The organism is Balneolales bacterium ANBcel1 (assembly GCA_029688905.1).
Lineage (GTDB): Bacteria > Bacteroidota > Rhodothermia > Balneolales > Natronogracilivirgulaceae > SLLW01.
In genome coordinates, this window is the sequence record JARULB010000006.1 from 57,672 (window position 1) to 115,342 (window position 57,671).

The window sequence follows — 57,671 nt, forward strand, 5'->3', positions numbered from 1 at the left end:
AACAGTATTGTATCTGGTATTCAATATATATAATTATCTATATACTATCAACTATCTTTTTTCTTTCACGGCAATTGCCGGGATCGGCCGTCAGTTGCCTTCAGACCTTTTTTCGAGCCAAACATTATGTGCGCCGATCAATCGCCGGGTCTCTTTCAGCAGTTCATCGGTCGGATCAATAACAAACTTCCGTACCCGCATCCGGATCGGCTTCTCCTTTTTGCTAATGACCATCAACTGGACGGGAGTTTTTCCCCGGTTTCCGTCAAACAGTCCGGCCAGCTCCTCCAGGTGTTCCGACTCCAGCTCCTCGGTTTGCATTCGCAGGCAGAGACGGATTGCGCCCTGATGCTTCTCCCTGAGATTTTCGATACGGTCAAACTGCCGGGCGATGATCTTGGGCGTACCGTCGCGTACGGTTACATTGCCCTCCACAACCACGAGAGTATCCACATGGAGCAGGTTCATGGATTTATCGTAGCATTCAGAAAAAACCAGCACTTCATTGCTTCCCTGGTCATCCTCCATGGTTATAAAGGCGATGGGCCGACCTTTGCGGTCTTTGGTATGCCGGGCCGCGGTGATGATGCCGGCGCAGGTTACGGAGGCCCGTTCCTCCAGGCCTTTCAGCCCCTCTTCTCCCAGGCCATGCGAGCAGAACAGAGCGACATCATCGCGAAAACGATCCAGTGGGTGGCCGCTCAGGAAAAAGCCGATAAGTTCACGTTCGCGCTTGAGCTTCTCCATATTCGACCAGGCGGGCACCTCGTGCAATCTGGGCTCTGACTCCTGCCGGCCTTGCGCATCATCACCTCCCCCGAACAGGCTGGTCTGGTTGCGGCTTTTCTCCTCCTGCATCCGGGATCCATAGCTGAGGGCATCCTCCAGGCTCTCCATCAGCTGAGCCCGGTTGCCATGCAGTTCATCAAAGGCTCCGGCTCCCACCAGGCTTTCGAGCATTTTCCGGTTGCAGGAGCGCAAATCCACCCGGGAAGTGAAGTCAAAAATACTTGTGAACAGCCCGTTTTCCCGGCGTTCCGCGACAAAGTGCTCCACGGCCGATGATCCCACCCCCTTAATTGCGCTTAAACCGTACTGCACCCGGCCTTCCCTGGCCGTGAAAAACGCCTCACCGGTATTGACGTTGGGCGCATCCACCGGAACCCCCAGGTGGTAACACTCCTCAATAAAAAGCGACACCTTTTTGATGTCGTTCATGTTGTGGGTCAATACCGCAGCCATGTAGGAAGCCGTGTAATTCGCCTTGAAGTAGGCGGTGTGATACGCCACCACGGAATAGGCTGCTGAATGGGACTTGTTAAATCCGTATCCGGCAAAGAAGGCCATCTTCTCAAACACTTGGTCTGCGGTTTTTTGATCGACGCCGCGTTCCCTGGCTCCTTCCAGAAACTGGATCTTCATCTCAGCCATCTGGTCCTCTTTCTTCTTCCCCATGGCCCGGCGCAGGATATCCGCCTGTCCCAGGGTAAAGCCGCCCATAACCTGTGCCACTTTCATGATCTGCTCCTGGTAGACCATGATTCCGAAAGTCGGCTTGAGCACCTCTTCGAGCATGGGATGCGGATAGGTGACCTCTTTTTTGCCGTGCTTGCACTGGATATACTCCGGGATGAACTGCATGGGGCCGGGCCGGTACAGCGCGTTCATGGCGATCAGATCGTCCAGGTTGGTGGGTTTGAGCTCACGCAGATATTTGCGCATGCCGTCCGACTCAAACTGGAATGTGCCTACCGTGTCACCGCGCTGGTACAACTCATAGGTTTTTTTATCGTCCAGGGGGATGTCATCGAGATGGTACTCCTTGCCCCAGCTCTCCTTGACCAGCCGGATGGCCGTCTTGAGGATGGAGAGTGTTTTGAGTCCAAGGAAGTCCATTTTGAGCAGCCCGCACATTTCGGAACTCGGACCATCGTACTGAGTGACCACATCCTTCTCCTTGGAGAGCGCCACCGGCACATAATTGTATACCGTACCCGGCGCGATAATCACCCCGGCAGCGTGGATGCCGGTTTGCCTCGGACACCCCTCCAGGGTTTTCGCAAAGCTCATCATCTTCTGGACCTGCATATCCGGATGCTCAAACAGCGACTTGATCTCTTCGGCGGTATCCGGATTCACCTCCGGATTGATCACCTTGTCGAAGGTATCCATACCCGGTCGCTCAGGAAAAAGTTTGGCGATGCGGTTGACCTCGTTCAGCGGCACTCCCAGCACGCGTCCCACATCACGGATGGCCGTCTTGGCTTTCATGGTGCCGTAAGTCACAATTTGAGCCACATTGTCACGGCCGTATTTCTCCACCACGTAGTCGATGACCGCCTGGCGTCCGGTGTCGTCAAAATCGATGTCGATATCGGGCGGGCTCACCCGTTCGGGATTCAGGAAGCGTTCGAAAAGCAGGTCGTATCGCAGCGGATCAATATTGATGATGCCGATGCAGTATGCCACGATACTTCCGGCAGCCGAGCCGCGTCCAGGTCCCACGTACACCCCGCGCTTCCGGGCCTCGGTGGTGAACCCCTCGACGATCAGAAAGTATCCGGTGAAGCCCATGTCACGGATAATCCGGAGCTCCTGCTCGATGCGCTCGGTAATTTCCGTTGTCAGTTCCCCGTACTTCTGTTTCGCACCCTGGTAGGTCATGTGCTTCAGGTAGTCGTCCATGCCGCTGAACGAATCCGGCACTTTGAAGTGCGGCAGCAGGAGCTCGGACTTCAGTTCGATCACTTCCACCTTGTCAACGATCTCCTGGGTATTTTCCAACGACTCGGGCACATCGCTGAAAAGTTCCTTCATCTCGTCGGGTGTTTTCAGGTAGAACTCCGGGTTCAGGCGGTTGTCATCGCCGGTGAACCGGAACCGGTTGGGGTCGTTGATATCGGCGTTGGTCTGCAGTGCCAGCAGAATGTCATGGGCCTCGGAGTCCTGTTTATCCACATAATGCGAGTCATTGGTGGCGATCATCCTGACCCCGAACTCCCTGCTCCAGCGGATGAGCGCTTCGTTGCACACGTCCTGATCGCGCAACCCATGCCGCTGCAACTCGATGTAGTAATCATCTCCAAACAGGTCCAGATACCACTGAAACAGTTTTTTTGCCTCGGCCTCGCCATGCTTGAGCAGGGTCTGGTTGATTTCGCTTTGAAGGCAGCAGGTAGTGGCGATCAGTCCCTCGGCGTGTTGGGCAAGCGTCTCCTTGTCGATGCGCGGTTTGTAATACAGGCCATCAACATATCCCAGCGATGTAAGTCGCGCCAGGTTGAAATAGCCGGTTTTGTTTTTGGCCAGCAGCACCTGGTGATATCGTTCGCGGTTCTGCCGGTCCGACATACGGGTAGGCGTGACATAAAACTCACAGCCAATAATCGGCTTGACGTTTTGCTTATTGGCCTGATTGACAAAATTGGGCACTCCGAACATGTTCCCATGATCGGTAATCGCGATCCCCGGCATCCCGTACTCCGCCGCCTTGGATACCATCTTCGGAATGGCGGCGGCACCATCAAGCAGGCTGAACTGGGAATGGCAGTGGAGATGCGAAAAGGTGCACATAAAGCGAAGTTACCTGAAACTGAGAACGGTTTTGGCAGGTGACCCGGCATGAAAAACGGGCACCGACATGAACCGGAAAATTATCAATAATTATGGAGAGATTCGGTCTTGACTTTTTTCGAATAATTCATTCTGACCGGTTTCCAAATATTTTGGCTCTTTCGGAATGCTGCGACTGTTTACCCCGACCTTTCTACGCCTTTTCAGCTTGTGGCCGATTGCCGAAATCATCTACCCTGCCCAAGTGCTGTATGAACGGGCACGCCTTCTGTTTTCAGTCACACCATGCAACCGGTACGCAGCATTCCGACCGGCCTGTCGCAGGAGTGCGTGGGAGCGCCTTTCCCGGAGCCAGTAGCTCATATATCCCTGTGGCTCAGCACTTTTCCTGAAGGGATATAATCGGAGGTGATCAACCGGACCAAACGAGCGGCCACATCACGCGAGTCTCCGATGCGGCCCTCTTCCCAGGCCTTTACAAAATCCTGCACCATGGGAAAATCCTCATCGGATGTCTCCCTGATGAGCGCCTGCATATCCGTGGATATCCTGCCCGGGTTGAACGCGATAATCTCCACGGGCAACTTCTGCTGCTCCTGTTCGATACCGACCACCTTGACGAACATGTCGACTCCCGCCTTGGTACTGCAGTAATGGCTCCATCCGAAATAGGGCTTTTGGGATGCTCCGGAAGAGATCATCACCACCCTTTTGCGCATATCCCAATCTTGAAACAATTCCAGAAAGGCATGGGTCAGTGCCATAGGCGACACAAAATTGATTTCCAGATTGGTGTGATAGGTCCGGAAGTCATATTTACCGGCCGGCCCCACAGGCTCCAGCATCCCGGCATTGTTGATGAGCATAAGCTCTGCTACGGTTTCCCTGCGGATGTGCCGGGAGATGTTTTCCATCAACGTGCGGAGCTCTACGATGTCTGCCAGATCCTGCTGCCAGATATGAGCTTCAGCCCCCGCTTCTTCCACTTCTTTCGCCAAATCCTTCATCTCACTGCGTGCAACAAGATGGAGCGTGACATCCCGGCCGGCCAGTTCAAGGGCCAGATCCCGGCCGAACCCCCGCGATGCTCCTGTGATGATATACTGTTTTGATTTTCCTGCCATTGTCTTGCAGATTTGTGTTTTTGGTTGACTATGATATTCTGTTATGTCCTGCCCACAGATTTGTCTGTGACTTGTTATGGAAGGGCGTTGTCCAAAAAACGGTCCCAGCCCTCCAGATAGGCCCGGCCGGTCTGGATAAAACCGTCATTATGACCGCCCTGCAGCTCCAGCCACGTTTTCGGCTCGCTTGCGGTCTCATACAATGCCTGACCGTGCGCGAAAGGGACAACTTCGTCCTGTGGACTGTGGGCGATCATCACTGGCATTCCGACTTCGGGCAGTAGCGACTTTACCGGATACCGGATGTGCAAGAGCCGGCGTACCGGGAAAAAAGGATAGAGTTCGCTTGCCAGATCCACGGCCGATGTAAAGGTGGACTCCAGTGCCAGGGCCCCGGCATCTGCCTCGGAGGCGAGCCAGGCGGCCACCCCGCCTCCAAGAGATCGACCGAAAAGCACGATACGGCCGGGGGATTCCTCTCTGACTTCCGTCAGGTACCGCCATGCCGCTTTTGCGTCGCGATAGGTTCCGTCCTGTGTCGGCCGTCCCTCGCTTTTGCCATAACCCCGATAGTCAATGATCAGCACATTCAGGCCCAGTGAGTGGAATTGCCCGACACTTTCGATTCTCCCGGAGATATTGCCTGCATTGCCATGAAAAAACAGCAGCGTTCCGCGGTCTCTTTCGGCGGGCACATACCATCCATGAATTCGCACGTCGTCTTCGGTATGCAGAAACACTTCCTCGTACTCCATGCCGGCAATATCAGGGGTGGCGACGATACTCCGGGTCGGGAAGTAGATAAATGCGGATTGCAGCAGGTACATCAGCAGTACCACGGCCGCATAGCCCCCTGCAACAATCACAATTATCCAAAAAAGGGCAGATCCTGTCACAATGCGTCGTTTATGTGTCATGAAGAATGTGTGTCATGATGAAACAGGCAATATGGTGCAAAGTTCGGCGGTTTCCTCGGCCGCACCAGGGTCATTAATCCTGCACATCCGGCCTGGGCCTGACACGCCTTGCCGCCCAGAGATTAACCAGTCCGCCGAGGATGCATACAACCCCGGTAAACTGGCCGGTAATACCTGGCAGGTTCGCCATTCCCCAAAAAGTATACAGGTTCTGCAGGCCGGTCAGAATCACGACTATTCCGGTGACCAGCAGTGCGTAATACATAATTTTCCGTCCCATCGCTGCTCCGTTTTGGGTTGAGTCCGCCAGACAGGTATCCGATGGACAATCCGATCCATCCGGTAGTGATGTTAACGCTGCCCGACACCGGATGATACAAAAAAAAGCAATACCTGGATACCGCTGCACTCAAATCGGAAGCCGACAGGGCCCGTCGCTTCAGGACGAGTGGTATTCCTGCAGGCAATAGTGGATCGCGCCCCCGGAGTGCAGCCGGCTTTGATACAGGCGGAAACGGTCGACATGAAACGTTGTCTGATATCGGGATGTCGATCCATTCAGGAACTCATCCAGTACTTCGTTGAGTGGCGGGGCTTCTTTTATGCTTGCAGGCTCCTTGCGGCTTTTCCGAATGCGCCCCAGCGTTACATGGGGGTGAAAGGTCCGAATTTCCTGCGGCACACCAACCCGGTGCAGTTCTTCATGAATCGAATCGTAAAGCTCCCCCAGGTAGGGATGGTAGGCGACACCGGCCCACAGAACCGACGGGCGATCCGGACCCGGAAACGATCCCGTACCTTTAATGGTGATGTCGAAGGGCTGAAAGGTGATCTGCGACAGGGCCTGGATGGTACGCCGGGTACGCGCCTTGTCGGTTTCACCGATATAGCGCAGTGTCAGATGAAGCTGCGGCTCCGGGGTCAGCCGGATATCCGGATGGCGGGGTTGCAAGGAGGCGAGATCGCCCCGAAGGTAATCCGGCAGGGCGATAGCGGTAAACAGGCGCATAAATTCTATTCCGATTCAGTACCGTACTTCAAAGGAGTCGTATACGGTGTCGGGATCAACGGGGTATCGCTCCACATGCTCAACATGAGCCATGGCGGGTCCCTGGCGGCAGGCGGCTTCCACGGAGCCGACATCACCCGGCTTGCCCTGCAGCATCGCCTCTACAGTTCCATCGCTCCGGTTGCGGATCCAACCGGTCACCGACCTTTGCTGCGCGTGGTTAATTACAAAATTCCGAAAACCGACTCCCTGCACGCGACCGTGTATATGTAGCAGGTGTGTTACAATATGATTCATGACATAAAAATATTGTACATTGCAATGTTTTCCTAACAAAACCCGCAACTTTACAGTTCTGGACAGGCCCGGTTTTTACCGGTCAATGTAACCCGAGCCCGAAAGCGTCGTTATTCGTGTCCGATGATTGTTGATCTCATATTCACTCTGGCCGGGATTTTTCTGCTTTATCTGGGAGCCGAGCTCCTGGTGAACGGCAGTATTGCCATCTCGAAGCGCCTCGGTATCTCCCCCATGCTCATCGGTATGGTCGTCATCGGGCTTGGCACAAGCAGTCCCGAACTGGTGGTGAGCCTGCAGGCGGCGCTGATCGGCAGCGGCGAGGTAGCGGTCGGCAACATCGTCGGGTCCAATATCAGCAACATCGCCCTGATACTCGGCATTGCAGCGCTAATTGTTCCGATCGGAGTTGAGCGGTCGGTTATCCGCATCGAAGTACCGGTTCTCATCGCCGCGTCACTGTTTATGGGATACCTGCTGTTCGACGGCATGATCACGCGCCTCAACGGCCTGCTGCTCCTTGCCTGCCTGGCCGGCTACCTGTTAATGGCCATCCGCAGCCACACCGCCCCCGTTTTTTCCGAAGAAACCGAATCGAGGCTGGAGAAGTTCCGGACACACTGGCTGCTCGCCGGGAGCCTTGCCGGTATTCTGCTGCTGGTTGCCGGCGCTCATACCATGATTACGGGAGCACTTGGCCTGGCGAGCATCTTTCAGATCAGCGATACCGTTATCGGCCTTACCCTCGTCGCTGTCGGAACCAGCCTTCCCGAACTGGCCACCGCCATTTCCGCCTCGCTCCGCAAACAGGGTGACCTGATCATCGGCGGACTCATCGGATCCAATATCCTGAACGTCCTCTTTGTTTTGGGGATCACCTCCGCCGTAAGTCCGCTTGAAATCGCCGGTATCACATGGGGTGATCTGGCCCTGATGTCCCTGCTCGCCATCGTTTTGTGGCCGGTTTGCCGAACCGGCTATGTGGTCAGCCGCACCGAAGGCGGACTGTTGCTGCTGCTTTATGCCGGATATATGATCTGGGTTCTGGTACGGTGACCCGGCACCGTCTTATTCAAATATAATCCCGGAAAATGGTGGAAGGGTAATCACAACCGTGGCCGGAGACGCCCCCTCGTCGGACCCGTTCTGCTTCGACGGCTCCGTAACCGCCGCTTTGGCTTCATCACCCCACGAAACAGACGCCGGCCGGTCTCCGTCTTCCACCGGATAGATTTCGCTGCCATCAAATAAAATGCGGGGTTTCCGGCCAGCCTTGCCATCCGCGGTGTTCGCTGCAAGGTCCTCCAGCGGAACCTCCACCGAAGCGCCACTCTCCCCGTTGTGGATCGCGACATACACGCTGCAACCTTCATACTCCCTGCGAAACACCAGCACGTTTTGCCTGTTGTCGGTAAACAACGTCTCATAGCCGCCGTAGCGAAGCGCGGGATGTCCGTTGCGAAGCCGGGCCAGTTCCCGGTGCCATGCGTGCAGTTTGGGGTCAAATGCCACAGATTCTTTCCGGCTCCGCATTGAGCCGTCCGGCAGCAGGGTCTCCGGTTCGTACTCATAATCAGGCCAGACCATCGGCTTGCGGCAGCACGGATCATTCGCGCCCCACATTCCCGCCTCATCTCCGTAATAGATCATGGGGGCGCCCGGAAAAGTGAACTGCGCCATTACCATCAGCCGCTTGATCCGATCCTCCTCCGGCGTGGGCTTGCGAGTGTCATATGCCCCGTTTTCGGCCCGTTTCGATTTCTGGAAAAACTCACCCCAGCCCATGCCCGCACCCATCCCGCGGTTAACGATACGCGATGCCACACGGTCGGTATCATGCGATCCGAGCAGGTTCTGCATCACATGCGGCACCGGTTCCGGGAAGGAGGTCATCAACGCTTCCAGCCGCTCGGCAAACCCGGAGGCTGAAATCCGGTTTTTACCGTTTTCGGTCCAGACAAAAAAATCGTTGCAAGCAAATGTGAAATTGTAATTCATGACGGCGTCAAACTCGTCTCCCTTCACATACGGGAAGGTTTTTTTGATGGAGTCGATCACCTCCGCCACCAGGTAGGCATCCGGATTGATTGACCGCACATGCTTGCGCCACGCCTTCCAGAACGGATGCTTCACGCAGAAAGCCACATCGAGCCGCCATCCATCCACCCCGCTTATTCTCTCTCCGTTTTCGTAGGGATCCATCCACCGGCGCGTAATATTGAAAATATATTCCCGCGGACCCGCAACGATACCACGGCGATCTTCCCGCAATTCCGGAAGTTCGTTGAAGCCCTCCCAGGTGCGCACCGAAAAACCGGGCCGGAACGGCGATGACGGGTCATGGCTTCCCGGGTTATCGGCCCACGACTCCACCTGCATCCAGTCGCGAAAGGGGGAGTCCTGCTGCCGCCTCAGGATATCCTGATAAATCCAGCTGTTGAGCCCCATATGGTTAAACACTCCATCAAGTATGAGATACATATCGCGCCGGTGGACCTCCTCTGTAAGCTGGAGCAACAGTTCGTCGGCGGATGTCCACTCCCAGGTGGACGGGTCATGAGGCGTTTCCCGCGCCATAATCCGCCGGTCTCCTGCCGGATCGGGACCAAAGGTGGGATCCACATGGTGATACGTGGCTCCATCGTATTTATGGGCGGATGGGGCCTGAAACACCGGATTCAGATAGAGGCCTCCGACACCCAGATCCTGCAAATAATCCAGCTGGTCGATGATGCCCTGCAGGTCGCCGCCATACCGCCTGCGCTGCAGATTAAACCAGATATCCCTTCCGTTTTCCCGTTCCCAGGGCTGAGGCCGGTACCAGTCGGAGGTCCATGGATGAAGCTCCAGAGGCGAGGTATGGTCGTGCGGCCATGCGTTTTTCTGATCCAGCGCGCGGGGGGTGTTGTTCGGGTCGCCGTTGCGGAATCGCTCCGGCATGATCTGATACCAGACAATGCCTCGGGCCCAGTCGGGTACATGAAAGGGAAACTTGCTCATAAGGGATTTTGAAGATTTCAGCGGGTTAACGGGACGATCGGACAGTTACGATATCTGTTTTGAGGTCCGGATACCGGATCAACCGGCCGCAACACCACGCCTCTTTGCATGGCGATGCGGGATGCAATATATTCGGTTTGCAACAAAGATTCACAATATCCCGGAGCCTGCGGTACGTCCCTTTCCATTTCATGATCAACCATCTCGCCTTTAACTGGTTTTTGCTGTTTTACAGCGTCCTTGCGCTTCTGCTGCTGGTTCAAGGGATGATCTGGCTGCTGCGGCCCGCCCCGTTTTACGACTATCTGCGCGATGCGGCGTCCAGTGACCGCCGCCCTCCGATGCTGCTAAAATCCGCCCGGTATCTGCTCCTGTTTTCGACGGCCTCCCTAGTGTTTGCTTTTGTTCTGCGCTCACCGGTTGACATCGTCTTCAGCCTGGGCCTGGTGAGTCTCAGCTTCACGGTATCCAACCTGCTCACCCACTGGCCCCGCTTGCGGCCGGCCATCCCCCGGTACCCCGACCGCCTGATGCGCTCTCTGCGCTACGCAGGCCTCTTTTGTCTATCCACCGCGATGGTACTGATGCTGCTGATCTACCGCCTGGCCATCATGGGATAGACGGCGCGAGCCCCGCTCAACCACGGCCTTTGCGCGAGGCAGTCAACCACCCATGCAACCCGATCCCCCCGAACCCCCTCAATGATAACCGTTTCATTATTTCCGGCAACGCCATGGCAGTAACACTCCAAAAATCGGGATACCACGGGATCTTCCTGCCTGAGGCAGACGTTGTGCTGGATGGAACCCCGCCGCGGAGCCGTAAAAGCCGTTCCGGAGACGAAAGCGAGTTCCATGTCTTCATCTCCCATGCGCACTCCGACCACGCCCCGCGCAGCCGCCGCATTCCGGTGTACGCCACACCCGCAACCGCCGACCTGATCCGCGCCCGCGGCCACAAGGGTCCGGTTCGTGAAGTACCGTTCGGCGAAAGCATCTGTTTACCGAAAGCCAGAGTCACCCTCTACCCCGCCGGACACATTCTGGGGTCTGCCATGATTTTTGTCGAAACGGATTCCGGATCGCTGCTGTACACCGGCGACTGCCGCACACCTCCCTCCCCGGTAACCGAAGGGTTCGCGCTTCCCGATCGCGTCGTCGACGAACTGATCGTTGAGGCGACGTTCGGATTGCCCCTGTACAAATGGGCACCGTACGACGAGCTGGCCGGAGACATCCGCCGTTTCGTATACGATTCGCTGGAAAACGGAGCCACACCGGTCATGCTCTGCTACAACCTGGGCAAGGCACAGGAGGTGATGCACATCCTTGGTGACACGGATCCCCCGGTGCAGGTTCAGATTCACCCCGCCGGCGCAGAGCTCTGCCGCGTATATGAAAAACATGGCGTGCCGCTCGGTGACTGGGAGCCGCTCGACATCGAAACCCTGCCGGGCAAGACGCTCATCACCCCGTCCAATACCCTGGACTCCCGGCAGTTACGTGATATACCGAACCTGCGAATCGCCTATGTCTCGGGGTGGGCCACACTCGAAACCCGCGGTGCCGGCATGGCCGCCGACACCCTCATCCCGCTATCCGACCACCTGGACTTCTTCGAACTTCTCGGACTGTGCCGCCGAATTGGTCCGAAGAACATCCACCTGACCCACAGTCCGAACCCCGATGTTGCCGCCTGGTTTCTGCAGCAGGAAGGGTTCCGTGCCGGCAGGCTGGCGCTGGAGGAGAACCGGCATGAATAGCACCGGCGACTCCCCGGCATGGTCCCCTCGATTGCATGTGCGAAATAACGCCTTCCTGCGGCTGTGTGAAACTCTGGCCGCCGTCTCCGGTGCACGCAGCCGTCCGCAGAAAGCAGCGCTTTTTGCAGATTACCTGAAATCGCTGGACGATACCGGCGACCTGGTGCGGGCCGTCTGCCTGGCTGCAAACTGCAGCGTCCCCGGGGAATCCGGTTCCGGCCGCGTCACATCCTCTGCGGCCGGGCACCGTACCGTTGCGCTGGCGGCATCCGACTTCTGCGGCATCGATTACCAGCATGTGTTCCGGCCTTGTCGGGAGGCGACCGGGAGTGCCTCCGAAGCCATCCAAAAACTGATGGCGAACATGCCGATAGCGATAAAGCGACGCAAACCGGTGCAGCCGTCACTGCGGGATGTCATGCTGAACATCGAAACCCTGGCCTCCTCCATCGACCAAAAGGAAAAAATCCGGTTGCTGCAGCACCTCTGGCAGCAGATGACACCCGTGGAGATCCGGTATGTGATTCCCATGCTTCAAGCCGGGCGGACCGGCTCCGTAACGGATCTGCAAACAGTGCTTGACAGCATCGCCCTGGCATTCGACGCCGACCCGGCGGCTGTCCGGCAGGCGCATCTGATAACGCGAAACCCCGGCACTGCGGCACTGATGGCCAAACGCAAGGAACTCGACTCGCTGCTCTCCGGTACAGAAGCGCCGAAAACCATCACACTGACCACCCTGGTGATGTATGCGCACAGCTGGACTTCCGGCCGATCCCGCATTCCCGGCGAACTCACCCTGGGGGTCCGGGTGGATGAGGATCCCCGCTACACCGAACAATTTATCCCAATCGGAAAAGCAGACGTGCCGGACGACGGGAGACTCAAGGATGAAGAAATGTCCAGGCTGAGTCTCCGGATCCGGGAACTTGCCGCCGACCGGTTCGGCTCCACCGTTTCGCTGAAACCCGGAATTGTCGTTGAAACCGAGTGCGAAACCCTTCAGCCGAACAGGCGCACCAAAGCCGGGTTGGTTCTCCACCTCCCTCGAATCCGGTCTATTCTATGGGATGCAGCACCCTCCGATACGCATACCCTCGGCCATGTAGAACGCCTGCGCAAATCTGATGAATGATTTCGCCGATCCTGCCTGTAATCAGGCAGTGATATGTGTCCCCGGTCGCTGCACACACTAACTCCATGCTAAATAATTGAACAGCATCCACTAAGACACATCCAACCAAATGGTTTATGAGAAAAACTTAATTTCCCAAATGCAGGCCAGATGATTAGCTTGTTTTTGGGATTGAGATAATATTTGGATGCGGCCGGAGATTCCTGCTGCACTTGCGGTCATCATTATTTACCATGGGAAAATATGCCGTAATCATTGTTTCCACACTTCTTCTGTCCCTGTCTGCATTCAGTTACGTACTGGTACAATCATACCGTGCGTCGGACATCAGAACCACGGAAACGTACAGTTATCACCAGGCGAATAATATTGCGCAAGCGGTACTGGCCATTGCTGTGCGTGAACTGCAGAGTGACAGCGAAAGTGACTTTATTCCCGGATCCGACAGCCAGATCTCCTATCCCTCCGGGGGTGGTTTCGAAGACTGGCCGGACATGGACGGCTCCTTCCGCCTTCTGTTTGAAAACTCCGGCGACAGCGTGATTTCCGTAGAGGCCACCGGCCGGTTTAACGATATCAGATATACTTCCAGGGTTGGTCTGCTGTTCAACGACAGAAATCTTTTTGAGTGGCCGCAATTGCACCATGCGGTATTCTCCGATGGTAACATTACCTTGCTTCCGAGTGCGAAAATTAACGGGGATGTTGCCACCAACAGCACAAATTCGAATGGCGTCACTTTCGATTGGGGTGCCGTTATTGACGGCAACCTATCAGTCGGTGCCGGATCCGACCCGGACTCCATTCTCATTATCGCCCCTCCGGTTAGTCAGCACCTGCATTATGACGATGTTACCGGCCAGCGAAACAGGTTACCCCGGGAGATGACGCATGAAATGCCCCCGTTTCCCTCAATGCCCAACAGTGTCCTGACCGGCCGCAGTCTGCGCGTCACAACGGAAGCAGAACAGCACACCCGATCCACTTTTGAATGCAGTTTCTTCCATGGTCACCGGGTTGAGGAGGTTGCGGTTGGCGAAAACAGAAGCATGACCCTGAATATCGGCAATCAGGATTGTGTGCTGCATACGCGTGATCTCAACATGACCCAGGGCAACCTGAATGTGGTCGGAGACGGGACCCTCACCATTTATGTGGAGAATCAGTTTCTCCTGGAGGGAAGCAGCACGCTGAACCAGAGCGGAGATTCCGACAAGGTCATGATTTACTACGCCGGATCCAGCGAAATCGGGTTCGGTGGTGATATTCAAATGAACTCCAACCTTTTTGTGAAGGATGCCGACATCTCGGTCGGTGGCTCCAATCAGCTTCGGGGAAACATCATAAGCGGCGGAGATAAAATCACCTTCAGTGGCAGCGCCGGTACTGTATCCAGGGCCATATTTGCACCCAACGCGGATTTTGTTCTTGAAGGATCGGGCTACGTAAGAGGCGCGGTTGTGGCAAAAACCTTTACCGCATCCGGTGAATCCACCGTTGACTTTGATGACGAGTTTGAGGCAGATCTGCCCGATATCATTAACGAAGAAGAAGACGACTCACAGCCATTGTTCACTTTCACCCACTGGTATTAACTACCCGGCTCCTGATAGCCCGTCCCCCGCCTGGCCGAAAGCCAGTGCGGTGGTAAACACGGTGACAAGGGCGCCGTCAGCTTACACTTCGGCTGATCATGCATTTACCTGTTTCCTTTACACCTTCCAGTTAATCTAACAGCCATGGCAACCGGCCAGACATTACTCAGTATCGGCGCTTTTGTACTGCTTTCGATCATCGCCGTAAATATCAACCGGACTCATGTGCAGGCGGTGCACAATATGGTCGAAAACCAGGCCCGCACCGATGCACTTATCGTCGGGCGGGATCTGTGCGACCGGATTCAGCGCCATTCCTACAATCCGGCGTTCGATTTCAACCAGCTCGAAGCCGAATTCGGCAATCTGGACAATGTAAACGACCCCGGCCGCAGATGGTCCTTTACCTCCCCTTCAGGCTATACCCTCCATGCCACATTTGATATCTCCAATGAGCGAACCCTGGCACTGGGACAAACAGGCAGACTCGTAACCGTTGCCGTCTTTCTTGAAGAGGAGGGCGAGATTATTCCAAAAGCAACCTACGTAACGGCTGTCCTTCCGATTCATGAATCTGTAAACCCGTGACAGCCCCCTGATACCATGCAAGCGGATCTGATCATACCCCCCATTCTCGTCGGACTGCTGGTTCTGCTGATACTGAGAATCAATGTATTCATTCTTGAAACATCGGTAGAGAGCCGCCTTCATACGGAACTGCAGTCCAGATCGTCGGTCGCCCTTGAACTGATCCAGGAACAGGTCAGAGACCTTGACAGCTTTCTTGCCGAACCCGACACCTTACTGCAATTCAGAACAGCCTCCGGAGACCATGTAGCCATCGAGAGAGCAGAAAGAAACCTTCAGATCATCCGGCACCCGTTCAACCCGATCACCAACAGTCATGGCGCACCGGACACCACCAGCCACCCAATGAGCCTGTCGGATCTGCGGTTTTTGGCACAACCCGATACGATCGACTTCAACTTTGCCCCGTTTCTCAGAATCAGCCTGGAGACCGAAAGCCGTCCGGATCAGCATATTGACCCGGACGCCCATACCCCGCTTAAGCGATCCAGAGTACAAACGGATTTACTGCTCAGACACAGGGCTGCAACCAACCCTGATCAGATCCCGCTCTGATAATATCCCGGGCAACAGCTCCCACGCCTCTTGTCACTGCGGCAACACATCACAGCAGAACCCGGCATCACTTCATTCAGGAGTTGGGGCGTTTGGCTTGGGGCTTGAGAGAGGTAAGATCCGCAATGCGTATTTTTTTGCCCGACTCCGCGCTTTTCCGGGCTGCTATACCGACCAGTATCGACATGATGCCATCTCGTGTTCCCGCCGACTGACCCAGCGGATCCGCCTGATCGGGATCCTTGAACAGTTTGTCCATAATCAGCGGATCGGCTCCCCAGTGCCCGCCCTCGGCTCGCGGAACCCTGATAACCTCCGGATCCTTTCCGATCAACTGCATGTGCCACTCCTGAGCGTCTTCACCACCGGTCCATCCTCCTTCCTTGCCTTCAATTCTTCCTTTCGTCCCGTTGAATGCAATCCAGAAGCCCTCATAGTTGCTGGTGCCGGTAAGTGAATAGTTGAGGTAGGTGCTATTTGCGTATTTAACCACGGCCGAATGTTTGTCGTAAATATCGATCTGTTTGCGGAACACGCAGTTGTCCCGGATGTAGCCGTCGTAGTGTTCGTTGTCGGTGTAAAGCTTTCTGAGGTGGTCGTTTTCCCGGATATCCCAGAAATAGGGACACTCGTTGGTATGGGCACAATTGCGGCAATTGGCCCCGCGAAAAGGATTGCCGGCGCCAAACATGTCCAGGCTTGCATTGGCGTACACTTCAAGAGGATCCGAATCCAGCCACCAGTTCATCAGATCAAAATGGTGTGTGGACTTGTGGACCCACAGGGTTCCTCCGCGGTCGCGCTCACCGTGCCACCGCTGCATGTAGCGCTTCATGTGGTCGTGGGTAATATGCCAGTGAAACTCGACGGCGGTGACATCACCAATCGTCTTTTCCATCAACAGCTCCTTGAGCTTTGCACGATGGGGTACCCAGCGGTAATTGAACGTGACGATGATCTGCTTGCCGAATTTCTTTTCGGCTTCAAGAATCATCTCTGCTTTCTCTTCGTCGATGGTGATGGGCTTCTCACAAATGATGTGGCAACCGTGCTTCAGTCCCGAAATAATGTGGTTGTGATGCTCCCAGTCCCACGAGGTGACAATCAGCCATTCGGGTTTGGTTTTTTCAAGCATCTCATCCAGATCGGTAAACGCCGGGCCATCGGGCTGGATATAGTCGTAGGCGTAGTTCAGCCGTCCCGGATTCTGATCGCAAATCCCCACCAGCTCTACATACTCACCGTAATCCTCAAGCAGCTCCCTGCCGAACATCGCCACTCCGCGCACTCCGGTACCCACCAGGGCCATTTTCATTTTTTCACTACCGGACCGGCGGGCGGCAAAAGACATAACTGGTCCGGCGGCCAGCATGGTCCCGCCTGCGGCAAGCCCCGCCGTTTTGATAAAATTTCTTCGTGAAATGGATTCGACAGATTTGATGGTTTGGTCCGATTTTTTCATAACAAAGTCGCGTTTTATCTGATTATAAATGGAGTGAAACCCTGTGTGCGTGCTGTGCTGCCATGCCTACCCCACCCACTCACCGTTGTGCATGGACGTGCCGGGCCATGGCCACCTCATCCTTTACCCGAAAATCTATTTTGCATCGCCGGCACCCTGCAGAGCAATGAAGACCGGACGACGCCTGTTCATTGTTAACATTTTCCCTTACAAAAAACCGGTTTTCTTGTTAGGTTCACCGGTAAAGGGTACTACTAAGATGGTTTAAGTCAGGATTATCCGTGACCCTTTTTCCCGATTATGATAAATCCCTTTCCAGCTATGAAAACACCTGCCCGTTTCTCGACCATGCTTCCAGGACAATTTGCAGCTTTCAGCGGCATGACAAATACCCGGTTCCCAGGAGTTCCGTCCACCGGAATGAACCAGCCGGACAGAACGGCAATTGGCCACGGAAATGCCGCAAGACTCTTTCCCCTTCTCCTTCTATGCTTTCTTCTTGCCTGCACCGGGCAGGAAGCCGAGCCGCCGGCCCCGCCATCCCCTCCGGTATCGGCATCGCCGGATGGAGTGATAGATGAAGAGCGCGCAAGTTATACCATCACCGTTTCGGCCGGTTCCTTTGACCGTGAAGAAACCATTGTTTCTTTGCAGTTTCCCGGAGCGGTTGTTCCCGGGTACTATCAGCTGACCGACGATGCCGGCCACTCTACCGCCCTCCAGGTGGATGACCGGAATTCCGGCTGGTTTATACTGGATGAACTGCCGGCCGGGGAATCGAAAACCTACTTTTTCGATGGATCCCAACCGATGGAATCGGTCGACGAGGCCGCCGATGAGACTGTCCTCCCCGTGGTTGATCCCGGAACGGTTACCTTTACCGTGAACGGCAACCCGGTGCTGAACTATTTTCACGGCGACAACGACCCGCCTGCCGAACTGGATGAACGCTACCGGCGCGGCGGCTACATCCACCCCGTCTACTCACCGGAGGGTGTGGAGCTTACGAGTCACCTGGATCCCGACGGACACCCCCACCATGCTGGTATATGGTCGGCCTGGACCAACACACGTTTTAACGGAAATACGCCCGACTTCTGGAACATCCATCAAAATACCGGAAGGGTCGATATCGATACCATGCATACGCTGTGGTCGGGAGCGGTTCATGGCGGATTCCGGGCACGGCACCATTTCTATGACCTCTCGGGTGATGAACCCGCCGTTGCACTGAACGAGCAGTGGGAAGTCCGCGTTTACCGCTCACCCGAAGCGACGGATGTGCTTTTCTTCGACCTTGAAGTCACACAGACGGCCAATACCGGTCACCCTCTGATCCTCCCTGAGTACCGGTACGGCGGGATCGGATTCCGCGGGCACCCCGACTGGGGCGATCCGGGCAACTGCTCCTTCCTGACATCCGGAGGCCTCGGTCGTGACGGGCATGCTACCCGCGCCCGATGGGCACATATCGGCGGTTACACCGGCGGACAGCTTGCCGGAATTGCCGTGCTCGGCCACCCCTCCAACTACCGCTTTCCGCAAACCATGCGCATCCATCCCGTCGACCCGTTCTTCAATTTCGCACCGACACAGCTTGGCGACATGCGCATCGATCCGGGCAATCCGTATGTCGCCCGGTACCGGTTTGTGACCTACGACGGGGATCCTGATCCGGGGCTGATCGACAGACTTTGGAACGATTACGCCTATCCTCCCGGCGTGACGGTGCATGAGCGGTGAGCAGTTTTCCACTCCGAAAATGATTCTCGGGCTATGGGCTTCTTTACCGGACGGTAGAATGGCGTCATTCCCCGTCAGGTTGCGGCTCATGAAAAAAAAACGGAAGGCTCGCCCTTTGAACCTGGCCGGGGTCCGGCTTTGATCACCGAACCCCGAATTTGAGAAGCACTCCTTGTCAATAATCGCGATCTGTCAGTTGTGCATGAGCTTTTCGTAGTCCTTGACGGAACCGTTGTCCAGGCAGCATTCGATGATCTTTTTCCCAAGATCATCCAGTTCGGGCGACTGGAAATTCTTCAACATTCTGTGGAAGAACTCAAGCAGTATTTCAGCGCCTCTGTCGTAGCCCTCTTCCTGGACTTCCCTCTGCAGCTCAACTTGCAACATCCAGGGCGGAATAGTGCGCCCTTCGAACGTCATGTAGGTCAGTGCATAACCCAACACGTTGCAACGGGCCGGAGTTATCTGCTCCTCGGTGAATTTCGCACTACCCTTTCTGGCCAGGTAATCACGGGCCACCCATTGCGGCATGAAGCCTGTCGCCCAGGCCCCGATGTTCTGGTTGGGGGTCAAAATATACTGCACTTTGGGTGTCTGAACGATCTGCTCCAGCAGGAGATTTGCCTGTTTTACCTTTTTCCCGGTAGCGAACGGCCAGTAACTGCCCACACCTTCGCTGCTGATTCCCGAGGTTTGGACAATACTCGGATTGGCATGGCCGCGCGGCGCAACCAGTCGCCACAACCAGGCAAGAGCCGGTGGCAATACATGCATCAGTCCGACGATCCCGTAATTGGGCTCTTCCAAAGTACATGGGGGGGTGCGCAACCCAATACTTCTGATGTCAATATTTACCGGTTCAGATATAATGCCGGGGACAATCTCCCTTGGCAAAATAACCCTTGGGTTGGGGCATGGCACACCTGGTTCATCTTCCACATGCTCCCAGATCATGGCCCTTCCTCCCGGCACCGATTCGATATTCAGGAAGAGCAGCGGCTTGGGTGGAACAGCCGTCAGTTTTTCCAATTCGGTATCGGTTCCGTATTCCCTGATATGATCGACCCGGACAAACCAGCCTTCTTCAGCGTCTTTCAGCCACAACTTGCCGTCGTCTTTTTGCAATGTGGGATGGCATAGTGCCATATCATCGGCTACCGGCAACAGATCGCAGGTTTTCGACAATTCCAGATGCCTTTTATCATTTTTGAAGAGGTTGTCTCCCAGCAGCAAACGTCCGTCCGGCATTCTATGCGGAAGTTGCAGCATTTCACTTTTGCCGCCCCCGCTTGCACCCTCATGCATGAAGGTAACCACATTGTCATAAGGAGTTCTGACCTGTACGGCGGAACAGTGGGCTGTGACCCATCCTTCCACCTCTCCCTGCCCGATAAGCATTCCGTAGACGCCTTTTTTGGCACTCGGGCCCGGATAGAGATTGTAGCTGAACATCTCATAGTTGTCGGGCTGCCTGTTGTGAACAACCACCTGCTTGCCGTCAAAATGGGTGTGTCTGAACGGAGGCGCGGTATAGATAAATGCGGCGGGTTTGAAATTTTCGTCAACTTCATCCGGATTAATCATGCCCTGCAGAAGCGCCAGGCCAAATCCAAAAAAACCGGCGTTGGCAGGGATCACAGCCACGGCATCGGTACCCATACCCGGTTTTCCCGCATGGAAAAAGAACATGGCCAGGTCCTGCTTTTTCAACCAGTCAAATGTCTCCTTGCGCAATTGTGAAAAATCGTAATTAAACCGGCTTTTGAAGGTCGTCTTGTCTGTGGGGAAATCATCGGCAATCACCATCGTCTTGGGATCCCGGCGCCGCATGTAAGCTTCCGTGTAGTTGGCCGCAATCCCGTTCTTCACTCTGTGGACAACGGCTTCGTGTTTTCTTTCACCATCGGGCAGGTCATAATACACTTCATGCGACATGCCGTCTTCACCGCCTACAGCGAGATTGACCAGGTCGTCAACACTTTTTGCAACCGTTACACTGGGTGCTTCCCGGATGAGCTCTTTGAAATCGGCGGGGAGTTCAAAATCAAAATGAGGTTTTGTCGATGCATTCATAAATTACGTATTGATAAAAGAATATTTAATGGACCTTATATGCAGCTTGCAATCAGCTTTTTCAGGCTGGAAGATAACGCTTTCTTGTAAATAACTTATTAATTTGATCCAGGCTTTGCAAAATCGGGAACAAAATAAGAACACTATTATTAGCGACTTACTTTATAAGCAACATTCTTCGTGTTTGTATGAAACGATCAAAGTCTGATGCTCCCGACGGTACAGCTTCCAGACGATACAGATAGACACCCGACGTCAGGCGACCTCCGTCAAAATGCGCCTGATGCATTCCGGCATGCTGCTTTTCGTTCACCAGCATCATCACTTCACGTCCGAGTAATTTGTGGCTGATCTTGCTGATTTGTGATCTTCGGTTCATTTGTTTCGATGCACGAAATTTGTTTCGTCAGATATTTTATTTTCGCCGCCCGGCCGATTGGTACAACGCTTCCACAGCCGCCAGTGATTTGAGTGCTTCCTCACCGGATACGGCCATTTCAGAACCATTAATCAAGGAGGCATTGATGGTCTCGTACTGCCGGTAATGGTTTTCAAAACTCATTCCGGCCAACGGTGCGGATGCGCCTGAACCGGTGGAGCTGTCAGCTTTTTTTGCTGAAGTACCGGTTTTTGCGGCGGACTGTGAACCGGGTTCGGGGTTTGTTCCGGATCTCCATCCCGCCGGGTCCACCTCTTCTCCGTTACTCTTCCAAATCGTCAAACGGTCTCCATCCAAAACCGCCGTTCCTTCTGTGCCATGAATGGCAAGCTTGCGTTTTTGAGGGGGACGGATGGATGTTGAGGCCTGAAACACACCCAGCGCTCCGCTGGACAACCGGAAACAGGCAACGGCGTTGTCCTCTCCTTCGATGCCATCATGTGTGAGCGTGCCGGTGTATGCCGAAATTTCCCGGATATCCCCCGCAATCCATTGGAGCAGATCAACCGTGTGGATCGCCTGATTAATGACAGCGCCGCCTCCGTCCAGTTTTAGTGTACCGCGCCAAGGCGCATTCCGGTAGTATTCGTCGTCACGGAACCACTTCACCGATGCGGTCACCATAACGGGCTGTCCCAACACTCCGTCGTCAAAAGCACGCTTCATCGCCGCCACATCATCAATAAACCGGTTTTGATAGATCACCGTCAGCCGTACCCCGTTCTTCTCACATGCCTCCAGCAATGCCCGGCCGCGCTCCATGTTGACTTCAATCGGTTTTTCAACGACCACATGTCTGCCCGCACGTGCCGCTGCAATGCCGTAGTCCAGATGGGTTCCGGATGGTGTGCAGATAACTACGGCATCCAGCTTGTCATGCGCCAGAAACGTTTCGTAATCGGTGTACGGCTCGGCGTCAAACTCCCGGGCAAATCGCGACGCCTTATCCCCATTACGGCTGTATACCGCCGTAAGTTGTCCCTCACTCGTTCGCTCGATAGCCCGGGCATGCGTGTCGGAAATCGTCCCGCATCCGACCAGGCCATAACAGATCTTTTGTTTTTCCATTGAAGGTCCAGGCTTTTTCCGGTTTATTAAGTCGTCATCTAATGAAATGAACATGACCGGGCCGGCGCCAGGGCACACAAGTTCATGAATATTTCCATGAATGCTCCATCTGTCCGCTTGAATTCAAAAAAAAATAAACAGATGAAAACACCACATGATACCAAATCTTAGCCTCATGTTATTTGATCAACGTCATCGTCCGGGTCTCCATAAAGACATCTCCGGCCGCCCCGGCCGCCGGAATGGCACGTACCCGGTACATGTAGATCCCGGAGGACAATCCTTGCGAATCAAAGGTGACCTGATGGTATCCGCGGTTTTTCACTTCGTCCACCAGCATACGCACCTCCCGTCCTGTGATATCATACACCCGAATCTGAACTCTGGATGCTTCCGGAATGCCAAAACGGATTTGTGTGGACGGATTGAAGGGGTTGGGGTAGTTTCCCTGCAATACGAAATGATCCGGAATGCTCCCCCCCGGTTCTTCCGCCGTGGTAGGCGTGTAGCCTGAGGTGTAGAAAAACGGCTGCTCTGACCAGTTTCCGTCGGTGTGTTCTGTCCTGGCCCTCACGCGCCACCGATAGTTGTGATAGTCCTTCAGCCTTCCGGGGTAAACCAATGTCGTCCCGGCAATCGTGGTGTCCATCATGATATTCTCGGGCCTTGAAAAATTGCTTTCGGTCAGCTGAAACTGATATTCCGCAGTGATGGCGGCAGGCTCCCAGACAAATTCCGTCTCCTCGGGTGATACGGTAGCACCGTCACGCGGACTCACGACGGCAACTTCCAGATAGGGCAGCTCCGATTCCGTGTAAAAGAGCGGCTCATCCGACCATGGACTTACCCCCTCCTCATTTCGGGCACGTACCCGCCATCGGTAATAGTGGTCGCCCGTCAGCGTCGATGGCACCCGGATAGCGGACTGTCCGGCCAGCTCTTCGATCTCCACGTACGACGGATCGTAAAAATTGAACGGCGTCAGTTGCACTTCGTATTCCAAAGCCCCGGCCACTTCGGTCCAGGAAAAATCGGCGGCCGTGGTTATCACAACACTGCCGGTCACCGGTTCCTGAATCTCGGGAGCATCCAGCACATAGTCAGGCGCATGCATCTCCCCGTCTTCACGTTCGAACGCACCCATATCCGGTGCGGTCCCGTAATAAACCTCCCCGAGATCGACTCCGCCATTCACCGTAAAGGTGCCGGACTTCGGACGAAGCAACCCGACGTCGGGAAGCGAACCATCGGGCTGCCTCGGACCTTTTGCAAGCTCCGTATCCACACTTTCAAAATCCTGGGAAGAGAGACTCTGCCCCTCCTGCCAGCTGTTGCCACGGGCAACGGCCCCTGAGGGAATTCTTGCGATGGTATTGGAAACGGCGCTCAGATTATTCAGAAAGACGGATCGGTTGTCAATCCTCTGGCCGTAATCAAGACTGAAGTTATTGCCGTTGTTGTAGGAAGTGTTGTGGACCAGGGTCAGTACCCCGGTGTTATTGTTGCTGTCGAACCCGTTGGATGAGTGGTCCAGTGCCATGGAGCGCTTGACGATATGGTTTCCGGCAACACCGTCGCCACCGAGCTTGAATCCGTTACCGCCCCCGTCGAAATCGGGCGGGTTTCCAAATACCGAAGGATCCCCATTGTTAATGGCCCAGCTGTTCTCCAGGATGATCTCGTTCGGAGCCGTCCAGAAATCGTAGCCGTCGTCGGAGTTTTCCCAGGCACGGCATCCATAGATGTGATTTCCGGGTCCGATGTTCTCAAATTTGATGGTGATGCCGTCGGCGTTATTCCCCACGCGCGGCGTCCGTTCCGTATCGTAATTGAAATTGTGGAAGCTGTCGCTGTTCTTGAGCAGGTTGAACGATGCCGTACCGGCCATGTGGATACCTGAATCGTGGTTGCCATAGGCGGTCAATTGCTCGAGGATATTATGGCTGCCGTCATTCCGGATACCATTGTGTGACGCGTACCTGACGGTAATCCCGATGATATGCCAGTAATCCGCGGTGATGTACAGCCCGTGATACCCCCGCTCTTTCGGTTGATTGATAAAATCCAGCACGGGCACTTCGCCCGGATAGGCCGTCAGGACAATACGTTGCGACTCCGATCCGTCGGGGTTGTTGATGCGAATCATGTCATTGTGCTCATAAATACCGCCACGCATTACGATGACATCGCCCGGCCCCACTGTCGAAAGCGCGGCGTTCAGATCCGCCAGGGGCTCCTCCTCGGTCCCGGGATGCCCGTTGTCGCCATCGGGTGCCACATAAATGCGGTTACCGGCGGGAATCTCGCCATTGAAAACATTCAGTCCGGGGTCTTCGCGTTCAAAAAAGGAATCGGGCGGACGGTTTTCTGTGGATGCGTACAGCGATGCGGCATGAACTGCCAGCCAGAGGACAATTGATGATGTAAGAATAAGGTACTTCATGTCAATATTTGGATTCGATGTTCAGGCGGAGCCGGTTTGGAGGATGATATTTATTGTGGAGCCACCAGGGCCACTGCCCGGTTAACCGGGGGAATGCACGTTGCCGTACCGGTCGCGGCCACACTCCAGGATATTGTATGCAAACGTCTGAACAGCTTGCAAGTAAGGTGACTGGTCAGTGTGCGTGTCAGGAGTGGATAGAGCCGATCCTCCGGATGGAGTCTCGGACACCTCCCTACAGGGCATCACGCAAAACAGCGTCATAATAAACAAATTTGCAACGGTTTTGCTGTAAAAATACATTTGGTCGTTCATCACTGCGCACATTGGATGTAATCAAGGAGATTTGCCGGAATGATCCGTATCAACATGACTCATTCTGCCGGGGTTACCCGAAACCACTCATAGTCGGCAAAGCCAAGATGCCGGCTGCTGTATTCAAAAATATCATCGGGATCATATTCGGCCGGTTGTGCTCCAAAAAGCCCGATTTTGGCACCTATCCAGCCGCCTTGCCGGGACTGGAACGTACCTCCGATATGTGAGAAACTTTGGCCATCCGTACTGTAGCTGAATCGCACGAGGCCGCCATCCCGCACCTCCGCCCGAAACCAGAAGGTATCGCCATCAACATACTCACCGGAAATCTCCTCTCCGATGCCACCATTATCGGCATCTTTGGTGACGGTTTGTGAGATGTAAAGGCCATCCCTTCTCTTTTCCAGAGAGAGATAGGAGTAGTCGCGACCCATGACAATCAGGCCGGCTTTCTCTCCGTACATGTGTGGTGTAAAGGTGAACTTCGTGGTCGCCGTAAACGCAGGTGCCGGAAACTTTTGCAGGAGCAGATTGGGAACATCCCAGAAATTGGTAAAATCATCGGGCAAGGGAGTGCCGTATATGCGCAGAAAACCGGCACGTGATGTCAGAGCCCAGGTCAGTGACGGATTTGCGTGCCACTGCCACTGCAGGCCCAATTTGTGCGAGTCGAATTCGTCGGACTCCGGCGGTGTTACAATGGGCCACTCGGTGTCGCCCACATCGGGTTTGCGATATGTGGAAACCGGTTCACCAATTCCGTCTCCATTCTTGTCAACTCCCATCAACGGCCATCCATCCACCCACTGAACCGGGTTGAGATGCACAATGCGACCGTATTCGTATTTATCCTGAAAATGGACAAACCAGGATTCGCCCGACTCGAGCTCGACCAGGCCGCCCTGGTGCGGACCGTTGATATCGGTGGAGCCCTGATGCAGAACCACTTTTTCTTCATAGGGCCCAAACACATTATCCGAGCGCATCGCCAGTTGCCAGCCATACGTTACACCGCCGGCAGGTGCCAGAATGTAGTAGGTGTCTCCTCTTTTGTGGAATTTCGGACCTTCGACCACACGGTGTCCATCGTGGCCGTCGAAGGCAAGCACCGCTTCGCCGATCACCCCGGAGGCGTCCGGTTCCATTTCCTGAACTACCAGCACGGTATTTACACCGGAACGGCTGCGTGCAAACGCGTAGACCAGATAGGCGCGACCGTCATCATCCCACAGTGGGGACGGATCGATCAGGCCGTTTCCTCCCTTGACCAGTTTCGGCTCAGTCCATTCACCTTCGGGATCATCCGTCTTGACCATAAAGATTCCAAAGTCGGGATCCCCCCAGAAAATGTAGTAGTGCCCCTTGTGATAGCGGATGCTCGGCGCCCAGACACCCTGCTCGTGCCGGGGTTTGCTGAAATGCTCATCGGGATACAGGCGTGGAAGCGCGTGATTGATCAGTTTCCAGTTGACCAGGTCACGGGAATGGAGGATCGGCAAACCGGGGGATGCGTTGAAACTGGATGCGGTCATGTAGAAATCGTTGCCGACACGAACCACATCGGGATCCGAATAATCGGCATGCAAGATGGGATTGGTATAGGTGCCGTCGCCGTTATCAGCTACCCAGACCTGAGACACGTACGGTTCGGTTTGCTGTGCTTCGGCAGGAGCTTCCAACCCTGTCAGGAACAAGAGTCCAAGGCCCGTAAAAAGTGCCTTGAAACCCGTAGAATGATTTAGAAAAGTGCGATGGGATACAGATACCGACATGGTTACATGCGCTTTGGGTGGGTGATGACCTTTGCGTGGGCCGGTCACTAAAAAATAACGGCTGCACGCATTGTCTGAGGGTGGCCAGACAACGCGCACAGCCGTTCATTGCTACGTTATGTCACTGCTTTGCTTTTGGTTACTTAACAAGCATCATCTTCTTCACTTCACTGAAACTGCCTGCCTGAATTCTGTACAGGTAGATTCCGCTTGAGAGTGAAGAGGCATCGAAAGTCACCGTATGGCGACCGGCTTCGTAGTTGCCCTGTACCAGTGTAGCCACTCGCTGTCCCTGAATGGTGAAGACATCGATGGAAACATTTGCCGGCTCAGGAAGGCTGAACTGGATATTGGTAGCAGGGTTGAACGGATTCGGATAGTTTTGAGACAGCGCAAACTCATCCGGGATTTCGGCGATCTCATCAGCATCGGTCGGTTCCACAATATGAACCTCGACATGATCCACATGAATGATCGCACCGTCGTTCTTCTCCATATTCAGAGCCACGGCATAGCGCAATCCGTGCTCTTCATCATCAGCGTTGGCGGTATGGCGATAGGTATACTGCGTCCACTCGTCATACAAGTCAACTTCAACACCTGGATGGCCTGGATAACGGGCCCAGTCGCCGCTTTGAGGCAGACCGAGGTAGAGGTTTGCTCCGCGCTCGTTGTTATCGGCCTTAATCCATATCGACACTTCGAGCTCATCGCCTTCCAGCACATGGAACGGCTCGTTTACCAGTTCGACTTCCCAGTCGTTGGTCGTTCCGTTCCAGACACCGAAGTCAACCTTCAATGCATGGTCACCATGGTAGACTTCATCCGTAACGATTTCAAAGGTTGCGTCACCCGGATTTAGGGTCCAGGCCACGACATCACCCGGTCCGACTTCGCCGGGCTCGGCTCGCTCGAAACTTCCGTTGTAGTTGATCAAATCGCCTACTGCATGTGGCGTTTCGGGTATCGGAGGCATGACGGTCAGCACGCCTGACACGTTCTCTTCACCGTCCCAGAATCCATCCTGGAATCCTCCGTAAACGGTTTCGCCACCGGCAAGCTGGAAAGAGCTCACGTAGTAGTAGGTACCCGGCTCCAGGTCGGAACCGATATCCAGCATGTACTCATGGCCTTCATGCTCGAAATCCGCATTGAATTCGGCATCCAGCCAGGTCCATCCGTCTTCTGTCGGGGCAACATTTTCGGTATTCAGACCAATTTTGGCTACCATGTCATCCGACTCTTCGGGATCATCGGTGAATCCGGGGGCGTGTACCTGGGCATAGACCATGAACTCTTCGCCTTCTCTGATTTCACCGTCAGCGGGCCACTGGAGATTGGCGAATGTAATTTCAGCGCCAACAGGGTAACGGAGGTAACCGTCGATAGTGACGATTTCCGCGCCATCCATCAGGTTCAGGTCGAATTCGTTGTTAAACTCGCCCCGTACCAGACGCAGTGTTTCAAGGATAGTGATATCCCGTGACTGATCGACGCCGGCTTCGTTGTCGATAACCAGGGTTTGCACTGCAAGCGGCAGTGTGAAGCTGGACTGCTGCCGCTCGGTTCCGTTGAAGACATAGGTTGCGTTGCGGGGTATTTCGGTTCTGGCATCGGTCTGGATGTTGGCATCAAACCCTTCCGGATGGGAGGTCGCCAGGGTTCCACCTTCATGGAGGATAAACAGATCATTGCCATCAATTTCACTGTATCCCATATCCAGGTATGCCCCTTCGAGAACCTCAATCGGGAGGTTGTCGATATCAACTTCATCGGCAACGGTCAGATACTGAACCGTATCCTGTCCGGCAAAGACGAAGTTGGATCCGCTTCTGGGGTTGGAGTTTTGGGTTCCACCGCCCAGCATGGTCAGGCTGCCCTCATACAGATACCAGCGGGTGGTACCGTCGCCGCTCTGGGATCCGCGGGTAACCGAGAAGTTTGTTGCATTTTCCCCTACATAGATGCTGCCGTAATGGTGCACTTCGTAGGTGGTCTGAGCATTGCCGGATCCATGACTCGTAAAGGTACCGGCATCCACGAATACATCGCCGAGAATAGTGAAGATGGCCTCGCCCTGGAACGGTGCCCCTGTGAGAGACCACCGGTTGTTGGCGGTGTTCTTTACATGGATATCACCGGAAATCGTCACATCATTCAGCTCCAGATTACCGCGGTTTGCCATATTCGGGGTATCAAGAACGATGTTGTGATAATTCTGATTGGTGTTGGATGCGTTTTGTTCGATCATGCCGGTAAACATGATGGTTGAGCCATCCAGCCACTCGGCATTCGGAACGGTGCCGCCGTTTCGGGCGTGGTCATAGACACCATGGTTGCCGACGATCATCTGGCCGGAACCATCTGTCCGTATCTCACCGTAGTTGATAATTTTGCGCTCGGTGTAGAACTCGTTCCCGTCGGCGACTTCAACGATGGCAGAATCCGGAACTATGAGATTTACCATACCGGTGAATGAGGTCTCTCTGCTGATATGTACGCTTTGAGCAACCTGTCCGGTGGTATCGGCAACAAACGTGATATTACCGAGGTCATCGTTATGGGAATCCTGCAAAGTACCGCCGTCAACCCAGAGATCGCCATTCAGATGGACGGATACGTGTCCGCCACTGCCACGGCTCGGAGCGAAATTGGCGCCTTCATGGACGATCAGATCACCTCCGATATTGAGGAAATAGGTCTGGGCTCCGCCGGATCCGGTCATCGTTGCCTGTCCGCCTTCGACGATCAGACTTCCTTCGATATTGACCGTCACATCGGAATCGGCGCGACCGGCCCAGGTCATGTGGAAGCGACCGCTACCGGTGTTGACAACACGGACATCACCGCGGATGGTGTTTTGTTCCGCTCCCCAACCCACATCAATGTTCTGAGCCTGGTTCGGGTTGTCCCAAACGAAGTTGTAGAAACTGCGGTTGGCGCCGGAGGGATCATCAGCTACCAGTCCGGTGAACTTAATGGTGGATCCGTCGTTCCAGTTAGCCGGGGGTACCGGAGGTCCTTCCTGACGGGCATAGACATAGTAGCCGCCGTCATTGATGTCGAGGGTACCATCCAGTTCGACAATTCCGTCTTCGGCTTTAATAAAGGCGCCGTTGACTTCAACATGACTGCCTTCGGCGATAAGGAACTCGTCCTCAAACATGAAATCGGTGTCAGCGGTAACAACTACATGCGCATCTTCTGCTACCGTATAGTTGATGGCACCGGTATAAGAGACATCGGCACCAACGGCAATCGTTTGAGTCGAGGAACCGCCGAATACGAATCCGCCTTCATCGTCATTATTGGAGTTTTGCAGTGTCGCACCATCATCCACGATGAAATCGCCATGGAGTGTCCAGGTTCCAAAACCGCCACCGCCACGGCTGGGCGAGAGGTTGGCACCGTCATGGACGTGAACATCACCCATAACGACAACATTGTAAACGGCTGCGCCACCTGATCCGGTTGTTGCCAGCTGGCCGCCTTCCACAATAACATCACCTTCGATTGTCGTGGTGGTTCCGTCGCCATCGCCTGCATCATGGAAATGAACACGTGCCGAACCGCTGTCAATGATTCTCATGGTTCCGCCAATAGTGGCATCACCCCATCCGATATTGATATTTTGGGCCTGACCCGTGCTGTTCCAGGTGAAGTTGTAATATTCCTGGGCGCGGTTACCGGGGCCGTGTCCGACATAGCCGGTGACAAGCATCGTCGATCCTTCATTCCAGTTGGCGACCGGGATCGATCCACCGTCGCGGGCGTGCTCGTAGGTACCGCCGTCGTTGATGTCCAGAACTCCTTCAAGTGCAATTACGGCGTCTTCTGCGCCTATCAGCGATCCGTCTACATCAACATGACCGCCTTCGGCGATAAGGAGCTCGTCCTCAAACCGGAACTCGGTATCGGCCGCGATCAAAACATGCGCGGTTTCAGCTACAGTAAAGTTGATGGTTCCCGTGTAGGAGACATCGGCACCGACTGCTGCCGTCTGTAGTTCATCACCGGCAAATACAAACCGGGCCATATCGTCGTTGTGGGAGTCCTGCAGGGTAGCACCATTTTCCACGATGAAATCGCCGTACAGATCCCATGTGGCGAATCCGCCGCCACCGCGGCTCGGGGCCAGATTGGCTCCGCTGTGCACATGAACATCGCCCATCACCTCTACATGATAGGTGGCTGCACCGCCGGAACCGGTGGTGGTAACCTGACCTCCTTCAACGATCACATCACCCATAATGGTAATGGTGTTTTCGTCACCGCTGCCGGCATCGGTAAAGTGGAAACGAGCCGACCCGGTACTGAGAACGTGGATCGAGCCGCTGATAGTAACTTCTTCCCATCCGAAATTCAGGTTCTGCACCTGCTCGGGGTTGTTGTACACAATATTGTAAAATTCCTGTGAACGGTTGCCGGGGCCGTTGCCTACATAACCGGAGAGGATAAACGTCGATCCTTCATTCCAATTGGCGACAGGGATGGATCCGCCGTCGCGGGCGTGCTCATAGGTACCTCCGTCGAAATCGAGCGTGATACCATCGGCTATGCCAAGGCTGCCACCTTCACCGACCTCTTCGCCTTCAACCGTAATGGAGCCGGTTACGGCCAGATCGGCATCCAGCACAATATCGTGTCCGTCCAGAATAGTGATGGTGGCTTCGCCTCCGGGCACCTCAGTAGCGGCACTCCAGTCGGTGCCGTCAAAGGTTTCCCAGACCGCCACATCGCTCCAGTCCCCCGATCCTGCGGAGCGGAAATCACCCGCATCCTGAGCCAGCGCGTTTCCCGCCGAGAAAAACAGAAACAGGGTTAATGTTAAGATTTTTGTCACAGTGATTTTCATATGGAACTCCGTTTGTCTTTTTGATGATTTAACCGGTAACTATATTGGTTAAAAGTATGGTAATTACGGTTATCAGTAACGGAAAGACCGTAACTGTTGCTCCTTTGTGCTTCGGTTGTACCTGCATTCACATACATTCACGGCCGGGTTACCGCTCCGTTTTTTGCAATATGAAACGGATATGGCAATGCCGTTGAATGGATAATCATATAAATGGGACGAGCAAGTTCTCAGGTTACGTGACACCCACTCGACATTTCACGTTCGTCTCTTCAATGCTGCGATTTTCTGATGGCAAGATTGTGGAAATCGCCGGCGTCGATGGTGATAAAACCTTTACCTTCGGGAAGATCGCGAATCTGTCCGGCCCTGCTTCGCTCCCATCCCCAGGCAATAAGTGAGGAGTCGGCGCGAATGGCCAGGCTGTGGGTGTATCCGACCGAAATTTCACGGTAACCGCCGTCTGTGGGGGTATCGCTTACTTCGTTGCGGCTGTCCCAGCCCCAGGCAACCATGGTGCCGTCTTCCCGCAGGGCCAGGCTGTGCCGGCCGCCGGCGGATATGGCTACAAATCCTCCTTCTTCCGGAGTATCGTTTACCGAGCCCAGCATGTCGTTGCCCCAGGCCACCACCGTTCCGTCTTCGCGCAGCGCCAGGTTGTGATTCTCGCCTGCCGAAATAGCGATGAAATCGTTGCCACGGGGGGTGTCGGTAACCTGACGGTTCAGGTTCCAGCCCCAGGCGACAATATAACCCTCCCGATGCAGGGCCAGGCTGTGGGTCCCGGCGGCTGATATCTGTATGTGCCCTTCACGCCGGGGAATTCTGCCCGCCACAATGGATCGGTCGTCTGTGATATGGGGATCCCATCCCCACTGTATCACGGTTCCGTCTTCGCGCAGCGCTACGTTGTGGTTATGTCCGGCCGCAATGGCGATGAAGTCGTCCTCTCCGGGCGTATCCCGAACTTGCTGGTCGGTATCGCGACCCCAGGCAGCCAGGGAGCCGTCGCTGCGCAGGGCCAGACTGTGGCGAAAACCGGCGGCAACGGCTACGAAGTCATCGCCCCCGGGCAGGTCACTTACCTGGCCGTTGGTATCATCGCCCCATGCAACAAGATATCCGGTGTCCAGGCCGGCAAGCGGATCCCCCGTCCGGACACCGGACGCGAAAAATGCCAGGTAAATCAGTATAATTAGAATGGCCAGTGCGACTGCGACAGGGAGCAACCGGCGTAGATTGAGTTTCATCATAATTTCAGGAAATACTGATGGGACGGATCGCCGTTATTACCGGATCCGGCCCGATGGGCTATAAAGAGACCGGCAAGCGCCGATTTGATCCAGTATAACAAGCCCGCCTGCCAATGGAAACGCAGACAGGAAGGTTTGTTACAATGCGGTCCGGATGCGGGGGTTGTATAACGTATGGGGCACAGGACCATAAGTGATATTATCATATGTGAAAATGACACTATTTGACCAGCATCATTTTACGCGTCTGGGTTACCTGGCCTGCATGCATGCGGTACAGATAGACACCGCTTGAAAGCCGCCCGTCCCCGAAGCGCACCGTATGGGTGCCGGCCGGCCGATGAGCATCGACCAGAACAGCTACCCGCTGACCAATGGCGTTGTAAACCTCAATCCGCACATGCTGATCTTTGTGGAGATCATAAACGATACTGGTCTCGGGATTAAACGGATTGGGATAATTGCTCCTGAGACGGGTTTCCCGGGGGATATCGGCCATAGACGGCTCCGATGCGGTCGCAATCTGTTCCCGGTCCGGGTCGGCCGGGACGTACTCAGGATCGTCTGTAAACAGGATGCGATCCAGCCTGGGTCCGGCTTCAGCGGCTGCCAGGTACAAATGATCATCACCGGAACCGGTGAACGGTGCTGCTTCGGTTCCCGCCTGATCTTCATACAACGCCCAGACCCAGTGGCCGTAATCCATTTCGGAGTCGCTGTAATCAAACTGCCAGGCCGCCAGTTCATCCACCCCGAAGCCGAGGAAAAGGGCATTGGAATCGGGATCCGGCATATTGATCAGCAGCCAGATCCGAACCTCCCCTTCCAGGTCGCTGTGGAAAGAGAGCACTCCTTCATCCGATGCCGAGACCGGGTCATGGATCCCGGAGAGAGCCTCGATATAGGTATACCCTTCCTCTTCCATTTCAACAAGCTGGTAATAGTCTTCAAAACCGACCTGATCGGCTGCCGATTCTGCCAGCACTTCCAGGTAGGTCGGCTCCTGTGGAACCGTTCTGTCGGGATTTGCCGGCACATAATCCGGGTCTTTCGTGAACAGAACACGATCCAGCGCGGCGCCGACATCACGGCTTGCAACTTTCAGCTCATTGTTTCCGGATGCGGTTAGTGATCCGTTTTCCGGCTCGTATTTGGCCCACACCCAGTTCCCGTAATCCTCTGCGTGTTCCGCAAAGTCAAATGACCAGGCCTTCAACTCATCATCACCAAACCCGACAAAAAACGAATTGGCGTCTGCCGAAGGCATGTTCACCAGCAGCCAGATATGAATATCCCCCTCCAGGCCGGTGTTAAACGTAACCTGGCCTTGAGCGGGAGCAGCATCCGGGTCATCGGCGCCTGCGATGGCTTCCAAATATAAAAAGTCAAACTCATCGTTGTACTCCAGTTGGAAGTAGGCATCAAATTCATCCTTTCTGTCTGCCGACTCGGCCTGCACCAGGTGGGAGACGGCAATCAGCTGCTGTGTTTTCCGAATCGCTTCGATATTATTGATGTACTCCTCCAGGTTGGTATATCCGTTACCTTTGCTGTCGATTTGTGCTATTTCGGGATTTTTGGAGTCCAGTCCGTGTTCCCGCTCCCACCAGTCCGGGATTCCGTTACGGTTGGTATCGATCCACTCGGGCATGGTTACCACTTTCAGATCGGGCAGGCCGCCCACCTCATCCTGATGGTCGATGATTCCTGTTTGCCACCATCCGGGCAATACGTAGGGTTCGCTTTCACCCAGGATCTCCGAGCGGTGGTGGTTGATCACTTCCTTGACTACCAGCGAGTCGTGCAGGTCGCGGATATGTGCACCGGCGTTTTCAACCACCCAGCCCAGTGCCTCGAAGGCGGTCAGTGTGGTTACCGAACCGGGATCGAACTCCTGCTCCTGTTCGTGATGATCCCTGTTTACGAAAAAGCGCGCGGTCAAAATAGTGCGCCACTGGTCGTCGGGAATCTCGTCGATCAACACATTCCCGTCGATATATCCCTGGCTGCCGCTGCTGTTTTCCTCAAGGCTCCAGTCGGTCAGCAGATAGTTGTTGACAATGTTGTACCGGGTGATGCTTTCATCGTCGTTATTCCTGCCCCGCCCCTGATAAATCACATTGTTTCGGAAGTCCATAAGCACACCGTCCGGATCCGTGTGCGGATCCAGATAGTTCCCCGGCCGTGGCACCCGGGAGTCGTGGTTGGCCCACAAATTGCGCAGAAAGCTGTACCGCGCCCCGTGACGTCCCCTGACCAGTGCTCCGTAAGCCCGCTCTTCTTCCGGGTGGAGCGATAAATGCAGCGGTTTTGCCAGCATACCGTTCTGAAAGGTCACGTTATCGGCGAACGTGACTCCGAGATTGCCGTCCACGCCCCAGGTCACGGTAACATGGTCCATGATCACATGATTGCTTCCGCGGGTGCGGAGCATCCATTCATCACCGCGATATTCGTCTCCTTCCCCGTGCCGGAACCGCATGTGCCTGAGAATCACGTCGTGGGTTCGGATATCGACCTGCCGGTTGGCGATGGTAATTCCGTCGCCGGGGGCGGTTTGTCCGGCAATGGTTATATACGGATGAAAAATTCTGACCGGGGTTTCCAGCTCAATGGTTCCGGAGACATCGAAAATGATGGTTCTCGGGCCTTCCGCAGTCACGGCTTCCCGAAACGAACCGGGACCGCTGTCGTTCAGATTGGTAACCCGCAACAGCTTCCCGCCCCGTCCACCGAACGAGTAGGCGCCGTAGCCTTCTGCTCCGGGAAATGCCGGCACTCTCGGCCCGTGTGTCGCGTACTCCTGCGGCGGCAAGGGCGTGTTGCTATACTGGCGCCACCGGTCGGTTGTCTCAATCATGTTTTCCCGGACACCTTCATCCCCCCACAGGGCAGGCGGGATATCCGGATTGCCGGATGCCGCTGCGGGATTCAGCACCATCCAGCAAGTCATCAAAACGGTTAATAAGGAAAAGGAGAATAACCGGGCATTTCTTTGGTATTGACTGGAATTCATATGAGACCTCGACGGGATTCTATTTTCAACACGACAACATTCATCCGGGTCGCTGGGTTGCTGCAGGTAACCGGACATGTAAATCAGAAAAAAAACGTCTGTGCGGCTGCAATGAGCTGCACAGACGTTTAATTGGGTACTGCTGTAATCATTAATCAGAACTTACTTGACCAGCATCATGGTCTGTGTTTGGGTACGCTGACCCGCCTGAAGCCGGTAAATATAGGTTCCGCTTGCCAGGTTGGTCGCATCGAACGTGACCAGGTGCGATCCTGCCTCACGGTGTTCGTTCACAATCGTGGCGACCCGCTGTCCGATCACGTTATAGACAACCAGCGATACGTGAGCCGCTTCGGGCACTTCATACCGGATATTGGTTGCAGGGTTGAACGGGTTCGGATAGTTGTTGTGCAGATGGAAGCGGTAGGCCTGTTCCGTCGGATTCGCACTGGTAGGCGGGCTCTCAGGGCAGCCGTCCGGGAAACGCACACTGTGGTACGATACCGGATAGGTTGTTGCCGCAGTAGCCTGCATGCCATCCAGCCAGTTTTGGTAGGAAGCGTCATCAGGGCCACACAGACCGGTGCCGTCGTATTTCATCACCCGCATGAAGCTGGCATTGGTAAACGCCATGGGTATTTCGCCGGTCAGCCCTTCGTTGCCTGAAAGCACCAGTGCCTCAAGCAGGTGCAACCCTTCGGCGATATGTCCAGCCTCGGCAAGGACTTCCGGTATTTCACCGGTGAGCTGGTTATACGCCAGATTCAGGGAATCAAGCTGCTGGATATTCCCCCATGATGCGGGGATGGACCCGGTAAAATTATTCTCGTCAAGGGCGATGGTTGAGAGCGTAAGCGCCAGGTCACCCTGACCAAAATACTCAGGAAGCTCGCCGCTGATACCCAGTCCTGCCAGGCCGATATTCTGAAGATTCCGGAAGTTGGTGATCCACTGCGGAATTTCATCTACCTGCAAGCCGGTCCGCGAAAGATTGAGCACGGTCAGGCTCTTGTTGCCCAACCAGGTGGGGAGCTCGCCGGTCAGGTCGGGATTGTCCCTGAGGTTCAGCACCGACAGGTTCAGGTTATTGAGATTATTCGGGATGCTGCCTGTCAGGCCCACACCGGCAAGCTGAAGGTTTTCAATATTTCCCATCATGGCGCCGATGAAATTGGGGATCGGCCCGATGGTCATATTGGGACAGTCGATGATTCTGAAATCCTCGAGTCCATCGGCCAGCTGAAACTGATCGGGGATGGTGCCTTCAATATTCAGGCTCTGGAGCCAGATGCGTGTGATATTGTCCGGCATGGCGAGATTCGCGGGGATATTGCCTGTCAGGTCCAGGTTGAACAGTTCAATATCCTCAAGAGTAGGAGCGGTACCCATCCATTCAAATGCGCTAAAGTCACCTGACCACTGTCCGCCGTGAATACGGATTCTGCGCAGACTCGGCATATCGGAGAGGTCGGGGATATCGAAAAAGGTTTCGCCCGCGCCGATTTCGTCTTCAATTCCTCCAACGACAAACTGTTCGAGGTTCTCCATCATAGGCATCCATGAGGGGAAGGAACCGGTTCGGTTGGTGTTCTGGATCATGAAACGAACGAGGGTTTCGCTCCAGGCATCACCGATCCAGTCGGGGACGGGACCTGGATCCAGATTATTATTACCGATACGATAGTACTCCATCTCATCGATATGCGACCAGTCGGGAATGGGGCCGGTCAGCTGAAGATCATGGAGATAGACCTGGTTCAGCGACTGCATACTTTCGTCCACCTGGGGAATCTGACCCTTGATCAGGTTGGCATCCAGGAAAATTCTCCGCAGCACGGGCCATTCGCCATTGGCTCCAAGGACTGCCGGCATCTCGCCGGTCAGGTAGTTTTGCCGGACGCGGAACTCTTCCATTGTGGGCATCACGGCAAAATCCTCCCAGGGGACGGCGCCGGTCAGGATATTGGTTCGGATGAGCAGTTCTTCAAGGCGCGCCATTCGCGCGATCTCCGGAGGAATGGGTCCGCTGTGCAGATTCACATCCGATTTCCAGAACCATACGTACTCCAGGTCCTCCATTTCGGGCGGAAACGGACCGGGCACACGCATGTTGTTTCGGGGCATATCAACGGATGTGACCCGCCATTCGCCGTCGGCTACTTCTTCGATTTCATCGATGCCAATCCAGAACGCGACCTGATCCACAAGCCATCCGGAGTTGTCGCGCCACTGGTCACCGTTTGTGGAGTTGTAATAGGCCACCAGCGCCAGAGAGTCCTTTTCATGGACTGATGCACCGGTTTGCTGAAACTCGGCAATATTCAGTTGTTTTCCACTCAGACTGATAATTCTTGCCTGCCCATCCGCCCTGTCGGCCATGGAGAGGGAGAACAGAAATATCAGAGGCAGGCAAGCGGCCATCCATCGAAAGCAGAATGCTCCCCGGAATGTATGCTGCCCTGAACGTTTCCGTTTGTTTGTATTTGTGTTCATAACGGCTCCTTTTGTTTTAGTGATTCCGGCCCAACTGCAAGCAGCTTTCATCAGGCCGGGCAGGTTAATTGTTTTTTTATAAAAGTTTCTGCCAGTGTCACATTGAAAATTGCGGAGTCACTTTTTGGATAATGCCCATTTGGTAATCGCCGCATTGGCTGTATCCTGTTTCAGCATAAGATCATAATCGGTATCTCAGTCCGGCGGTAATGCGCCGGCCCCGCAGTGAAGAGGTGGACGGATAGTAATCGCGATCGTAGTAGTAATTGATGCTTCTGTTATTCAGAATATTGGAAGCATCCGCCCAGATCTGGAAGTTTCCGGTGACCCAGTATCGCATGGTGACCGAAAGGTCATTGGCCGCATCGTTATACTGGTCGAAATAGACACGGTAGTCGCGACGGATCTCCGGAACAAAACGGCCGTCGCCATACGAGGAGATGGACGGTGCCGCCCACTGATAGGATATCTGGGTAAAGAAATCATTGTAGCTGAAGTCGAGGCCGAGGTTCACTACATGGGGCCTTTGATTGGTGAGAGGTGTGATCTCCTTGTAATCCGGATCCACACTTCTGCCGAAAAAGGAGAGCAGGTCGGCAAGGCCATGGGTGTGGTTTTGCCGTACGTCCCCTTCGGCGTCGCGGTCTACATCAGCGATCGACTGGGTGTAGGAGTAGTTGGCGTAGAGCCCGAGATTCCTCATAACTCCCGGGAGGAAATCCAGCCGTTGCTGCCAGGCGATCTCCACACCGTACACGGTGGCCTCTTCTCCGTTCCGGAAGCCGACACGCTGCCAGCCTGCGAATTCCGCTTCGTCAAAGTCATCGTCCTCGTCATCTCCGATCCGCTCGGTAAAGGAGTAGACAAAATCCGAAAGCTGCTTGTAGAACAATCCAAAGGTAATTTGTCCGACGTTCATGAAATAGTGCTCGAACATGAAGTCGTAATTGTTGGATAGCATCGGCTTTAGATTCGGGTTGCCCTGTTCGATGCGCCGGCTGCTGTAATCCCGCATGATGTAAGGGCTGAGCTGATCGAAATTGGGCCGTCCGATGGATCGTGAGTAAGCCAGCCGGATATTGGTCATGCGACCCAGTCCGAAGACCGTCTGCAGGTTCGGGAAGAGATTGGTGTAGCGGTTGGTGCTGCTGATATCCGTTGCACCGCGGAAGTTGCCATTGGCATCGATGGTACCTTCACGGCCCTCGTAGTGGGTATAGGTATGTTCCACGCGCACACCGCCGAGAATGGTTATCCAGTTGAATTTCACATCGGCCATACCGTAGGCGGCGAAGGTATGCTCCTGGGCGTCATACTCGGATGTTTCGGTGCTCAGCGCCCAGGTTTCCATATCGGCCCGGAAGCTCGGCGCCTGGTGGATATAGAAATCGCGTGCGGCCGGAAGGTCGATCATCCACGGGATCATGTAAGTGGTGTGATCTCTGTCGAAGATATTCCAGCTGGCGTTTTCCATTAATCGAAAATCCTGTATGGTGAGGTTCGACCGGTAGTTGCTCGCCAGTATTTCCCCGGAACCCCGCATAAACCTCATGGAGGAACTGCTCCCGAATTTCATGGTCCCCATTACATAAGGAACCTCGACATCCAGGCTCACCTTGAAATCGTTGTCTATGACCTTGTTTTTATGATGATCGAGGCTGCCGCCATCGTCGGCGTGTCTCAGGGCGCTTGGAGAAACCGTACGGTTTTCACTCCATGGAGCGATATCCACTTTCGGCTCCCAGCGGTCTTCGAGATCGAAGATGAATTCGTGCCGCGAGTGGGTATGGAATCCGAAGCGGTACTGGTCGTCGGTGAACCGGCCATGGCCCCATCCCAGAGAGTATTCCAGATCGAAACTGTCAAAGCGGTGCCGAGCGCCGGCCTGAACGGTGTATTGATGGATGTCGGCCTCATCCAGGCGGGCGTTGTATCGAATGGTTCCCTGGTTTTCGGCATCCGGACCGGTCCAGGAGGGATCTCCCGTGTGATAGGGGCTCTGATAGTTCGCAACTCTGGGCAGGTAGTTCATCCCGTGCCGGGTGCGTTGTTGATCCTGGTAGTTGAACATTCCCTGGACATGGAACGTAGTCATGTCGGTGGGCTGAAATGTCATCTGCAGTCCGGCTCCGTAGCGGTCACGAATGTTGAAATCCACCTGGTTGTTCAGGGAGGAGATGCGGTCGCGGATGATGGAATCGTCAAAGTCTTCATCAAAAATATAAGCCGGAAGCAGTGCCTGATACTCTTCGGAGTAGTTATCGCGGTTTACGGTCTGGAATGACCGGGGCGGAGCCCAGTTGACACTGAACGATTCGGTGGACTGCGGGTCCCGCTGATAACTCATATTGAATCCGAATGAAAACTGGTCGTTCGGCGAATCCACATAACTGAACGATCCCCGGTATTCCGATCCGGCATAGGGCAGATACCGGTCCTGGAACCCGCCACCGGCCCGGATGTTGATTTCCCGCTCTCCTCCGACCGGCCGGCGCGTGCTAATTTCGATAACCCCACTCAGGGCATCGGCATCCATATCCGGGGTGATCACTTTCACGACATCGAGTTCCTGAACCATGTCGGCCGATATGGTACTGAGATCGACACTCCGGTCACCGCCGGTAGACCCCATCCGCTGGCCGTCCATGGTAATATTACTTGCTCCCGCTCCCACACCACGGATGTTGGCTCCGCCGTGGCCCATTCCCGCTACCCGGGATAGCGCTCCGGCTACCGTATTGTCTCCGAAGGCTTCAATCTGTTCATCCGAAATAACGCTTCGGATGTTGGTCGACTGACGCTGGCGGGTCAGGGCGCGCGACTGTCCCCGCTGCCGGGCGACAATCTGGACTTCCTCGCCCAGAAAGTGTTCGGGTTCCATCCTCACATTCACACGAACCCGTTCGCCGGGTACAACCGTCACCGGCACTTCCTTACTGCGGAATCCGATGTAGCGGAATTCCAGTATCTGTTCTCCCTCGGGGACGCGGCGAAGCACATACCGGCCATCGACATCACTGGCCGCCCCGATGTTCATACCCTGAATCAGGATATTCGCGCCGATCAGCGTCTCGCCGGTATCCGCATCCCTGATTTCCCCGGAGACGGTTCCTGTCTCCTGTGCCATTGCCGCAGGCAGCCAGGGTCCGGCCAGGCCGGCAAGCAACAATACGCCTATTCCTACTGTCACCCGCCCGAGTCGCTTCAGCAAAAGGGCATGAGAGCCTTTGCGGGTAATCCCATCCTTGAGAGCCATTTTATTCATCTGTTTAAAAATTTTGATCACAAGATCACATTGAATGTCCATGACGTATTATTTCAGTTTTTTGTTTCCGGAGCCATGCCCGGTCATGGACGTAGCATATGGTGACCTTCGGTTCATCTGTTTATCTGATCAGTTAGTGACATTACACCCTGTTTTTGACGGATCCGGGTTGCTCAAAGCGTATAGCGAACACCCATTCTGACACCGATGCCGTCTCTGTAGTCGATAGCCAGGGGATACAGATCCCGGCTGTGAGCAAATCTCTTCATCTCCGTATTGAGCAGGTTGAAGCCATCCGCCCAGAACTGGAAATGCTCCGATATCCGGAACCGGAAGGATGCCGACAGGTTGGACCATCCGTCTTCATAGGCATCCAGATAGACCGGATTCTGCCGGTTTACCGAGGGAGCCATCACCGGGGTACTGCCGTAGCTGTACAGATACTCGTCCGTCCAGTGCCAGGCTACTTCCATATCAAAACGCCCCCTGTTGTATCCCAAAGCCACATTTACAGTATGTGCACTTTGGTGGGGAAGACTGATTTCCTCGCCCCTGTCGTCCGGCTGCCAGCTGGAGTCGGTCCAGGTGTAATTGGCTCTGACATGCAGAAATCGCATGAAGCCCGGCAGAAAGCCGAGATGCTGCTGCGCACTCAGCTCCAGTCCGTAGAGCGAGGCTTCATCGCTGCTGTTGCGATAGGTCCGCTCCGTCCACTCCATTCCGTTATCATCTTCGGTAACCCGGACGGATTCCACCATCAGTCCGGAGATATTCTTGTAGAAAAGACCCATCTCGACCGTTCCTGTCTGTGAAACGGCATGGGTAATGTAGAAATCGATGTTATCCGAAAGCATGGGTTCCAGCTCCGGGTTGCCGCGGTGGATGATGCCTGCAGCCGGGTTATACAGTTCAAACGGAGCCAGCAGATGGAAATCGGGCCTGATAATAGAGCGTGAGTAAGCGGCTCCGATACGGGTATCGCGGCCCGGGAGGCCGGTCTCGGCCTGGAGGTGGGGAAACAGGTCGGTGTAACTTGCCGTCACCTCGCTTTCCCGCGTCTCGGTGTGCTCGCCGTCATCGTTGAACAGTACTTCCCTTCCGTCATAGGTGGCTTCCGTATGCTCAACCCGCAGGCCGGTCAGGATATTCAGCGGTCCAACATCCAGCGAGACCATGGCAAAACCGGCGTACACCTGTTCCAGGGCATCGTGATTCCGGATGTCGGACAATGCCCGTTCCTGATCGTCATCTTTGGTAAAGGTTGGCCGCTGTGACCGCAAAAACGAGCGGGCATCCTCGGTTTTGACCAGCCAGGGTATGGTGTAATCACCGTTCATCACCCCTACATTGCGCTGATCCAGCATGTTGAAGCGCTCCATCCGCAGTGTCCGCTGATTGACAAAGCTGCTTTCCCGGTAAGTGGCCTCATGATTTTTGAGCATCGCGCTTGCACCTGCAACGGCCTCTCCGAATTCGAACGGAATCCTGAGGGAGGCATCGCCCGAAAACGTGTGGTCGCTGTAATCGCCGAGCGCCCGTTCAAATTCCTGGCCGATGATGAAATTCCGGTTGATGGAGCCGTCGTCCAGGACCAGGATATCCCTGCCTACGATCTGCATGAATGGGCGGGAACGGTCCTGCATGTCAATGTTCATGTCGATCTCATCGAACAGGAACGGGAACCGGTAATCGGCCACATCGGTAGCCGTGTGAGACCATCCGGCGTTGTACTGGAGCTCGACCGAGTCAAAGCGGTGCTTTCCGCTTCCGCTGACGTGATATGTCGACGCATCCATTTCCACACGCGAGGCGTCGTGCAAATAGTAACTCTGCAGGCCGGCAGCACCGGTTTCCTGCACACTGACCCAGTCACCGCCGGCATGGCGGCTGTCGGTATGCCGTTCCGTCGTGCGGGTAATGGAGTGTGCCGAGGCCCGCAGCCGGTATTCTGTCATTTCATCAGGCTGGTAGTAGAGCTGGAAACTCCCTCCCATCCGGCTGTTCTCCATGGTTTGCATACCGGTGGCATAGCTCTCCAGGACATCCACCGGACCATTTCCAAAGTCTGCGGAATCAAATTCATAGCCCATCAGATCCACGCCGCTGTGGTCGTACTGGTGGTTGACCTGCACAGAAATGCCCAGATTGTCCCGGATCATCTCCCGAAATGTGGCGGCAAACCGGCTGCTTGGACCGGTGAATCCGAAATAGCGGGTATTGGCTCCGCCACCGGCGATAATGGAGACGTTACGATTTGATACCATCGGTGATGGCGTCAGCAGATTGATGGTTCCGCCGATTCCAGCGGCGTGCATGTCCGGGGTGCGGATACGGATCACTTCTACGGCGTCAATCATGTCGGTGGACATGGTGGTCAGGTCGAAGGTCCGGCCGCCCTGCCCCGAAGTCGCACTTTGAACACCATCCACGGTAAGATTAAACAGGTTTCGCCCGGCACCCCTGAAATTAAACTCGCCCTGCCGTCCGCCCTGCATTCCGGCAACACGAAGCAGTGCTTCAGGCACCGTATAGTCTCCATGTCTGCTCAATTCGTACACTGCAAGCGCTTTTTTCCTCTCCGTAAAAACCTGCGTATCGTGTGAACCGGGCTGTGAATCCGGTCCGGCCGCTTCAGACCCGGTCACGGTTTCCGTTGTGCCGGCAATCGGTATGGCCCCATCATCAGCAAAAAAGTCTGAACCGGCGGATGCCGTCGTCATCGCAAAAAGAAGAGCAAGCATGACCGGAACCGCCTTTGCGCTTCTGTGAACCGAAGCCGCTTTCAGTGAACCGCGGAACGCCTGTCGGCCTGCCGCCTGCTCGCCTTGCTCTGCTGAGTTAACGTTATATTTCATCTATTTGACAATTTTTAGATTCTTGCGTCTGACGGGGTATTCTTGTCTGAATCTCCTTTATGGCATCCGGACTCACTTGCAAGAACATCCTCATCAGCGGATTCTACTTTGAAATAAGAGCTTACATGAAAAAAGTTATCGGTAACTAAAACTCACCAAAAGAGGCCGTCCGCGTATTGTTCTTCCGGGGCTATACCAGTGAGACGAGGCATACGGGAGGCTTCGTGACAGATAATTATGCTGGATTAATCGGCGTGCCGGCATGACTGGTTATCTATCCTAAAACGTATAATTAAGGCCGAGCCGGATGGTCTGTCCGTCCCGAAGCGTCATCAATTCGGGATAGAGGTCACGTGAGTCCCTGTAGGTCCGGATCTCCTGATTGAGCAGGTTGGATGCATCCGCCCATAGACTAAAGTAATCCGAAATACGGAACCGGACAAAAGCGGACAGGTCCGACCACCCGTCGCGATATTGGTCAAGGTACATCGCTTCGCTGCCGAGCGACGGTGCGAGACGAGGCTCATCGGCATATTCCCGCAGCACTTTGGCGGCGTGGTAGAAAGAGAGCTGTGCATCCACCCGGGCCTGAGAGTAACTGAGAGCCACATTCAGGACATGCGGACTCTGAAACGGCAGGGAGAGCTCTTCCTCCCGGTTCGCGGGCTGGTACTCGGACTCGGTCCATGTGTAGGTGGCATACAGTCCGAGATTCTCAAGCGGACCCGGTAAAAATCGCAGATCATGGCGCCATGACAGTTCCACACCATACACGGTTGCCGACTTGTCGCTGTTTACAAAGGTTCTTTCGGTACCGCTGATCACCGTTTCCTCACCGGCAAAGAGCTCGCTGTCAAAATACGGGATATCCCCCTGGCTGATTTCAATTTGCCGCCGGCTTGCCGTAATAAAATCGGATATCTCCTTGTAGAAGGCCCCTGCAGAAACGGCACCGAGCACCGGATGTACATGCTCGATGTGCAGGTCAAAGTTATCCGACACGACTGACTCCAGAGCGGAGTTGCCGCGGAATATGGTCGTATCCCTGGCGGTTGTCAGTTGGAAGGGAGCCAGATGGTGGTAGTCGGGTCGCTGATGGGTCCTGGAGTAGGCCAGTTGCACACGCAGTCCTTCGATCGGCTCCAACCCAATACGGGCGTTCGGAAAAAAGCTGGTGTAACTGCCGGAGCTGGTGGTATCTTCGGTGGAGCTGTACAGGCCAAATCGGTTGTAGAAAACGGCCCGGCCGTCGTAGGAACCCTCGGTGTGTTCAATCCGGAGCCCGCCCATCAGGGTCAGCATACCGAGCTCAAAAGTTGCCATTCCATACCCGCCATAGATCTGTTCATTGGCCCGGTAGTTCCAGATATCGGATTCACGGTAGAAGAGCTCCCGGTCGTACGACATGTTCGGAAGGGTGGAATGGAAAAAGCTGCGAGCGCCATCCGAATCGAGAATCCAGGGCAGCTGGTAGTCATCATCAAACACATGGGACGACAGCGGGTTGTTATCGTCGAAGCTGGAGTGGTTCAATCCCGCGATCCGGTAACTGTATTTCCGGTAGGCGCCCTCCTCATTGGCATCCTTGACACGCAACAACGCGGAAGAACCCACTTTTACGGAACCCATGTTATGGGGAATTTTCAGGTCCAGTTTTCCCGTAAAATGGTTATCCAGATGATGGTTGACGATATAATCCATGTTCTGCAGGGTGAGATTACGTCTCAGCGGCGCGTTATCGACCGGTTCCATGGAGGGACGGCTCCGGTCGGCCATATCTATGTCAAAGGCCAGCCGCTCAACATGAAACGGAAAGCGGTAGTCATCTTTTTCGATGATGGAGCGGGACCAGCCCAGTGTATACGATACATTCATCAGATCCAGGTAGTGTTCTCCGCCCGTCTGAACCATGTAGCGCTGAATGTCCGTGTCATTGAGCTGGAGGTCGGTTGCCAGGCGTCCCTGCGCTGCAGTTGTGACGGCATCCGACCAGTTTCCGTTGGCTGAGCGTGAATATCGGTGCCATGACTCCCGGCGACTATCGTTTGCGAATGCGCCGCGAAGATGAAACATTGCCTGCTCGCCGTGCAGATAGGTAAGCTGGAGGGAGCCTCCCAGCCGTTCATGTTCGTCGAAATAGAGTCCGGGAGCGACACTCTCAAGCACGTCTGTAAATCCGTCTCCGAAATCGGCAGCATCATACTGTGTAGCAAGCGACTCAAGAGCACGGTTGTCGTTCTGGTGATGGAGGTTGAGGCTCAGGAACAGATTTTCCACCGGGTTGTCGGAATAGAAGAAGCTGGCGCGGGTCGCTGGTGAGAGAAAATCGGAATAGCGGGTTTGAAGGCCGCCGCCGGCATGGGCCGAGATGACCCGCTCTTCCGAAGGCGTCCGAAACGTTCGCAAATTCACGACTCCACCCAGGGCTTCGGCATCCATGTCGGGTGTGACCACGCGGATGATCTCCAGGTCACGGATAAAGTCGGCGGAGAAGCCGCCGGGATGTGTGAGGCGGTTGCCCATTCCGGAAGAGGCCAGTCTCTGACCGTCGACGGTCAGGTTGAACCGATTCAGCCCCACACCACGGATACTGAAAGAACCGTCTTGCATGCCATGAACGCCGGGCAGCCGCTTTGCCGCATCCTGAAGAGAGAAATCACCAAAAAGCTCAAGGTCTTCTACCGCTATTACGGATGAAAACGGCTTCGCTGAAGCGTCCCGGGAATTGGCCTCCGCTGCCTGCCATGCGAAAAGCGGCAGGAGAACCAGTGCAGCCATCCGGAAGGCAAGCCCGGTTTTCTGCGGTCTGCAGTTATTATGGCGTTTGCGGTGACAGCGGGCCGCAGTGGCTGATGAAACGTAATCATTCATGAGATCATGTATTTAATCTTGCTGAGAGACAGTAAACAGGTGTGCTGTATATCTTGTGGCAACGGATGTTCGCAGAGATTGAAATAGGTAAAGTAATCGGTTACGTTGATTAAGACGTTCTCCGGAACAGCGGCCGGAAAGCGGTTCCCGATCTAATAGATGAGACGACGTTTTTCTTGCCATCCGTGACAGACGGCCTGTCCCGTTTTTCCGATTTTATCCACCTGTGAGCCCTGCCGGTACCGTTCCAAAATCAATACCCAGAATCAGGCTGAACAGGAAGTAGGTCAGTAGCGTAATCAGAATGGCAAACAGCACATTCAGCAGCATTCCGGCACGGGCCATTTCCGGGATAGTCATTACGTTGCTGCCGTAAACAATGGCGTTCGGAGGCGTTGCAACCGGAAGCATGAACGCGCAGCTGGCGACCACGGCAACAGGTATGGCGAGCAGCAGCGGGTTTTCGCCGATGCCGATAGCCACCGATCCCATAATCGGGAGAAATGCCGCGGCGGTAGCCGAATTGCTGGCCATCTCGGTAAACATAATAATCACCATGGCTACGATCAGGATGATCAGAATCACCGGCCATCCTGCCAGGATACCGAAAAAGCCACCGATCCACTCGGCCAGGCCCGTGCGCTGGATGGCTGCGGCCAGGGTGAGTCCGCCGCCGAACAGAATCAGCACACCCCAGGGGAGTTTTTCGGCTGCCTTCCAGGTGAGCATGAACACGCCCCGTTTCGGATCAACGGGAATCAAAAACAGCAGCAGTGCTCCGAAAATCGCGATTCCCGCGTCACTGATTCCCGGGATTCGGGTTTCGATGAGCGGCCGGGTCATCCACAGGATGGCCACCAGAGCAAAAACAAACGCGATAATCAGTTCGGGCCGTGTCATGCGTCCCAGTTCGGATACCTCTCTGCGGATGAATGCCTGTCCGCCGGGCAGCGTCTGGAAACGCACGGGGAACGCCACATTCACCAGCGCGTAGAATATGAGCGGGAACCCCAGTACGGCGATCGGAACCCCCATAAGCATCCATTGGGCGAAGGATATTTCGATACCGTAGGATTCCTGCACAAAGCCGATGAGCAGCGCGTTGGTGGGAGTCCCGATGACCGTCGCGAGGCCGCCTACACTTGCGGAATAGGCGATCGCAAGCATCAGTGCCACGGCAAAATGGTGATACTGCCGGTGCTCGTCGGGTGTGTGCTCCCCCTCTTTTGTCAGTTGAATGACCGACAGCGCGATGGGCAGCATCATCATGGTGGCGGCGGTATTGCTCACCCACATACTGAGGAACATGGCCGAAACCATAAATCCCGCCAGAATATTCCTGGGACGGGATCCCATCACCTGGATGATGTTGAGCGCGATACGGCGGTGCAGGCCCCATTGCTGCATGGCGATGGCAATAATAAATCCGCCCATGAAGAGGAAGATCATGGGATTGGCATAGGGATTGGCGGCCTGGCCGACATCGGCAATTCCAAGCAGCGGAAACAGTACCACTGGCAGCAGGGCTGTGGCGGAAATCGGTATCACCTCGGTGATCCACCATGTGGCCATGAGCAGCGCGACAGCCGCCGTCCTCCACCCTTCCACGCTCAACCCCTCCGGCGACGGCATCAACAGCATCAACAGAAATATCAGAAGCCCGGCGAACAGGCCGGCCCATTTTGCCGGGCTCACCGGCGCTCCGCCATTGGGCGGCGCTGTCGTTTGGTTCGAGTTGTCGGCGCTGTTTTCAGTGAGGGCAGGCATACATCAAAATGTTATAACACGTATATGGAACCGCTTTTCTGCGTTGGATTGAAATCAATCGATCAGAGCCGCTGTACGGTCAGTCCGCCATCCACCATGAGCACCTCACCCGTGGAATAGGGAAAATCGCCGCGTGAAAGGGAGAGCACCGCTTTGGCGACATCCTCCGGCATTCCCCACCGGGGCTGGACGGTCAGTCCATCGGCGATCAGCCGGTCGTACTTATCGGTGACCCCGGAGGTCATATCGGTCCGGATAACACCCGGACGCACCTCATACACCGGGATTCCATATTCCGCCAGGCGCACCGCCCATATTTTGCTGTGCATGGCAAATCCGGCCTTGGAGATGCAGTATTCTCCGCGCATCGTCGAGACCACCGTCGCTGAGATGGAGCCTACATTGATGATTTTCGCCTCATACCCCTCCTGTTGTTTTTTTTGTCCGACCATCCAGCCGGCGATCACCTGCGTCAGGAAATAGGGACCCTGCAGGTTGATCCGCATGACGCGCTCGAAGCTCTCTTCTGTGGCCTCGAGCGGATCGAGCCGCTCTTTCGGTGCCACGCCGGCGTTGTTGACCAGCACGTTCAGCCGGCCGAAACTCTCCCTCAGCCGTGCGAGGATAGCGTCACGGCCTTCACGGGAGCCCACATCGCCCTGGCAATAGAGAACCCGGGCGCCGGTCTGCCGCAACTCTTCCAGCGCGTCGGAGGCCTGTTCTTCATCACGGACCCCGTTCACGGCCAGGTCAAATCCGTTTTCTCCCAGTTTTCGGGCGATGGCTTTTCCGATGCCCCGGGACCCGCCCGTAATCAGTGCTACCGGTTTCATGAGATCCTCTGTCATCAGGGTTTTCCAAAAAAGGTGTAATAGGGTTGCTGATTGGCCAGACGCCAGAGATAGAGCATCAGCTCGCGCGCGTGGTAATCCCCCCACATACTCGACTCATCGCAGGGGACTTTCCGGCCTTTCGGGATGTTGTCCCAGCCATTGGGCCGGTGGTATATCGAGTGAAGCAGCAGGCCATGGTGATCCGGGGATGTGCTTAGATAGGGCTCCTCCAGCAGCGTTTGGGCCACAAGGAGTCCGGCTTGCATGTAGCGTTCGCCGCTCGCTTCCTCTCCTCGGTTTTTCAGGTAGCTGCCCAGGCGCAGCAGTCCCTGGGCGCCGATGGCAGCGGCGGAACTGTCGACCGGCTCATGGTCATTGTACGGGTCGGCTTTCATGGCCCGGTAATCGCCGAGCAGATGCAGCTGCGGAGCACCGGTATCCCAGTACGGGATGCCGTCGGTCGAGGTATGCTCCATATAGAAATCACAGGTGGCTTTTGCAGCTTTGAGCATCATCGCCTCAATATCCTTCCGTCCGCCGAACGGCTCGAGCTCCTCATCGGCAACCGTTTGCAGAAACTCAAGGAGCTCGGGATAGCCGGCCATGGCCCAGCTAAGCCCGCGGGTCCATGTGGAGAACGGTGAGTAGCCCTGCTGTGAATTGGGGCAGCGGAAGTTACCGTCGTTGGTGTTGAAGACCGCTTCGTGCGCGGTTCGTCCCCAGATATCGTAGGAGTCGCGCCCCTCGCCGTAGTAGATATTGAACTCGGCGGTGGATTGCGCATGCTGGATGAGGCGTTCCAGCAGGGAGATCGGCTCGTCGTGTTCACCGAACAGGGTATGTCCCAGCTTGTGGCTCATGGCCAGGGCCCGGAGGGTCCGTACGGTATCCACGAACAGGGAATGCGGACCGTTGAAGGAGCAGATGAAGCCGCCACCGCCGGCACGGCGGGTCCAGCGCGATGCCTGTACGGCACCGGTGTTCTTCAGCGCGAGTTCATAAAACGCCTTCTCCCACTCGTTTTCCTCGATACGGCCCTCCTGCTGCAGCCTCCACAGCGCGCCATAGGTACTGACATTATTGAAGCCATGGTCGTGCACACCGGTATGGGTTATATGGGGCGCCATCAGATCGAGGGTGGATGCGCGGCCCGACGCCAGGAACTCCTTCTCCCCGGTCGCATCAAATTGCAGGATTTCGGATCCGAACTGAAACCCCTGGGTCCACTCGGTCCATCCGCGGGTGGTGTACTTGCCGTTGATGGTGAAGACCGGAGAACCGCCAGCAGGATCGTATTCATTCCGGATCGCCCGGATCTTTCGGGCGGATTGCTCCCAAAAGCGCTCGAGCGCCGGTTTCAGGGATTCGGGTTGCAGATTGGTGTCAATTATCATAAAAAAGACAGGTTATGATCAGAATTTTTCCCGTTCGTGCGGTAATGACGAACGTGGTTCAAGTATATAAATGTGATGCAGTCCGCCGGTCTGCATGACGGAAGCCGGTGACTGTACGCAGTCGCGTCCCGGCATGTCCTGGCGGGTGTCTCCGGCATCCGGCGACATTGAAACCGGGCCGGGTTTCTACTTCAAATCGTCGATGCTGACCCACCTTCGTTCGTTCCAGGCCTGCAAGCCGGCTTCCGCCAGCTGGACTCCTTTCGCGGCTTCGCGTAAATCCCAGCGGAACGGGGTTCCGTGATGCAGGCTTTTCAGGAACAGTTCCCATTGGATTTTGAACGCGTTGTCGTACGTTTGTGTCGTTGGCATCTTCATCCAGTGGTCGTGGAACGTATGGGGATTCTCGATATCCGGATTCCAGACGGGACGCGGGGTGGCCGAATGAGACTGAATCCAGGCTTCACGCAATCCCGCTACCGCCGAGCCATCGGTACCATCAACCTGGAAGGTGACCAGGTCGTCTTTGCGTACCCGGGTGGTCCAGGATGAGTTGAATTGGGCGACGACTCCGTTTTCCAGTTCAAAAATCGCGTACGCGGCATCGTCGGCGGTGGCTTTGTACGGTTTGCCGTTTTCATCGAATCGTTCCGGGATATGAGTGGCGCCCAGACAGGCCACCGATTTCACATCACCGAACAGATTGTCGAGTACATAGCGCCAGTGGCAGAACATGTCCAGGATAATACCGCCGCCATCCTCCTTTCGATAATTCCAGGACGGACGCTGGGCCGGAACGGTATCGCCCTCGAATACCCAATAGCCGAAGTCGGCTTTCACGGAGAGAATTCGTCCGAAGAATCCCTGATCCCTGAGCAGGGCGAGCTTAAGCAGGCCGGGCAGCCACAGCTTGTCCTGCACCACCCCGTGGCGCACGCCCGCATTTTCAGCAAGCCGGTGCAGGTCCATCGCGTCTTCGGTATTCAGGGCCGTAGGTTTTTCGCAATAGATATGCTTTCCGGCAGCGATCGCCTTTTTCACATTCGCATACCGCTGCTCGGTGGTAAGCGCGTCAAAATAGACGGGGTACTCGGGGTTGTTCAGATAGCTGTCGAGATCGGTTGACCATTCCCGGATGCCTGTCTGTTCGGCCAGGGCCTCCAGTTTGGCGGCATTTCGTCCCAGCAGCACGGGCCGGGGCAACAGCACCTCGTTATTGCCGAGCGTCACGCCGCCCTGTTCCATGATGGGGAGAATCGAACGCAGCAGATGCTGGTTTTTTCCCATCCGCCCGGTCACACCATTCATAATGATACCGACCGTATGGGTTTTGATGGATGTACTCATGTATGTAACCGAAATGGTTTATGATGATAATGATTGATTACGCCATGGATGCCGGGCCTGACAGCGGGTTCACTGACACGACATCGGGAATTTCATTACGACTTATCGGGTGCGTCGGTACATTGCGGCCGGGCACCGTCCGGCAGATCCGGGACATCCACCCCGGCTTTGGGGAGAGTCCCTTCGAGTTCCTGCCGCCAGTGGGCGACATCACCCGCCGGTCCGTAGCAATAGATCATCTTCATGGGCCGCGCACCGGTATTGGTAAGCTGGTGGTATTCTCCCGGGGGGATGTAAACTGCCTGTCCAGCCTTTACGGCCGTCCTCTCCTGCCCGAGACACATCTCCCCTTCACCTTCAAGCACAAAATAGATTTCCTCCTGTTCCTGATTATGCCAGGGGACCTGTCCGCCGTCCGGCTCCAGAACGACCATACCCATGGCAAACTGTTCGGCCTGAATCGGCGATGCGCCTCCAACCACATTGCGGGTGTGGCGCCGGGCGGGGAACCTCCTCCCCTCCATTGTATTAATATCAGCGATGATCATATCGGGCTACCTATGTTGATTACATATCTGTGGCTACGCGGGGACATTCCGTGCTGCCTGGCGGACACGCCCCGAAACCGGGCCGGGCCGCACGCCTTTGGTCAGCCCCTGCTTTTTTGCAAAGCCGGGATCAGCAGTCGGCTGATCAGCAGATAGACGCCGCGGATAATCAAACGAAGGACGGCCAACAGCACATAATACACCACAGACAGTAGCAGAACGATATGCAGCTGCGAAATAAGCTCCGACCATTGCCCGTCGTAGGTGCGAATGGCATAGACATTGGTTAAAAATGCCACTGCCAGCATGATCACCCAGATGAGCACCTCCCTCCAAATGGACGACACCTTGATTCTGATTTCTTTCATAATTGTCGATAGTTAATAATTCGTTGTATTGCAATAAACACGATGCTGCGAGTAACCGTCGGGTACCCGTGATCAGACGAGGTATTTATCCGGCACGGTGATAACGCGATCGCTGTAGGTGGCGTCCTCGGCGGCCAGTGCCCATATGGATGCGCGGTATCCCTCAATCGTAAGCTGCTCCGGGGCTTCCCCTTTTCGGATAAAATCGACGAAGGCCTCCAGGAAAAGCTGTGTTTCATTCATTTCCCAGTCTTCCGAGATAAACTCGCCACCGTAGGCTACCGGTTCCGCCGGAACCCATGTAGCGCCACCGATCGGAATCGTGTCGAAAAGGCTGGATTCAATGCTGTGGATCATCTTGCGGATGGCAGGCGGTGCGGGCGGCTCTTCCCAGAACTCCTTGTTGATTTCGAGATCGGCCATCCCCTTGTTGCCCAAGGCCTGGATCTGTACGCCATTGTGCTTGTTGCTCTGCAGGCAGCTGTAATCAAAATTGGTTCCGTCCGGATACTGGAACACCAGCGAGAAGTTGTCCCAAACCTCGCGGTGATCCTTCCAGAAATTGATGCTGCCGCGGCCGGTGACACTTACCGGCTGTTCGTCGAGCACCCAGTTGGCAATCTGAAGGTGGTGAGAGCAAAGTTCGGTAATCATGCCACCCGAGGATTCCCTGTAGAGCCTCCAGTTGAGCTGGCGGTCCATGTCCGACAACGGCTCGGCATCGTACATGATCCAGCTCCGGTTGCGGTGCCAATGGCCCTTCATCATGGTAATCGGACCGTAGTAGCCGTTGCGGACCCGGTCGATCGCCTCCAGGTATACCGGACTGAACAGCCGCTGATGGCCGATCAGCAGTATTTTATTGAGCCGCACATGTTCGTCGTACATCAACTTGACATCGTCCATGGTCCGAGCCATCGATTTCTCGCAAAACACGTGGATGCCTTTTTCAAAGGCCGCAATGGTTGGGCCTACATGCTTGTGCAGCGGTGTGGAGATAACGACACCGTCCATCTCCACCCGATCCAGCATTTCGCGATAGTCGTAAAACGCAGGCACATCACTACCTGCGATGCGAATGGCATCCTGATAATGGGGTTCGTAGATATCGCACACGGCTGCCACTTCCACATTCAGCCGGTCCTTGAAATCGATCACATTTTCCATCAGTGTACTGCCCCGGTTGCCGGTTCCGATGAATCCCAGACGAATGCGGTCGGACGCTCCCCTACCGGATGGTGCGGGGTTGTTAAAGGCCGAAATCCAGGGCATCGCCGAGGCAAAAGCGGCGGAACCCGCCAGCGTGGAAGTCAGCTCCAGAAATTTTCTTCGGTTGATTTGCATGGTGTTCCGTAATTAATAGTAAGATCCACTGGATCGGTTTAAATAAGTTGTCTTAATGGTATCGCTGATTCAAAACATCGCCTTCTCCGGCACTTCCGGAGCATAATCTGTTTTCACAACATCACAACCGTACTCCTCTTTCACGCTTTTGATCACTTCCTCAGAGGATACAAGAAATGCCGTCGACAGCACTTCGGCTACGACCGGTGATGCCGAACAGACGCTGACCGTCATGCACCGCTCCACGGGATACCCGCTGAACGGATTGATCACATGACGATGGTTGCAAAGTTTGCCGTAATCGTCCACAAAAAAGTTGCTGGATGTGGAGACCGAGGCATCGGTGACATCGAAGGTATGCAGCGCCTGGCCGGGGCTGGAATAATTGTTCAAACCTACACGCCAACAGTCACCGGCCGGATGACGGCCCATGGCCAGTACCGAACTCTCGCCAAAGCTGATAAACGCGTCCTTCACCGAGAAGTCCTGCAGCAGCTTGCGGCACCGCTCAAGGGCATAGCCTTTTCCGAAACCGCCGAGATCAATCTCGAGGGAGTCGTTCTCAAACGCTACGGTCCGTTCGTTTTCATCCAACTGGATTCGGCTCATTCCTGTGGCATCCATCGTTTCATAAAGGCCCAAATCGGCTTGATCGTCAGAAGTTCGCTGTTTCCAGTACTCCAGTACAGGACGCATGGAAATGTCAAAAGCGCCACGAGTTTTCTTAAAAAAAATCCTGCATTTAGTGAGGATGTCAAAAATCTCTTCACTCACCTGCACGGGTTCCTTTCCGGCATTTTTGTTGATGATTGCGATTTCACTGTAGGGGATGAAGCGGCTGAGGCTGCTTTCGACCCGGTTAACCTCCTGCCTGACAACACCGAAAACCCGCTCACCGGCGTCCTCATCCATCCCGGGGAATACCATATGGCAACGGGTTCCCATCGCGTAAAAACTGTTATGATAGACGGCGTTCATGTCTGTTGGAGGTACGGTCTTCGACCGATAGCTGCATTAGTTATTGTTTAAAAAAGCGGCTTCCTAAATAGATTAACCGGTTACTTCAAAGCAATAAAAAAAAGGCTTTCAAAAAAGCCGGGAACACTGGAGCCCTGTGTTGTCGATTCGAAGGAGACCTTGATTCCATCCGGTTGCACAGTACAGGTTCGTTGCTTTCACGTTACCTATAAAAACGGAAAAATTCAACGATAATTGTCGCTACCGGGAGGTGATCAGCCGGTTTCGATGCCCTGTCGTGTCTTCCATTCAAGTGGAAAATCATTTCCGCTCACCAGGAATTCGGTCTCCATAATATCCAGCCGGTTTTCCGCCTGTACTTCGCCGGCAATTTCGCGTATCAGCATATCGGCCGCCCTTTCACCCATCGTTTCCGCCGGCTGGTGGATGTAGTATTGCGGAAACGGCACGATGTTCCGTATTCCGCTGTCGCCGAATGCAAGCATTTTCAACCGGTCAATAATGGTCGGATCCAGCTCGCGCATTGCAATATAGGCTCCGAGGGCTACAGGAAAGGTCACCGAAAACAATCCGTCGATGTCCCCCCCTCGCTCATACAACTCCTTGAATCCCTTGTAACCGGCTTCTTCTCCAAAGCCCCCCTGGGTAATGAATTCGGGGTTTACTGTCAGTCCATGATCTACCAGCGCTTTCTCATAACCCATCCTCCGGTTTCGGCCGATGGAGATGTGATCGTACCCCGACAGGTGCGCAATTTTTCTGCAGCCGTATTCGATCAACTTGCTGACCCCCAGCCTGGCAGCATTCATATCATCGATAATGACGCTGTTGAATCCCAGGTCCGGAATGTGGCGGTCAAAAAACACAAGCGGGATCTGCATGTCACGAAGCCATTCATACACTTCTAGGTTCCTGGTATCCATGGAGACCGATACCAGCAGCCCGTCCACCTGCATGGACATCAACGCTTCGATATGCTTTCTTTCCAGCTCTTCATTTTCATCCGATACCGTCAGAACGATCTCGTACTCGTGGGATGCCGCCGATTTCTGAATTCCGGCAACCACATGAGCGAAAAAGTTGTGCGCGATTTTGGGAACCACCACGCCGAGTGTGCGGCTTCTGGAAGAAGTCAGCGACCGGGCAATCAGATTGGGCCTGTATCCGATCTGCTCGGCGACCTTTTTGACTTTCTTCTTGGTTGCCTCGGAAATATCCGGATGATTTCTGAGGGCTTTGGACACACTTACCTTGGTCAGGCCAAGAATCTTGGCAATATCGTTGAGCGTCGCTTTCTTTTTCATGAATCGAAACGTATGGTGGCGGGATGTGCCGTACCGGTAACCTTTTCGCGGCTGCACATGATCGAGAAACAGTTCTATGGCAAAGATACCATCTGCCATATCCGCAATGAAAAGCGTTCCAAAAACAGGCACTGTACACAGAGTAAACGGTTAATTAACAAAAAATACGCTACAGTTCCAATGCATTTTTTTGGGATGTCACGATTAAACAGTACGTTAAACTCACCGGCTCCTGTAACGAAAATCCCCCTTGCAGCCGTCATAGAAGCTACAATCATCTCACGGACCGGCGCGCGGTCATCCTTCC

At 54.9% G+C, this 57,671-nt stretch carries 37 protein-coding genes; 8 read left to right on the plus strand and 29 right to left on the minus strand.

The window, feature by feature from the left end:
• Nucleotides 1-90 precede the first annotated feature (90 nt).
• From dnaE to QA596_09400, 6 genes are all read right to left on the minus strand, one after another.
• On the minus strand, nucleotides 91-3,573 hold the full coding sequence (dnaE, locus tag QA596_09375; protein ID MDG5767674.1) for a DNA polymerase III subunit alpha: 3,483 nt from the start codon (nucleotides 3,571-3,573) through the stop codon (nucleotides 91-93).
• A 359-nt stretch (nucleotides 3,574-3,932) separates the two neighbouring features.
• The gene (locus QA596_09380) at nucleotides 3,933-4,697 is read right to left on the minus strand and encodes an SDR family NAD(P)-dependent oxidoreductase (GenBank protein ID MDG5767675.1); all 765 of its coding nucleotides are present in this window, start codon (nucleotides 4,695-4,697) and stop codon (nucleotides 3,933-3,935) included.
• 74 nt (nucleotides 4,698-4,771) lie between these two features.
• Nucleotides 4,772-5,614, minus strand: a complete 843-nt coding sequence (locus QA596_09385) for an alpha/beta hydrolase (protein MDG5767676.1) — start codon at nucleotides 5,612-5,614, stop codon at nucleotides 4,772-4,774.
• A gap of 73 nt (nucleotides 5,615-5,687) precedes the next feature.
• Nucleotides 5,688-5,894, minus strand: a complete 207-nt coding sequence (locus QA596_09390) for a hypothetical protein (protein ID MDG5767677.1) — start codon at nucleotides 5,892-5,894, stop codon at nucleotides 5,688-5,690.
• Nucleotides 5,895-6,053: 159 nt separating this feature from the next.
• Complete coding sequence (gene thpR, locus QA596_09395) at nucleotides 6,054-6,623, minus strand: RNA 2',3'-cyclic phosphodiesterase (GenBank protein ID MDG5767678.1); 570 nt, start codon at nucleotides 6,621-6,623, stop codon at nucleotides 6,054-6,056.
• Nucleotides 6,624-6,638: 15 nt separating this feature from the next.
• Entirely contained in the window at nucleotides 6,639-6,920 is a 282-nt protein-coding gene (locus QA596_09400) for an acylphosphatase (protein MDG5767679.1), read from the minus strand.
• Between the two features lie 123 nt (nucleotides 6,921-7,043).
• Between QA596_09400 and QA596_09405 the strand changes: the two genes are divergently transcribed.
• A complete protein-coding gene (locus tag QA596_09405) occupies nucleotides 7,044-7,976 on the plus strand; it encodes a calcium/sodium antiporter (GenBank protein ID MDG5767680.1) in 933 nt (310 codons plus the stop codon).
• Nucleotides 7,977-7,988: 12 nt separating this feature from the next.
• Here QA596_09405 and QA596_09410 read toward each other — a convergent pair whose 3' ends face one another.
• On the minus strand, nucleotides 7,989-9,920 hold the full coding sequence (locus QA596_09410) for a glycoside hydrolase family 13 protein (GenBank protein ID MDG5767681.1): 1,932 nt from the start codon (nucleotides 9,918-9,920) through the stop codon (nucleotides 7,989-7,991).
• 191 nt (nucleotides 9,921-10,111) lie between these two features.
• Here QA596_09410 and QA596_09415 point away from each other — a divergent pair, with 191 nt between their 5' ends.
• The 6 genes from QA596_09415 to QA596_09440 all read left to right on the plus strand — a co-directional run bounded on the left by QA596_09415 (nucleotide 10,112) and on the right by QA596_09440 (nucleotide 15,555).
• Entirely contained in the window at nucleotides 10,112-10,540 is a 429-nt protein-coding gene (locus QA596_09415) for a hypothetical protein (GenBank protein ID MDG5767682.1), read from the plus strand.
• A gap of 113 nt (nucleotides 10,541-10,653) precedes the next feature.
• The gene (locus tag QA596_09420) at nucleotides 10,654-11,682 is read left to right on the plus strand and encodes a hypothetical protein (GenBank protein ID MDG5767683.1); all 1,029 of its coding nucleotides are present in this window, start codon (nucleotides 10,654-10,656) and stop codon (nucleotides 11,680-11,682) included.
• Complete coding sequence (locus QA596_09425) at nucleotides 11,675-12,817, plus strand: hypothetical protein (protein MDG5767684.1); 1,143 nt, start codon at nucleotides 11,675-11,677, stop codon at nucleotides 12,815-12,817. Before QA596_09420 ends, QA596_09425 begins: the two co-directional genes overlap by 8 nt.
• 233 nt (nucleotides 12,818-13,050) lie before the next feature.
• Nucleotides 13,051-14,412, plus strand: coding sequence for a hypothetical protein (locus QA596_09430; protein MDG5767685.1), 1,362 nt, complete (start codon nucleotides 13,051-13,053; stop codon nucleotides 14,410-14,412).
• Nucleotides 14,413-14,556: 144 nt separating this feature from the next.
• A complete protein-coding gene (locus tag QA596_09435) occupies nucleotides 14,557-15,000 on the plus strand; it encodes a hypothetical protein (protein ID MDG5767686.1) in 444 nt (147 codons plus the stop codon).
• A gap of 15 nt (nucleotides 15,001-15,015) precedes the next feature.
• Nucleotides 15,016-15,555 (plus strand): hypothetical protein, encoded by a 540-nt coding sequence (locus QA596_09440; protein MDG5767687.1) that lies wholly within the window; start codon nucleotides 15,016-15,018, stop codon nucleotides 15,553-15,555.
• A 76-nt stretch (nucleotides 15,556-15,631) separates the two neighbouring features.
• Here the strand turns inward: QA596_09440 and QA596_09445 are convergent, their stop codons facing one another.
• Nucleotides 15,632-17,017, minus strand: a complete 1,386-nt coding sequence (locus tag QA596_09445; GenBank protein MDG5767688.1) for a Gfo/Idh/MocA family oxidoreductase — start codon at nucleotides 17,015-17,017, stop codon at nucleotides 15,632-15,634.
• Nucleotides 17,018-17,338: 321 nt separating this feature from the next.
• Between QA596_09445 and QA596_09450 the strand changes: the two genes are divergently transcribed.
• The gene (locus QA596_09450; GenBank protein MDG5767689.1) at nucleotides 17,339-18,760 is read left to right on the plus strand and encodes a PmoA family protein; all 1,422 of its coding nucleotides are present in this window, start codon (nucleotides 17,339-17,341) and stop codon (nucleotides 18,758-18,760) included.
• Nucleotides 18,761-18,952: 192 nt separating this feature from the next.
• On the opposite strand, the gene QA596_09455 is transcribed toward QA596_09450, so the two are convergent.
• From QA596_09455 to QA596_09555, 21 genes are all read right to left on the minus strand, one after another.
• The gene (locus QA596_09455; protein MDG5767690.1) at nucleotides 18,953-20,833 is read right to left on the minus strand and encodes a DUF4914 family protein; all 1,881 of its coding nucleotides are present in this window, start codon (nucleotides 20,831-20,833) and stop codon (nucleotides 18,953-18,955) included.
• A gap of 157 nt (nucleotides 20,834-20,990) precedes the next feature.
• Complete coding sequence (locus QA596_09460) at nucleotides 20,991-21,212, minus strand: hypothetical protein (protein MDG5767691.1); 222 nt, start codon at nucleotides 21,210-21,212, stop codon at nucleotides 20,991-20,993.
• A gap of 36 nt (nucleotides 21,213-21,248) precedes the next feature.
• Nucleotides 21,249-22,340: a Gfo/Idh/MocA family oxidoreductase gene (locus QA596_09465; protein MDG5767692.1), complete on the minus strand. Its 1,092-nt coding sequence runs from the start codon at nucleotides 22,338-22,340 to the stop codon at nucleotides 21,249-21,251.
• 178 nt (nucleotides 22,341-22,518) lie between these two features.
• The gene (locus QA596_09470) at nucleotides 22,519-24,783 is read right to left on the minus strand and encodes a T9SS type A sorting domain-containing protein (protein MDG5767693.1); all 2,265 of its coding nucleotides are present in this window, start codon (nucleotides 24,781-24,783) and stop codon (nucleotides 22,519-22,521) included.
• A 374-nt stretch (nucleotides 24,784-25,157) separates the two neighbouring features.
• Entirely contained in the window at nucleotides 25,158-26,873 is a 1,716-nt protein-coding gene (locus QA596_09475; GenBank protein ID MDG5767694.1) for a glycoside hydrolase 43 family protein, read from the minus strand.
• A 139-nt stretch (nucleotides 26,874-27,012) separates the two neighbouring features.
• Entirely contained in the window at nucleotides 27,013-31,728 is a 4,716-nt protein-coding gene (locus QA596_09480; GenBank protein ID MDG5767695.1) for a T9SS type A sorting domain-containing protein, read from the minus strand.
• A gap of 272 nt (nucleotides 31,729-32,000) precedes the next feature.
• On the minus strand, nucleotides 32,001-32,981 hold the full coding sequence (locus QA596_09485) for a hypothetical protein (protein ID MDG5767696.1): 981 nt from the start codon (nucleotides 32,979-32,981) through the stop codon (nucleotides 32,001-32,003).
• A gap of 220 nt (nucleotides 32,982-33,201) precedes the next feature.
• Nucleotides 33,202-35,934: a T9SS type A sorting domain-containing protein gene (locus QA596_09490; protein ID MDG5767697.1), complete on the minus strand. Its 2,733-nt coding sequence runs from the start codon at nucleotides 35,932-35,934 to the stop codon at nucleotides 33,202-33,204.
• Nucleotides 35,935-36,159: 225 nt separating this feature from the next.
• Nucleotides 36,160-38,490: a T9SS type A sorting domain-containing protein gene (locus QA596_09495; GenBank protein MDG5767698.1), complete on the minus strand. Its 2,331-nt coding sequence runs from the start codon at nucleotides 38,488-38,490 to the stop codon at nucleotides 36,160-36,162.
• Between the two features lie 181 nt (nucleotides 38,491-38,671).
• Nucleotides 38,672-41,746, minus strand: coding sequence for a TonB-dependent receptor (locus QA596_09500; GenBank protein MDG5767699.1), 3,075 nt, complete (start codon nucleotides 41,744-41,746; stop codon nucleotides 38,672-38,674).
• A 182-nt stretch (nucleotides 41,747-41,928) separates the two neighbouring features.
• Entirely contained in the window at nucleotides 41,929-44,610 is a 2,682-nt protein-coding gene (locus QA596_09505) for a TonB-dependent receptor (protein MDG5767700.1), read from the minus strand.
• 279 nt (nucleotides 44,611-44,889) lie between these two features.
• Nucleotides 44,890-47,388 carry a TonB-dependent receptor gene (locus tag QA596_09510; protein ID MDG5767701.1) on the minus strand — a complete coding sequence of 833 codons (2,499 nt, stop codon included), beginning with the start codon at nucleotides 47,386-47,388 and terminating at the stop codon, nucleotides 44,890-44,892.
• A 309-nt stretch (nucleotides 47,389-47,697) separates the two neighbouring features.
• Nucleotides 47,698-49,248 (minus strand): DASS family sodium-coupled anion symporter, encoded by a 1,551-nt coding sequence (locus QA596_09515; GenBank protein MDG5767702.1) that lies wholly within the window; start codon nucleotides 49,246-49,248, stop codon nucleotides 47,698-47,700.
• 62 nt (nucleotides 49,249-49,310) lie between these two features.
• Nucleotides 49,311-50,096, minus strand: coding sequence for a 3-ketoacyl-ACP reductase (locus QA596_09520; protein MDG5767703.1), 786 nt, complete (start codon nucleotides 50,094-50,096; stop codon nucleotides 49,311-49,313).
• Nucleotides 50,096-51,475 carry a hypothetical protein gene (locus QA596_09525; GenBank protein ID MDG5767704.1) on the minus strand — a complete coding sequence of 460 codons (1,380 nt, stop codon included), beginning with the start codon at nucleotides 51,473-51,475 and terminating at the stop codon, nucleotides 50,096-50,098. The genes QA596_09520 and QA596_09525 overlap by 1 nt, the downstream gene beginning before the upstream one ends.
• 186 nt (nucleotides 51,476-51,661) lie before the next feature.
• Entirely contained in the window at nucleotides 51,662-52,822 is a 1,161-nt protein-coding gene (locus QA596_09530; GenBank protein MDG5767705.1) for a Gfo/Idh/MocA family oxidoreductase, read from the minus strand.
• Nucleotides 52,823-52,917: 95 nt separating this feature from the next.
• A complete protein-coding gene (locus tag QA596_09535) occupies nucleotides 52,918-53,370 on the minus strand; it encodes a dimethylsulfonioproprionate lyase family protein (GenBank protein MDG5767706.1) in 453 nt (150 codons plus the stop codon).
• Between the two features lie 101 nt (nucleotides 53,371-53,471).
• Nucleotides 53,472-53,738, minus strand: coding sequence for a hypothetical protein (locus tag QA596_09540; GenBank protein ID MDG5767707.1), 267 nt, complete (start codon nucleotides 53,736-53,738; stop codon nucleotides 53,472-53,474).
• A 72-nt stretch (nucleotides 53,739-53,810) separates the two neighbouring features.
• A complete protein-coding gene (locus tag QA596_09545; protein MDG5767708.1) occupies nucleotides 53,811-55,082 on the minus strand; it encodes a Gfo/Idh/MocA family oxidoreductase in 1,272 nt (423 codons plus the stop codon).
• 69 nt (nucleotides 55,083-55,151) lie between these two features.
• Nucleotides 55,152-56,060: an FAD:protein FMN transferase gene (locus tag QA596_09550; GenBank protein ID MDG5767709.1), complete on the minus strand. Its 909-nt coding sequence runs from the start codon at nucleotides 56,058-56,060 to the stop codon at nucleotides 55,152-55,154.
• A 254-nt stretch (nucleotides 56,061-56,314) separates the two neighbouring features.
• A complete protein-coding gene (locus tag QA596_09555) occupies nucleotides 56,315-57,463 on the minus strand; it encodes a LacI family DNA-binding transcriptional regulator (protein MDG5767710.1) in 1,149 nt (382 codons plus the stop codon).
• Nucleotides 57,464-57,671: the final 208 nt, after the last annotated feature.

Excerpts from the sequence above, each read along its gene's own strand:
- dnaE (MDG5767674.1), bottom strand. The coding sequence starts at position 3,573 with ATGTGCACCTTTTCGCATCTCCACTGCCATTCCCAGTTCAGCCTGCTT.
- QA596_09380 (MDG5767675.1), bottom strand. The coding sequence starts at position 4,697 with ATGGCAGGAAAATCAAAACAGTATATCATCACAGGAGCATCGCGGGGG.
- QA596_09385 (MDG5767676.1), bottom strand. The coding sequence starts at position 5,614 with ATGACACATAAACGACGCATTGTGACAGGATCTGCCCTTTTTTGGATA.
- QA596_09390 (MDG5767677.1), bottom strand. The coding sequence starts at position 5,894 with ATGGGACGGAAAATTATGTATTACGCACTGCTGGTCACCGGAATAGTC.
- thpR (MDG5767678.1), bottom strand. The coding sequence starts at position 6,623 with ATGCGCCTGTTTACCGCTATCGCCCTGCCGGATTACCTTCGGGGCGAT.
- QA596_09400 (MDG5767679.1), bottom strand. The coding sequence starts at position 6,920 with ATGAATCATATTGTAACACACCTGCTACATATACACGGTCGCGTGCAG.
- QA596_09405 (MDG5767680.1), top strand. The coding sequence starts at position 7,044 with ATGATTGTTGATCTCATATTCACTCTGGCCGGGATTTTTCTGCTTTAT.
- QA596_09410 (MDG5767681.1), bottom strand. The coding sequence starts at position 9,920 with ATGAGCAAGTTTCCCTTTCATGTACCCGACTGGGCCCGAGGCATTGTC.
- QA596_09415 (MDG5767682.1), top strand. The coding sequence starts at position 10,112 with ATGATCAACCATCTCGCCTTTAACTGGTTTTTGCTGTTTTACAGCGTC.
- QA596_09420 (MDG5767683.1), top strand. The coding sequence starts at position 10,654 with ATGGCAGTAACACTCCAAAAATCGGGATACCACGGGATCTTCCTGCCT.
- QA596_09425 (MDG5767684.1), top strand. The coding sequence starts at position 11,675 with ATGAATAGCACCGGCGACTCCCCGGCATGGTCCCCTCGATTGCATGTG.
- QA596_09430 (MDG5767685.1), top strand. The coding sequence starts at position 13,051 with ATGGGAAAATATGCCGTAATCATTGTTTCCACACTTCTTCTGTCCCTG.
- QA596_09435 (MDG5767686.1), top strand. The coding sequence starts at position 14,557 with ATGGCAACCGGCCAGACATTACTCAGTATCGGCGCTTTTGTACTGCTT.
- QA596_09440 (MDG5767687.1), top strand. The coding sequence starts at position 15,016 with ATGCAAGCGGATCTGATCATACCCCCCATTCTCGTCGGACTGCTGGTT.
- QA596_09445 (MDG5767688.1), bottom strand. The coding sequence starts at position 17,017 with ATGAAAAAATCGGACCAAACCATCAAATCTGTCGAATCCATTTCACGA.
- QA596_09450 (MDG5767689.1), top strand. The coding sequence starts at position 17,339 with ATGAAAACACCTGCCCGTTTCTCGACCATGCTTCCAGGACAATTTGCA.
- QA596_09455 (MDG5767690.1), bottom strand. The coding sequence starts at position 20,833 with ATGAATGCATCGACAAAACCTCATTTTGATTTTGAACTCCCCGCCGAT.
- QA596_09460 (MDG5767691.1), bottom strand. The coding sequence starts at position 21,212 with ATGAACCGAAGATCACAAATCAGCAAGATCAGCCACAAATTACTCGGA.
- QA596_09465 (MDG5767692.1), bottom strand. The coding sequence starts at position 22,340 with ATGGAAAAACAAAAGATCTGTTATGGCCTGGTCGGATGCGGGACGATT.
- QA596_09470 (MDG5767693.1), bottom strand. The coding sequence starts at position 24,783 with ATGAAGTACCTTATTCTTACATCATCAATTGTCCTCTGGCTGGCAGTT.
- QA596_09475 (MDG5767694.1), bottom strand. The coding sequence starts at position 26,873 with ATGTCGGTATCTGTATCCCATCGCACTTTTCTAAATCATTCTACGGGT.
- QA596_09480 (MDG5767695.1), bottom strand. The coding sequence starts at position 31,728 with ATGAAAATCACTGTGACAAAAATCTTAACATTAACCCTGTTTCTGTTT.
- QA596_09485 (MDG5767696.1), bottom strand. The coding sequence starts at position 32,981 with ATGATGAAACTCAATCTACGCCGGTTGCTCCCTGTCGCAGTCGCACTG.
- QA596_09490 (MDG5767697.1), bottom strand. The coding sequence starts at position 35,934 with ATGACTTGCTGGATGGTGCTGAATCCCGCAGCGGCATCCGGCAATCCG.
- QA596_09495 (MDG5767698.1), bottom strand. The coding sequence starts at position 38,490 with ATGAACACAAATACAAACAAACGGAAACGTTCAGGGCAGCATACATTC.
- QA596_09500 (MDG5767699.1), bottom strand. The coding sequence starts at position 41,746 with ATGGCTCTCAAGGATGGGATTACCCGCAAAGGCTCTCATGCCCTTTTG.
- QA596_09505 (MDG5767700.1), bottom strand. The coding sequence starts at position 44,610 with ATGAAATATAACGTTAACTCAGCAGAGCAAGGCGAGCAGGCGGCAGGC.
- QA596_09510 (MDG5767701.1), bottom strand. The coding sequence starts at position 47,388 with ATGGCTGCACTGGTTCTCCTGCCGCTTTTCGCATGGCAGGCAGCGGAG.
- QA596_09515 (MDG5767702.1), bottom strand. The coding sequence starts at position 49,248 with ATGCCTGCCCTCACTGAAAACAGCGCCGACAACTCGAACCAAACGACA.
- QA596_09520 (MDG5767703.1), bottom strand. The coding sequence starts at position 50,096 with ATGACAGAGGATCTCATGAAACCGGTAGCACTGATTACGGGCGGGTCC.
- QA596_09525 (MDG5767704.1), bottom strand. The coding sequence starts at position 51,475 with ATGATAATTGACACCAATCTGCAACCCGAATCCCTGAAACCGGCGCTC.
- QA596_09530 (MDG5767705.1), bottom strand. The coding sequence starts at position 52,822 with ATGAGTACATCCATCAAAACCCATACGGTCGGTATCATTATGAATGGT.
- QA596_09535 (MDG5767706.1), bottom strand. The coding sequence starts at position 53,370 with ATGATCATCGCTGATATTAATACAATGGAGGGGAGGAGGTTCCCCGCC.
- QA596_09540 (MDG5767707.1), bottom strand. The coding sequence starts at position 53,738 with ATGAAAGAAATCAGAATCAAGGTGTCGTCCATTTGGAGGGAGGTGCTC.
- QA596_09545 (MDG5767708.1), bottom strand. The coding sequence starts at position 55,082 with ATGCAAATCAACCGAAGAAAATTTCTGGAGCTGACTTCCACGCTGGCG.
- QA596_09550 (MDG5767709.1), bottom strand. The coding sequence starts at position 56,060 with ATGAACGCCGTCTATCATAACAGTTTTTACGCGATGGGAACCCGTTGC.
- QA596_09555 (MDG5767710.1), bottom strand. The coding sequence starts at position 57,463 with ATGGCAGATGGTATCTTTGCCATAGAACTGTTTCTCGATCATGTGCAG.